Below are 57,671 nucleotides of genomic sequence, written 5' to 3'. Positions count from 1 at the left end.
CAACGCTCAATGGCGAAAATTGCAGGACGCGGCTCAGCTCATCCAGGCTCATACAGGACCTGAACCAGGCCGTGAAATGCGCCAGGTTGGTCTGGCTGAGCAGCACACCCTTGGGTTGACCGGTGGTGCCTGATGTAAAGAGCGTCATGCAAGGACCGTCGGGGCGCGGGCGAGTCTGCACCAACGGACGCATGACGTCGGCGCTCCGCGGGTCGACCTTGCTGACATCCAGTGCAGTGAAGCGTCCCCGCAAGGGATGCTGACCCGCGTCAAGCAATACCCTGGCTTGCGCGCTCTCAAGCATGGCCTGATGGCGTTGAACCGGGTGGTCCGGACCCAGCGGCAGATACACGGCTGCGCAGCCCATCACCGCAAGAATGCTGGCGTACAACTCGATGGATTTTTCCAGGCACACGCCGACCACCGTTGGCGCCTGCCCAGTCGCCAGCAACGGCTGTAGTTGTTGCTGGATCGCCAAGGCGTGAAGCTGCAATTGACGATAGATCACTGTGTTGCCGGCGATGTTCAGCGCCGGCCGATCGGCGAAGGTGCGAAGGCTGGCCTGCAACTGTTCGATCACGGGCACCTGGGCTTCCCGCATGACAACAGGGTCTTCTGTGCGGTTGAATCGATGGACAAATGCCAGCGCGTCAAGCGCGTCCAAGCCTTGCTCGGGCCATTCATTGGCGGCCGCGTGCACAGAGAAATATCCAGTGTCCCGCGAGAATCCACTCACGTGCAGCGCGACCCACTCCACCAAGGCATGGGTTACCCGCTGGCGCAGCCGTTGGCCGTTGCCACTGGGTTCTCCGGTGATGCCAAGCACAGCCGATAATCGCCGGTCGGGCCCATAGGCTCGCAGTTGCAGCGCGGGTAGCCCGTATTCGGTTATCGGGCCAACACCCAGGCGCAGGCTGAACACTAGGAGTCGATCTGCTGGGGCCCGCAGCGACTGACTGCCGTCATCGATCAACAAGTCGATGCCTTCATCACTCAAGGCATGCCCATACTGTTCCAGCGCTTGCCTGATGGCGCCCAAGGCGCTGCTGGTGCCAGCAAACCCGATGGTCAGGCGCCTCATGTCAGCCTCCCGGACACCGGCAAGTAATTGTCCAACGCTTGCGCCACACTCGGCGTTTGCAGCAAACCGCTGTGTTGCAGGAAGCCCAGAATGTTGTCCATCAGCGGGTGCCGACGGGTGATCGGGAACGCCAGTGCCGTCACTTCATCGCGCAATGCGCTGCGCAGGCCTTCGCTGGCATCGAGGTGTTCGATCAAGTGCAGGTCGAAGTTTTTTTGCAGGTCGTTCGTCAGGTACTGAGCCAGGAATATCGGCAGCACCTGAGCGATGCTGTCGCGGTCTTCCGCGCTCGCCGTGTGCCAATACAGGCGTACGAGCCGTGTCCAGAATTGCGCATGGCGGCCCTCATCAAACAGGTGATCGGCCATCAAGCCACGGATGGAGGCTTTGACACTGGTGTCCTTGGCGAACGCAGCCACCTCGTGGGTCACGGTGTTTTCGGCAATGGCCACGCCAATCAGCGCTATTGCATCGCGCAGGTGGGCTGGCGCCTTGGCCTGGGCCGCAGGCAGCGCACGGCTCAATTCAATTTCCCTGGGCGGGTCCAACGGTTGTATGCCGGTCATGGCCACGGTTTGCTGCAGGAAATCCAACGCAACCAGTGCGTGGTAGTCCTCGTCCACGACAACGGTCATCGCATCTACGCGGCAGGCAAGCGGGAAGGGCACCGAGAAGCGATTCTTGGCAATGCTGCGCGCAGTCTTGTCGACGATCTCAGTCTCGAAGATCACCACGTCGTTGATGAATTTGTAGAAGCTTTGCACCAGCACGAAATCGCGCCATTGCGGGCAGTGTTCGAGGAAGGTTGCACAGAGCACCAAGGGCTGGCGGCACATCGGGTAGATGAGCTTGTCATCGTCTTCCAGCAAACGGCGAGGGCGTGTGCGGATGGTTGCGCGGCGCTCCCAGTCGTCGGCAATGGCGTGGTAGTCGGCTGCGCTCATGGGTGCACCTCCAGCAGCGAGGCCTGAACCTCATCCCAGAATGCAATACGGCTTTGCACGGCCGCGAGGGCGGCATTGTTGGCCTGTTGCGGGTACGCCGGGTCTGCACTGACAAGGTGTTGGAGCAACTGCTCTGCTGCTGGGCCATGATCCTGGGCGTCCAATTCGATGTGACGCTTGAGGTAAGCGCACAGTGTCGGCGCGTGGCGATGGATAAGCTCATCAGATTGCAGGATGCGCTCGAATATCGTCGGGATGACATGCTCGCGACCGTGCAGGAATGTTGCCGCCACACAATGGGTAGGCGCGTTCAGCGCGAGATGCAATGTGTCGCTGACGAAGCGGGCCACGCCGGGAAGAATCTCTACCTCACGCAAGGCGGCAGTCGCTTCCATGCCTTGGCGTTGCAGCGCAACAAAGCGTTTGATCGGCGAGGTGCTGGCGCCCACTTCGGCCATGGCCTCCAGATAGAGTTCGAAGTGGCTGCAATAGCCTCCCTCGGGATGCTCGTCTGACTCCTCACTCAGCACGACCTCATTGATCAGGCGCGCGGCTTGCGTGTCGGCAGGTGGCAGCCAGGGCAGACGCGTGCAGGTCAGGTCCCGTTGCAGACGTTTGGCGAGGGTCATGAAGTCCCAGACGGCAAATATGTGGCTTTCCATAAAAAGTTGTAACTTGCGCAGGGAAGTTATTTCTGGAAATAACGAATGGCTGCATAACTGCAATTTTGCTGTTTCAAGTAACGGTTGATGCATGGTTGGTGCCTATAAGTTATTGCGTCTGCTGTGAAAAAACAGCGATGAGTTCTTGTAGTTGGCAAGAAGTGAATAGGTATGGACCAGCCGTACGCGTGCAAGGCGCTTCTAATGAGGCGACTGCAGCATCGAGTGAAGTGTCTGGTTTAGTAATAAAAGATGATAAGCGGGTTAAACAATTTGGCGAGCATACAAATGTGTTAGAAGTTTTTCTAAATAATATGGGCTGTAAGTTAGTGTCTTTATTGAAAGTGGGAAGTTTCGTGGGGCGGGGTACTAACCGTTAGTTAGGGAACCCCGCAACACTGCAAGATCGAGACAGGAAAGCTGGAAGGCTTATTACGTGCCTTTTTTGTCGCCGGCATCCAGGCCATTGAGGTATGCCGTGATTACCTCCATGCCTCGCATCAAGTGATTGCGCAGCGTCAGGATGCTTTCTTCGATTTTTTTCTGTGCCACCAGGCTCAGCAGTTCGCGGTGATCCTCCTGGGACGTCTGGCCCAACCCCATGGCCTCAAGGTTGTAACGCAGGAAACGTTCTTCCTCGTTCAAACCGTGCTCCACCAATTTGAGCAGCCGCTGGTTCGGGGCCTTGCCATACAAGGCCATGTGAAACAGCCGGTTGAGGCGACCAATCTCGGTGTAGTCTTTTTCCTGCTCCAAGGCGACGATGATGGCGTCCGCCTCGGCGATATCGGTTTCGGTGAGCAAAGGGATGGACGAGCGCAGCGCTTCAGACTCCAGCAGCATCCGCAGTTCATAGGTTTCGGCCGAATTATCCTCGATCAAGGGTGCGACGACAGCACCCTTGTGGGTCACCACATGCAGCAGTGACTGGGCTTCCAGCTGGCGCAAGGCTTCGCGCACCGGCATGCGGCTGACCCCGAACAGGCTGGCCAATTCCTGTTGGCGCATGGCGGTACCGCAGGGCAACCGACCGTCCAAGATGGCGTTGCGCAAGGTTTCTTCAATCACGGAGCGAGCGAGATGGGCGGGGATCGTTCCGCTGATCTTGATGCTGTTCAAAGGGGTCGGCTTCTGCGTCACGGTTACGTTATGCTCCTTATTAGAATGGGCATGGCTAATTGGATCCAATGCACACTAGAGACTGACCATAGGCTTGTCAAACGCGCACAGTTTCGGCTTGTAAGCGCTTCAACATAACGCTCTGAGCACCCACAGCCAGCCTCTATCGGGTCTTACGCATTCAGGTTCAACTCGCCTTCTATCGAGCGGGAAATTGCAGTACAGGCAGCTAAGCGCTCGTCACTTCGACACTGCAGTTTATTCCCTTGGCGCCAAGCGCGCGGGGTTTGGTCACCACATTCCCGTATATCGATATTCACTAACGGTATTTAAAATGCCGTTCTTATATCTATAAAGTCATTTCCCTGTCTGACCGGGAGTGACCTCATGTCCGCCACCTCTACTGTTCCAACAGCGACCGCAACCGCCCAAACGTTCGAGATTCGTCCATTTCCCGGTAGCGTTGGCGCCGAGATCATCGGCCTGGACCTGTCGCGCCCGGTCAACGATCAGGATTTCTCGCGTATTCACCGTGCGCACCTGGACCATCACGTCGTGGTGTTTCGCGATCAGCGCATCACCCCCCAACAACAGATCGCCTTCAGCCGTCGCTTTGGCGTGTTGCAAATCCATGTGCTCAAACAGTTCTTGCTGGCTGACCATCCGGAAATCCTGATCGTCTCCAACATTATCGAAAACGGCCAATCCATCGGCCTGGGGGATGCGGGCAAGTTCTGGCATTCAGACCTGTCCTACAAGGAGCTGCCCAGCCTGGGCTCGATGCTTCACGCCCAAGAGTTGCCTTCAGAAGGCGGCGACACCTTGTTTGCTGACATGCACAAAGCCTGGGACCAATTGCCGGAACACCTGCGCAAAGCCGTCGAAGGCCGCAGCGCCGCCCATTCCTACACGGCGCGTTACAGCGAAACCAAATTCGAAGGCAACTGGCGTCCCACGTTGACCCCTGAGCAGCTGGCCCAAGTTGCGGAAGTCGTACACCCCATCGTGCGCACCCACCCGGAAACCGGCCGCAAGGCGCTGTTCGTCAGTGAAGGTTTCACCACCCGTATCGTCGGCCTGCCGGAAGACGAAAGCCGCGACCTGCTGGCCCAGCTCTACGCCCACAGCGTGCTGCCCCACAACATCTACCGCCACCAATGGCAGCCCCACGACCTGGTGTTTTGGGACAACCGCTCGCTGATCCACCTGGCCGCCGGGTGCCCGAGCCACCTGCGCCGCAAGCTGTTTCGCACCACCATCCAGGGCGACGCGCCTTTCTGATACGGAGCATGACCATGTCCAGGAAACTTCCATTTGCACGGCTGGCCGCGACCGTCGGTCTGGGCGTCAGCCTGCTGGCTGGCGGCCTTGTTGCACCGGCTGCTGCGCAGGCTGAAGGCGAGATCCGCATCGCCGAGCAGTTCGGCATCGTTTACCTGTTGCTCAATGTGGTTCGTGATCAGAACCTGATCGAAAAATACGGTAAGCAGGAAGGTATCGACATCAAGGTCGACTGGACCCAATTGTCCGGTGGTGCAGCCGTCAATGATGCATTGCTCTCCGGCTCCATCGATATCGCGGGTGCCGGTGTCGGCCCGCTGTTGACCATCTGGGACCGCACCCACGGCAAGCAGAACGTCAAGGCGGTCGCTTCCCTGGGCAACTTTCCGTACTACCTGGTGAGCAACAATCCCCAGGTCAAGACCATTGCCGATTTCACCGAAAAAGATCGCATCGCTGTACCGGCAGTAGGCGTGTCGGTGCAATCGCGCTTCCTGCAATACGCCGCCGCCAAACAATGGGGCGATAAAGCATTCAATCGCCTCGACAAGTACACCGTCGCTGTCCCGCACCCGGATGCCACCTCGGCACTGATTGCTGGCGGTACCGAGCTGACTGGGCACTTCTCCAACCCGCCGTTCCAGGACCAGGCCCTGGCCAACCCGAACGTGCATGTGGTGCTCAACACCTACGACCTGCTCGGCCCGAACTCGCCGACGGTGCTGTTCGCCACCGAGAAATTCCGCAACGACAACCCGAAAACCTACAAGGCGTTCGTCGAGGCATTGACTGAAGCTGCGCAGTTCGCCCAGAACGATAAAGGCGCCGCAGCCGACACTTACATCCGCGTGACCAAGGCCAAGATCGACCGTGCCGCGTTGTTGAAAATCATCGATAACCCGCAGTTCGAATTCAGCGTCACGCCGAAAAATACCTATCCGCTGGCGGAATTCCTCTACCGCGTCGGCGCCATCAAGAACAAGCCTGAATCGTGGAAGGACTACTTCTTCCAGGACGCCAAGCCCCTGCAAGGAAGTTGAGATGAACGCACCCTTGCAAGGCCACACGGCCAGCAACCTGCATACCACCGCCCCGTTACTGGCGGTGGATAACGTCAGCCTGGAATACCGTACGCCTGAGCGCGTGGTGCGGGCTACTCACCAGGTGAGTTTCGAGATCGACCCGGCCGACCGCTACGTGCTGCTCGGGCCTTCGGGCTGCGGCAAATCCACCTTGCTCAAGTCCATCGCCGGGTTTATCAAGCCTTGCGAAGGCGAGATCCGCCTGTTGGGCCAAAAGGTCGAACAACCTGGTCCGGATCGCATCGTGGTGTTCCAGGAATTCGACCAACTGCCGCCGTGGAAAACCGTCAAACAGAACGTGATGTTTCCACTGCTTGCGTCGAAAACCTTGAAGCGGCCTGAAGCCGAAGAACGTGCGTTGCATTATCTCGACAAAGTCGGCCTCACGGCCTTTGCCGATGCCTACCCACACACCCTGTCCGGCGGCATGAAAGCCCGTGTCGCCATCGCCCGTGCCTTGGCCATGCAGCCGAAAATCCTGCTGATGGACGAGCCCTTCGCCGCCCTCGACGCGCTGACCCGGCGCAAGATGCAGGAAGAGTTGCTGCTGCTCTGGGAGGAGGTGCGCTTCACCCTGTTGTTTGTCACCCACTCCATCGAAGAAGCGCTGGTGGTGGGCAATCGCATCCTGCTGTTGTCGCCCCATCCTGGGCGTGTGCGTGCGGAAATCCACAGCCATCAATACGACCTGCACAGCCTTGGTGGCGTGGCGTTCCAGGCGTCGGCGCGGCGGATTCATCGTTTGTTGTTCGATGAAGCGCCCGAAGCCGAACGTGAGTTGGGTTTTGCCGATATTCGCATCGCTTACTGAAGGGGCAGCTCAATGCGCCAGGAATACGAAATTACCCTAGAACCGCTGCTCAGCATTCCCGTGGAACGCGAGCTGCCCCTGCGCCAACGCCTGTGGCAACAAGGCTGGCTGCGCAAGGGGTTGATCTTGATCGTGCTCGCGATCCTCTGGGAAGCCGTTGCGCGCTACCAGAACAACGACCTGCTGCTACCGAGCTTCCTGCAGACCTTTCATGCGCTTTACGACGGCCTGCTCAGTGGTGAATTGCTCAGCAAAGTCAGCATCTCGCTGGTGGTGCTGATCAAGGGCTACCTGATCGGCATCGTGCTGGCGTTTGCCCTGACCACCTTGGCGGTGTCGACCCAACTGGGCCGCGACCTGCTAAGTACACTGACCTCGATGTTCAACCCGCTGCCGGCCATCGCGCTGTTGCCGCTGGCGCTGCTGTGGTTTGGCCTGGGGCAGAACAGCCTGATTTTCGTGCTGGTGCATTCGGTGCTGTGGGCGTTGGCGCTCAACACGTACTCGGGGTTCCTCGGCGTGTCCGAGACCCTGCGCATGGCCGGCCGCAACTATGGCCTCAAGGGCATGCGCTTTGTGCTGTTCATCCTGATCCCGGCGGCACTGCCGTCGATCCTCGCGGGCCTCAAGATCGGCTGGGCGTTTGCCTGGCGCACGCTGATCGCCGCCGAGCTGGTATTCGGTGCAACAAGCGGCAAGGGTGGTCTGGGCTGGTACATCTTCCAGAACCGCAACGAGCTGTACACCGACAAGGTGTTTGCTGGCTTGGCGGTGGTGATCCTGATCGGGTTGCTGGTGGAAAACCTGGTGTTTGACACGTTTGAGCGGCTGACGGTGAAACGCTGGGGCATGCAACGCTGAATACGCTACGATTGCGCCAAGTTCACTCCCCACTGATCACGAGTGCCTGGCATGCAGCTACCGGACATGAACCTGTTGGTCGCCCTCGACGCCTTGCTTGATGAGGGCAGTGTGGTCGGCGCCGCACGGCGGATGAACCTCAGCCCGGCCGCGATGAGCCGCACCCTCACGCGGATTCGCGAAGCGGTGGGCGACCCGATTCTGGTACGCGCCGGTCGCGGCCTGGTGCCGACGCCCAAGGCGCTTCAGTTGCAGGGCCAGGTGCGCAATGTGGTGGAGCAGGCGGCGCTGCTGTTCCGCTCGGCGGACCAGGTTGACCTGAGCACCTTGCGCCGCCGCTTCAGCGTGCGCGCCAATGACTTTTTTATCGGCGTGTATGGCGGTCGCCTGTTCGACACCATGGAGCGCATGGCACCGCTGTGCGAGCTGTGCTTTGTGCCCGAAGGCGACACCGACGACGAGGCCCTGCGCGAAGGGCGGCTGGATTTGCGCGTGAGCAACACCACGCCGACCAGCCCCGAAGTGAAGGTGCAAAACCTGTTTTCCACGACCTTCGTCGGCCTGGCGCGGGAAGACCACCCGTTGTTCGACGAGGAAATCACCGCCGCGCGCTTCGCCAGCTATTCCCATATCAGCATCTCGCGGCGCGGCATTGCCCGTGGGCCGATCGACACCGCGCTGAACGCCCAGGGCCTTGAGCGTCGGGTGGCGATGATCGCTCCAGGCTTTCACGGCGCGATGTTCATGCTGCCCGATTCCGACCTGATCCTGCCGGTGCCCAAGGAAGCGTTGTTGAGCGCCAATCGCCTGAAACTGCCACTGCGCGCGTTCGCCTTGCCGATCTCGCTGCCCACGCTGGTATTGGCGCAATCCTGGCACCCGCGATTCGACAAAGACCCCGCCCATAAATGGCTGCGCGAAACCATGCGCGAAAGCTGCCACGCCACTTGGCTCGAAGCCCAACCCACTTGAATCTAAAGCGAGCACGGTCCATGTGGGAGCTGGCTTGCCTGCGATAGCGGTGGGTCAATTAACCAGTGTGTATCAGACAGCCCGCCATCGCAGGCAAGCCAGCTCCCACAGGAGTTTGCGCAGATTTTTAGGATTGCGTCTGGCGCACTTATAACCTGCCAACAAGTAACTTTTTGTCATATGTGTGCCTGATTAAACTGCTCGGGTATTGACCATTCCGAGTTACCTGTTCATGACTTCCCTCGCTGCCCCCACCCTTGCGGCCGCAGCCAAGCCCACTGCCATCACCCCGCCCGTATTCGGCCCGCGCATCATCATCGGCCTGGTCGGCGTGTTGTTGGCGGTGCTGGTCTCCGGTCTCAACGAGATGGTCACCAAGGTGGCCCTCGCAGATATTCGCGGCGCTCTATACATCGGGTTTGACGAAGGCACCTGGCTGGTTGCGGCCTACACCGCCACCTCCGTGTCGGCCATGGCCTTTGCGCCCTGGTGTTCGGTGACTTTTTCGCTGCGGCGTTTCACCCTGTGCGCCATCGGCCTGTTCACCGTGCTCGGCATTTTGTGTCCGTTCGCGCCGAATTACGAAAGCCTGTTGGTGCTGCGCACCGTGCAAGGCCTGGCGGGCGGTGCATTACCGCCGATGTTGATGACCGTGGCGCTGCGCTTCCTGCCAGCCAATGTCAAGTTGTACGGGCTGGCCGGTTATGCGCTCACCGCTACCTTCGGTCCAAGCCTGGGCACACCGTTGGCGGCGCTGTGGACCGAATATGTCGGCTGGCAGTGGGCGTTCTGGCAGATCGTCGCGCCGTGCCTGTTGGCGATGGCCGCCGTGGCCTACGGCCTGCCGCAAGACCCGCTGCGTCTGGAGCGCTTCAAGCAATTCAACTGGCGCGGCTTGCTGCTGGGCTTCCCGGCGATCTGCATGCTGGTGATCGGCATCCTGCAAGGCAACCGTTTGGACTGGTTCGAGTCGGGGCTGATCACGTTCCTGCTGAGCGGCGGCGGCGTGTTGCTGGTGCTGTTCATGGTCAATGAATGGTCGCACCCGATGCCGTTTTTCAAGCTGCAGATGCTTGGCCTGCGCAACCTGGCGTTCGCCTTGATCGTGCTGGCAGGCGTGCTGATGGTGCTGACCTCGGTGATCATCATCCCGTCGAGTTTCCTCGCCCAGGTCCAGGGTTACCGGCCCCTGCAAACTGCGCCGGTGATGTTGCTGATGGCGCTGCCGCAGTTGATTGCACTGCCGTTGGTGGCGGCGCTGTGCAACCTGCGGTGGGTCGATTGCCGCTGGGTGCTGGGCATTGGCCTCGGCATGTTGGTGCTGTGCTGCATAGGCAGCGCGCACCTGACCTCGGAATGGATTCGCGACGATTTTTACGGCCTGTACCTGCTGCAAATCTTCGGGCAACCGATGGCCGTGTTGCCGCTGCTGATGCTTTCCACCGGCAGCATCCAGCCAATGGACGGGCCGTTCGCCTCCGCCTGGTTCAACACCGTCAAGGGCTTGGCCGCCGTGATTGCCACGGGCGTGCTCGATGCGCTGACCACCCAGCGCCTGCACTTTCACTCGACGATGTTGGTGGACCGCCTGGGCAACTCGCCCCTGGTCGATGGCGACGCGTCGGGCCTGGCGCACCGCCTGCACGAGCAGGCGGTGGTGCTGACCTCTTCGGATCTCTATTACGTCATGGCCGCGGTCGCGGCGGCGTTGATCCTGCTGATTTTCTGGATGCCCACGCGGATCTTCCCGCCCCGCGCACCGACTTGATTGAAAGGACTGCTCATGAAACGCAAAGACAAAATTGCCGTCTCCGTTATCGCCGTATTTGCTGTCGGCGTTCTGGTGTACCTGGCCGCGCCGGGCCTGCTCGGCAGCAAGCGCCAGACCACCAACGACGCCTTCGTCGCCGCTGATTTCACCTTGGTGGCACCGCGCGTGGCGGGCTTTATCAAGGAGGTGCTGGTGGAAGACAACCAGCGCGTCAAGGCCGGGCAACTGCTGGCGCTGATCGACGACCGCGATTTCCGCGCCGCCGCCCAGGCGGCTGACGCCGACACGCTCGTCGCCCAAGCCCAACTGAAAAACGCCACCGCCACCCTCGAACGCCAAAGCTCAGTCATCGCCCAGGCCCAGGCCACTGTCGCGGCGGATCGCGCCGAAGTGGCCTTCGCCGAACACGAGTTGAACCGCTACAACCACCTCGCCGGTGTGGGCGCCGGCACCGTACAGAACGCCCAGCAGGCCAAGACCCGCATCGACCAGGCCACCGCGCGCCTGGCCAGTGCTACGGCGGTGCTGGCGGCTGAACGCAAGCAAGTGGAAATCCTCACGGCCCAGCGCGATGCCGCGGAAGGTGGGCTCAAACGCGCCCAGGCCGCGCTGGAATTGGCCAGTTACCAACTGTCGTACACGCGCATCGTCGCGCCAGTGGATGGCATGGTCGGCGAGCGTGCGGTGCGGGTCGGGGCCTATGTGACGCCGGGCAGCAAGATCCTCGCGGTCGTGCCGCTGGAACAGGCCTACGTGGTGGCCAATTTCCAGGAAACCCAGCTTTCCCATATGCACGCCGGCCAAGCCGTGCAGGTGCGCGTCGACAGCCTCGACGGTGAACTGCTCAACGGGCATCTGGAAAGCCTGGCGCCTGCGACTGGGGTGACGTTCGCTTCGGTCAAACCCGACAACGCCACTGGCAACTTCACCAAGGTGGTGCAGCGGATTCCCGTGAAGATCGTCCTCGAACCGGGTCAGGCGCTGACCGAGCGCCTGCGGGTCGGCATGTCGGTGGAAGCCAGCGTCGACACTCAGCCGGTCGCGCAGCAGCGTGAGGTGGCCCAGCAATGAAACAAATTGCCTGGCTCACGTTGAGCATCATCAGCCTGAGTGCCTGCACCGTCGGCCCGGACTTTCAGAAACCCCAGAGCCCGCAAGTGGCGCAATGGAGCGAACCCCAGGGCCGCAAGGCGGCCAGCCGCGCCGTCAGCGACCCGCTGCAGGAACGCTGGTGGGATGTGTTCCACGACGAGCAACTCTCGGCCCTCACGCGTCGCGCGCTCACCGATAACCTCGACTTGAAACTGGCCAGCAGCCGCCTGCAACAAAGCCGCGCCGTACGCCAAGTGACCACTGCCGAGCGCTATCCCAACGTCAATGCCACCGGTGACTACCAACGCCAACGCAACAGTGGCAAAGGCCTGAGCGACCCGTCCGGCAACAACGGCCGTTCGGCCTTCAATCAATGGGACATGGGCTTCTCCGCCTCCTGGGAGCTGGATTTCTGGGGCCGCGTCAAACGTGAAACCGAAGCCGCCGACGCCACCCTGCAAGTGGCTGAAAACGACCGTCGCGCTGTGCTGCTGTCAGTGTTGGCCGAGACCGCCCAGGACTACATCCAACTGCGCGGCGTACAGAACACCCGCGCCGTCACTGAGCAAAACCTCGACGTCGCCCGCCACAGCCTCAAGCTTTCGCAGTTGCGCTTGGCTGACGGCGTGGCGACAGATTTGGATGTGGCCGAAGCCGCTGCCCAAGTCGCCGCCATCGAAGCGCGCCTGCCAGATTTGCAACAGCGTCAGGACCAACTGATCAACGCCCTCAGCCTGCTGATGGGCGAGCCGCCGCAAGCCTTGCACGCGCAGTTGTCCAAGGACGCCGCCGTGCCGCAAACCCAGCACCAGGTTGCAATTGGCTTGCCGTCGGAGTTGGCCGAGCGTCGCCCGGATATCCGCCAGGCCGAGGCCCGGCTGCACGCTGCCACCGCGAGCATCGGCGTAGCCAAGGGCGATTTTTACCCGCGCATCACCTTGTCCGGCAGCCTCGGTTCCCAGGCCATGCAACTCTCGGATTTCGGTTCCTGGGGCTCACGCGCGTTTGCCTTCGGCCCGCAGTTCAGCCTGCCGCTGTTCAATGGCGGGCGTTTGCAAGGCATGCTGAACCTGCGCGAAGCCCAGCAACAGGAAGCGGCGCTTGCCTACCAGCAAACCGTACTGCGCGCCTGGCATGAGATCGACGACCAGCTGACCCGCTACAACGCCAGCCAACTGCGGCGCGACAGCCTCGCTGAAGCCGTGCGCCAGAACCAGATCGCCCTGACCACCGCGCAGCATCAGTACGTTGAAGGGGTGGTGGATTTCGTCAACGTGCTGACCGTGCAAAGCGCGCTGCTGGCCACGCAAGAGCAGTGGGTGGAAAGCTCCACCGGTGTGTCCCTGGCGATGGTTGGCCTGTACAAAGCCTTGGGTGGCGGCTGGGAATCGGTGTACCCGCTGCAAGCCGCTGGGCGCTGAGTTACAAAGAGTTTTTGTCAGTCGCGAAATAAGGTGTAATGATAATTGCTCTCAATAGTGTATCTGAGCTTTTCATGGACACCGCGACTGACGGCCAGCAACAGCTTCATCTTTTGTACCGCGATCATCACGGCTGGCTCCAAGGCTGGCTGCGCAAGCGCCTGGGCGATCGCGAACACGCCGCCGATATCGCGCAAGACACCTTCCTGCGCCTGCTGGTGTCGGGACGCTTCCCCGGCGATAAGGAAAGCCGCAGCTACCTGGCGCAGATCGCACGCAACCTGGTGATCGACCAATGGCGGCGCCTGCGCATTGAGCGCGCCTATTTGGAAAGCATCGCGCACTTGCCCGAGCCGGAGTCGCCGTCCCTGGAAACCCGCGCGCTGATCCTCGAAACCCTGATGCGGATCGACGCCATGCTCGACCGCATGCCTGACAACGTGCGCCGCGCATTCCTGCTGTCGCAGTTCGAAGGCTTGAGCTATGCACAGATCGCCGAGCGTTTGGGCGTCACCGTCAGCTCGGTGCAGAAATACATGACCCGTGCGATTGTGGCTTGCTACCAAGTAGCTTACGAAGAATGAAACATGACGCGCCTATTGCCCAGGCCATTGTCGAGCAAGCCAGCGAGTGGCTGATGCTGCAATGGGGCGGCGACCTGCAAGGCGAACAACGCCAGGCCTTTGCCCGCTGGCAGGCCGCCGACCCGGAACACCGGCGTGCCTGGCAGCGTTTGCAGCACTTGCAACACACCCTTGGGACCGTACCCGCCGACAGCGCCCGCGCAGTGTTGCGCGACACACCGGACACCCAGCGCCGCGCGGCGCTAAAGCTGCTGGGCGTGTTGTTGATGGCCGGCGGCAGTGGTTACTTGGTGCAACGCAGCGAACCCTGGCAAGCCGCGTTCGCCGAATATCGCACCCACACCGGTGAGATTCGTCACGTCACCCTGAGCGATGGCACGCGCCTGGACCTCAACAGCGACAGTGCGGTGGACCTGCGTTTCAGCAGCACTGAGCGGCGTATCCGCCTGATCCGGGGTGAGATCTTGCTGACCAGCGGGCACGACCCGGTTCGACCTTTAATCGTCGAAACCCCAGCGGGTGATGTGCAGGCGCTGGGCACGCGCTTTGCCGTGCGCGAGCTGCCCGACGGCAGCCGTGTCGACCTGTTCGAAGGTCGCGTGCGCGTCACCCCGTTGCATGGCGCAGCCGTGCAGATGAATGCGGGCGACAGCCTATGGTTCAACCAGCGCCAAAGCTCGGCGCTGGCGGCGGTGAGCGCCAATGCCAGCAGTTGGACCGAACACCGCCTGATCGCCGAGCGCCAACCGCTGGGTGAGTTTGTCGCGCAACTGAGCCGTTATCGTCCGGGGTTATTACGGTGTGATCAGGCGGTGGCGGGCTTGTTGCTCACCGGCGTGTTTCCGCTGAACGATACCGACGCCATTCTCGCCGCGTTGGAGCGTTCGTTGCCGGTACAGGTGCAGGCGGTCACGCGCTATTGGGTGACGATCAAGGCGCGGGTCTGAACATTTTTTCAGGCGTGCTTGTCGGTTTTTGCGTCCCGCTCGGGATACCTCTTGAAAGCCAATCAAGAAGCGTTCTCACGGGGAGTCCTGCAATGCCGCACCACCCAATCCAACCCTTGGCCCGCGCCCTGCGCCGTGGCTTGTTTGTCAGCCTGTTGGCGACGGTGCCGATGGTACCGACTTTCGCTCATGCCGAAGAAAGCGCCGAGACGCTGCGCAGCTACAACATTCCGGCTGGCAGCCTCGACCAGGCGCTGAATCGCTTTGCCAGTGCCTCAGGCATCTTGCTGTCGGTGGACGCCACGCTCACCGAAGGCAAGCGCAGTGCCGGTTTGCAGGGGCGCTTCGGGGTCGGGTCCGGCCTGGAACGGCTGCTGGCGGGCAGCGGTTTGTTGGCGGTGCAATCCCAGGGTGGTTGGTCGTTGCAGGCGATTCCCAATGGCGGGCCTTTGCAGCTTGGCGCCACCCAGATCAGCGGCCAGCAAGCGCAGGAAAGTGCCTGGGGCCCGGTGGACGGCATCGTGGCAACGCGCAGTGCGTCCGGCAGCAAGACGGACTCATCGCTGGTGGAAATCCCCCAAACGATCAACGTGATCACCGCCGCCGAAATCAAGGCGCGTGGGGCCCAGAGCGTCACCCAGGCGTTGCTCTACACCCCTGGCATGAGCGCTGGCGGCTTCGCCGACCGGGTCAAGTTGTTCGATGAGCCGACTTCCCGGGGCTTCTCGCCCACGCCGCTTTACCTCGATGGTTTGCACCTGCCCTACGGCGGCGGCAGTACCGGGGGCGCGTTGCAGATCGAGCCGTATTCCCTGGAACGCATCGAAGTGCTCAAGGGCCCGGCCTCGGTGCTTTATGGGCAGAACCAGCCCGGCGGCATCGTCAATATGGTCAGCAAGCGACCCAGCGCAACCCCGATACACCAAGTGGTACTGGAAGCCGGCACCTACGAGCATAAAAGCGCGGCCATCGACCTGAGCGGCCCGCTGGATGAGCAGGGGCAATTTCTGTATCGCCTCACCGGCCTGGCCAACGATGGGCAGGACGAAGTCAATTACGTCGAAAACAAACGCCAGTTCATCGCGCCCAGCCTCACCTGGCGGCCCAACGATGACACCAACGTGACGCTGTTCGCGCAGTACCAGAAAGACAAAGGCGTGCCCGAAGCCCAAGGCTTGCCGGCGTCCGGCACCTTGTGGGACAACCCCAACGGCAAGATCAAGCGCGACCTGTTCATAGGCGAACCGGGCGTCAACCAGTACAACCGCGAGCAATACGTGCTGGGCTACGAGGTTTCCCACCGCCTCAACGACACCTGGACCCTCAAGCAGAACGCACGCTACGCCGAGGTCGACGACCGCTACACCGCACCGTTGCACGGCTACCGTTTTGTCGCCAACCCGGTCACCGGCGTGCAGGACCAACGCTACCTGCAACGCTTCGGTGTGGACTGGGCGCAGAACAACAAAGTGTTTGGCGTGGACAGCATCGCCCAGGCCGAATTCGACACGGGTGCGTTCTCCCACACCATGATCTTCGGCCTGGATTACTACCATTCCAACTCGCAGTTCCATGGTTTGTACGATCGCAACCCGCCGATCATCGACCTGTTCAAGCCGGTCTATGGCCAGCGCTTGAACTTTGGCCAGCCGTATCGCTGGGACCGCACCATCACTCAGACCGGCCTCTACGTGCAGGACCAGATCAAGTGGGACAAATGGGCGTTGGTCCTCGGCGGTCGCTACGACTGGGCCAACGTGGTCAATAAAGAACCCCTGACCGATACCCGCTTCGCCAGCAAAGACCAGGCGTTCACTGGGCGTGCGGGACTGGTGTACCTGTTCGATAACGGCCTGGCACCCTTCGTCAGTTATACGGAATCCTTCCTGCCGTTGGCGGGCACCGATGCGAACCAAAAGCCGTTCGAGCCGTCCACCGGCAACCAATACGAAGTCGGCGTGAAGTACCAGCCGCCCGGCCAGAAGAGTTTCGTGCAGGTTTCGGTCTACCAACTGGACCAGGAAAATGTGCTCACCACCAATCCCGTGGACACCACCTTCAGCACCCAAAGCGGCGCCATGCGTTCACGCGGAGTGGAGCTGGAAGCCAAGGCTGCGCTTAGCGACGCTTGGGACATCGTCGCATCGGCGTCGCGCAACGACATCAAATACACCAAGGACAACGACGGCCGCCAAGGCCGCCACCCTGCCGGCATCTCGCCGCTCACCGCATCGATGTGGGTCAATTACACCGTGCTCGGCGACACTCCACTGGCCGGCCTCGGCGCAGGCCTGGGCGTACGCTACGCGCGCCAAAGCCTGGGCGACTACTACGAAGGCGCCTTCAACGTGCCGTCCTACAGCGTCTACGACGCCAGCCTGAGCTACGACCTGAGCCGTTCGCCGCTCAAGCTCAAAGGCGTGAAACTGGCGATGAACGTGCAGAACCTCACTAACAAAACCTACGTGTCGCAGTGCACCAGTAATCTGGATTGCTACTACGGGGAAGGGCGCACGGTGGTGTCGAGCCTGACCTACGACTGGTAGGTAATCGGTTGTAGGAGGCCTCCTGATTGAGTGGGGTGTGAACTTTGAACGTCTCGCGAGCGTTAGCTTCGGCTGGCAACCCTCGCGAGATACTGCCCATGTCCATCGCCGAAAATCCCTATGCCACACCGCGCTCCAGCCTGAGCTGGATGCCGGTTCGTGAACCGATGTTTCTGGTCGTGGCCCCGCGCAAATTCCTCGTCATGATGCTGCTGACGCTGGGCGGCTACTTCGTCTACTGGCTCTACCGACAATGGACGTTTTATCAGCGGGCCACGGGCAAGAGGCTATGGCCCTGGGTTCGGGTGCTATTTCCGGCGTGCTATTTCTGTTCGCTGATCCTCAGCGTGATGCGTGAACTGGAGCAGGGCGAGTCCGCCTACCACTGGTGGCCACGTTGCCTGGCGGTGGCGATTTTTGTGTGCGGGTGTTTGCCCTTCACGGTGTTGTGGCTGCTTTCACCGTTCGCCGCACTCGCTGTAGCTGCCTGCATCGCAATGTTGCAGGTCGCGCTGGCGTTGCAGTTGCAAGATGCGATTAATCATTTGGAGCATGACCCCGACGGGGCGAGAAACACGCATCTCACGAGCGCCAATTGGGTTGCAATAGTGGTTGGGCTGCTGGGATGGGGGTGGGTTGTGACAGGCGTGGTGTGGGGCGCCGGTTGAGGGGGAGTGTTTCAAGGGTTCTGCAAAAATACCACATACCCCCGAAACCACTCACTCCGCTGCAAATACCCAGGTTCCTCCCACGTCCCGCCTTGAATCAGCCCGATCTTGAACGGCAACCCCAGCCTATTCATTCGTGGCAGGTACGCCGCGTAATCCGGAATGCTGTGCCGCCCTTGATAGGTCTGCACTACCACTTCATCCACCACGCCTTTGAGCTGCGCAATGGCGGCCGGGTCGGCGTTGCTGCTCCAATCCATCAGGCCAGTGATGCTCAAGCGCAGGTCGGCCGGCAGGCGTTGGCGCAGGTCGCGCAGGAAGTCGGCGTATTCGTGCAGGTATTGGGTGCGGGCGTCGAAGTCGATCTGGATCCCGACGGCCGGGTTGCCCGCTTCACGCCAGCGTTGCACCTGGCCGAGCAGTTGACGGTAGACCTGTTCTGGCCAGCGCAGGGTGTGGGCGCGGTAGACGATCCAGATTTCACCCTGAGTGATGCGCGGCACGCTGATGCCCTGCGCGATCATCTGCACGCCGCGCCCTGGCGCGCGGCGGGTGGCGTTGATCTGGCCCTGAAGGATGTACAGGGTTTTGGCCTGCTTGAGCACCGGTTGTGGGGTGACGCCGCTCCACAGCCAAAAGGCGTCATAGTTGCGGGCGTCGACGGCGCCGAAGGCCGGGCTTGCCAGTAACAGCAAGCCTAGCCACAGGTGTTTCACCAGTAGTACTGCAGCGACTTGCCCCACTGGGTGTCGGCAAAGCTGCTTTTCAACTGGCGGAACCAGGCTTTGCGCACGGCGGGCTCAACGTCTTGCCCGCCGCAGCTGTTGTAGCCGGACGGCCCATAGCAGTTGATGGCGCGGAACAGCGCGTAGGCCCTGTCATTCTTCGGCGCCTTGGTATTGCCGATCACCTGTTTGTAGCCGTCCAGGCGCGAGAAGGTTTCGCCCTTGAAGTCCGATGCGGTGCTGCCCAGGCTGCCGGCGGCGCGCGCCTGCTCCAATGGCATGCCGTCCAGGCCGTTACGCAGGATGAATTCACCCAGGCAGTTCAGGCCCTGTGGATTCTTCGCGTCATTTTGCAGGACGGCGGCGGTTTGCGTGATGGCTGGGCAGGCGTAGCCGGATTCGGCTTTATCGCCATTCCACTGGAACAGCTTCAAGGTCTGGCTGGCGCTGTAGACGTAGCCCAAGCTGGTACCCAGCTTATCTTCAGGGGCAGCGACCGGCAGTTGCTTGAGGTCCTCGGCGAATGTCGCGTACTGGCCGCGCAGCAGGTCTTTGTAGAGCAGCACGAATTGCGCGGTCTGGCGTTCCAGCGGGTCGCTGGCCTGGGCGATCTGCTGGCGCAGCAGCTCAGGGCCTGCAACGTTGCGCAGCAGAATGTAGCGCACCTGCTTGGCGCTGATCGGCGAATCGGCGGCGAACACTTTGGCCAACTGGCCGCTGCGCTCGTAGTTCATCGCCAACGCCAGCTCAAGCTGGTCGCGTTGCAGCGGCATTTTCGCCAGGGGCAGCAGTTGCAGCCATAGTGCTTCGGCGCCTTTCCAGTCTTGCTTGGCTTCCAGGGCCAGTGCGCGCAGGGTCTGTTGGCTGAAGGCGAAGTAGTTCAGGCTCGACGGCACGCTCTGGGGCAACTGCTTCAAGGCGGCGTCCGGTTGATGCTCGATGTACAACGCACACACCGCCAGCAAGTAGTCGTACAGCTCCGGCGCGCTGGCGAATGCGGCTTTTTGCTTCTCCAAGTCGGCGCGGGACAGGGCAGGCTGGTTGCCACCGCGCATCACCATCAGGTCGCTGACAAGCTGGATCATCGGCGTGGTGACGGTCTCGCTATTAACCATCAACAGCTTGAGGTCGGCTTCCTCCACCAGTTCGTCCACCGACACATTGCGCTGCGTATCAGTCGCCTGAGTCATCGCCCAGGCGTAGGCCTCGGCGAGCTTGGTGTTGTCACCCGCCAGCCAATACACGCGGCGCAACAGGCCACGGGCGGAGGCCACGTAATCGCCCTGTGGATAAGTTTTCAGGTAGGTGAGGAATCCTTCTTCGGCATCGCTCAGGGCGGACTTATCCACATGCTCAAGACGCGGCATGCCGTATTCGTCGAAGGCTTCAGCCTGGGCCTGGTTCAAAGAAGTGCGCGCCGTCATGTACAGCGCGGTTTCCTGCAGCCAAGGCACATTGCTACTGCTGGCAGCGGCAAAACCGCGTTCGGCGTCACTGAAACGACCGCTGTAGAAGTCGGCGGCGGCCTGCAGGTAAGTGCGAAACAGCTGGCCGTCGGCGGACTGGATCTGCTGGGCGTCCGCCACTTGGCCGTCCCAGGAGCAGGCGGTCAGCAACTGCAAACGCGCCTTCACCAGCACCTCGCGCTCGGCCGCCGGCATGTCAGCCTTGATCACCTGGCTGATAAATGCGGTGGCGCTGTCATCGTCGTTGCTGCGGCAGCGGCTGCCCTCGCCATTGAGGAACGCTTCACCGGCGGTTTTGTACTCGTCGCGCTTGATGCCCAGAGCTTGGAGCAGCGTGTCGAGTTCGGCGGTGCGCGAGTCGTCCGGCTTGTTGTCGGGTTCTTCGTTTGTGCTGCGCATAGGCGCCAGTCGATAGACCGGGAAGGGCACCGGGCCAAAGCCCTGGGCCAGGTCGTCTTCGCTCAAGGCATTGGGCGCCAGGAGCGCAGCCTTTTTGTCCGCCAGCAGCAGGCGCAGGTTGACGCGGCTGTCGTTGCCCGGGTTGAGGAAGGGTTGGTTGCTGCACGCGTCGAGACTGTCACGCGAGACCCGCCAATCGGGGTAGCACGAGTCGTCGGAGCTGGCCTGGGCCTGTTGGGTCATACCCGCGAGCAGTGCCAGTGCCAGGGGTGACAGAAAACCGATGCGCATGACGTGTCCTTGATCCTGAGTCCTTGGAGGAGGGCAATAATAGCGTGTTCCTACGGTCGCTTCGGAGAAGCCCTGCACAAATTGCCGATTTATCGGGTTATAGAAGCGAATCAGGGGCTTTTGTCCTAGAGTGGCGGTGTTTGCACTCAGGCAATCAAGGGCAGGGGAATCGAGGTGCGTCGGTCTGTGGTAGAGCAAAACGAAAAGGTCGGGACGTTACCCGCACTCAACCGCCTCTCTTGGGAAGGTGCCGGTTGGATCAGCCGACTCTGGTGGGTGCCGATTCTGGCGCTGGCCATGGCCCTGCGTTTTTACAACCTGACGGCGGCGGCGATCTGGGGCGACGAAGGCTCCAGCCTGTTGCTCAGCGAATACGCCGTGGCCGACCTGTGGTTCCACGCGGCGCATGATGTGCACCCGCCGCTGTATTTTTTTCTGCTGCGCGGCTGGATTGAGCTGTTCGGCGACAGCATCTGGTCGATTCGCAGCATGAGCGCCGTCCCCGGTGTGGTCGCCGTGGGCCTGGGCGTCTGGCTGACGCAGCAATTGTCCAGCCGTCGTGCGGCGGTGCTGGCGGGCATTTTGCTGGCGCTATTACCTACGGCGGTGCGCTACAGCCAGGAAGTGCGCATGTACTCGCTACTGGGCGTGTGGTTGCTGGGCGCCACGCTGGCGCTGGTGTATTGGGTGCGTCAACCCGAGCGCACGCGTTATCTGGCGGCCTATGTCGTGTTGATGAGTGCTGGTTTCTACACCCATTACTTCACGGCGCTGTGTGTGCTGGTGCATTGGGCCTATCTGGGTGTGCTTTGGGGTACGGCGCCGCGAGACCGGCGCCTGATCACCCGCCCGGCATGGTGGGCGGCTAACGCCGCGATTGTGCTGTTGTATCTGCCTTGGCTGCCTAACCTGTTGGACCTGGTGCAACACGTCGAACAGCTCAAGGTGGGCGGCGACATAGGCTGGGAAGAACCGGTCAGCCTGTTCTCCCTGCCTTCGATGATCTGGCAGTTCGTGCTCCAGGATGAAGGCGTTGGCTTCTGGCCGCCGTTGTTCTGGCTGTTTCCGCTGCTGCTGGTGACTGTTGTTGTGATCACCGCTTGGCGAGATCGCGAACGCTGCCGACCGGCCAGCCTGCTGGCGCTGTTTTTCCTGTTGCCACTGCTGCTGGTCTACGGCGTGTCATTTGTTTCCCCGGTGTTTATCGAGCGCTACCTGACGGTATACGCCTTGGGCTTGCCGGTTCTTGTGGCGATGGCTATCGACCGCCTGCCGTCGCGGTTTTCACTGCTGGGGGTGGCGCTGTTTGTGCTGTTTGTCGGCGTCGAACTGGTGGGGTTGAAGAACAACTTTGCCGTGGATGAACACGACCAGTTCAACGTGCCGGTGGAGTTCGTCAACCGCAACTACCAGGAAGACGACCGCATCGTCCTCAGCGACATGATGTGGTACCTCAGCTACGTGTATTACGACCAGACCGACGCCCAATTGCAGCTCTACACCCCGCCCAAACCGGACGGCACGCCCACTCGGCCGAATGCGTATGGCTTCGGTACCTTGGTAGACCAGGACGGCGGGCGCATCTATCTCGACCGCCTGTCAGCACTGCCCGCCGAGACCCGGCGCGTGTGGCTGATCAGCAGCAACGAAGCGCCGGATGAATTCGCGCCGCTGCCCGTCGGCTGGCGCGAACTCAGTCGCCAGGATGGCGGCGGTGCCAGGGCGCGGTTGTTTGTGTTGTGCAACGTACCGTCGGCGCAACCCGAGGGCTGTCGCTAGACTGGGTTAATTCTTTTCTTTCAGGAGCCCGTCATGGAATCGCCCGTGCATAGTTTGCCGTCATTGTTCAAACAGCTGGGTCTGGAGAATGACCCGGTGAGTATTGAGCGGTTCGTGGCGGTTCATTCGCCGCTCAAACCGGAGTTGAAATTGGCGGATGCGTTCTTTTGGACGGACAGCCAAAGGGCGTTTTTGCGCGAGGAGATTCTGGAGGATGCGGATTGGGCGGTGGTGGTGGATGAGTTGAATCTGATGTTGCGGGGTGGACGAGGGGTTCAAGCCAGACAGTAAGCTTGAAGCCAGCCCGGTCTAAACGTGGGAGCTGGCTTGCCTGCGATAGCGGAGTGTCAGTCGACATCTACCTCGACTTGACCGCCGCCATCGCAGGCAAGCCAGCTCCCCCATGTGTTTTGCAGCGACTCAAATGACTCGCCCGCGCTCAAGCCCGCTTTCTCCATCCCCAGCCCCCACCACCCATCCGCTAAATTGTTTCAAAACTTGACGATGGTGGCTTCATCTACCATATTGATAGTTAGCAAACTAACTGTATGCGAACTATCCAGTGCCTCAATCTCTCGAACAACTCCAGATGAACCTGAGCAGCAGCATGGTGGTGGGCGCCCGTCACTGGCGCAAAATCTGCCAGACCACGCTGGTGAGCTACGGCATCTCCGAAGCCTGCGCCGTGCCGCTCTTGATGATCGGCCGCTTGGGCGATGGCGTGCACCAGGTCAAAGTGGCCCAGGCCTCGGGCATGGAAAGCCCGTCGCTGGTGCGCCTGCTCGACCGGCTGTGCACAGACGGCTATGTGTGCCGCACAGAAGACGTCCACGACCGTCGCGCCAAGTCCTTGAGCCTCACCGAGCGCGGCCGTGAGCTGGTGCAAGCGGTGGAGGCGCAATTGGTGCGGCTGCGTAAGGACGTACTGGCGGATATCGCCCCCAACGATCTGGAAGCCGCGCTGCGGGTATTGCGCGCCTTCGAGGCGGCGACGCTTTGAACGGATTTTTTACCGGTTTCCCGCCCGCCCGTGACTGGTTCTATGGGGTGCGTACCTTCGCGGCGTCGATGATCGCGTTATACATCGCCATGCTTATGCAGATGCCGCGTCCGTATTGGGCGATGGCCACGGTGTATATCGTCTCCAGCCCGTTTGTCGGCCCTACCAGTTCCAAGGCGTTGTACCGCGCCATCGGCACCTTCATGGGCGCGGCGGCGGCGGTGATTTTCGTGCCGATGTTCGTGCAGTCGCCTTATATGTTGGTGGTGGTGATTGCCTTGTGGACGGGCACGTTGCTGTTTCTGTCCATGCACCTGCGCACCGCCAACAACTACGCCTTGATGCTGGCCGGCTACACCTTGCCGCTGATCGCCTTGCCGGTGGTGGATAACCCCCTGGCTGTGTGGGATGTGGCCGAAGCGCGTACCGAAGAAATCTTCCTCGGCATCGTCGTCGCGGCGGTAGTGGGCGCGATGTTCTGGCCGCGCCGTCTCATGCCGGTGTTCGATGGCTCGGTGACCAAGTGGTTTGCCGACGCCCAGGTTTATAGCCAGCGCTTTCTGGCCCGCAATGTTGAGCCTGAAGAAATCAGCACGCTGCGCGGCGGCATGGTCGCCACCTTCAACACCCTCGAACTGATGATCGGCCAGTTGCCCCACGAAGGCGCAAGGCCACAGACGGTGCGTAATACCAAAGAGCTGCGCGGGCGCATGATTCACCTGCTGCCAGTGGTGGATGCACTCGACGATGCGCTGTATGCCATCGAGCATCGCGCGCCGGAGTTCCTGGATAAAATCACGCCATTGCTGGAAGCGACCCGCCAATGGCTGGAAAACACCCAGGACAGCGCGCCGATGGACAGCTGGCGCGCCCTGCGTGACCAGGTCGACGCCCTGCAACCCCACGGCGAAGCGCTGGACGACCGCCACACGCTGCTGTTCTCCAACGCCCTTTACCGTTTGGGCGAATGGATCGACCTGTGGCAAGACTGCCGTAGCCTGCAAGCCGCTATCCAATGTGAAAGCCAGGACAGTTGGCGCGCCGTCTACCGCCACTGGCGCCTGGGACGCCTCACGCCCTTCCTCGACCGTGGCCTGATGTTCTACTCGGCGTTCTCCACCGTCAGCGCGATCATCGTTGCTTCGGTGCTGTGGATTTTGCTGGGTTGGACCGACGGCGGCAGCGCAGTGATCCTGGCTGCTGTCGCCTGCAGCTTCTTTGCAACGATGGATGACCCCGCACCGCAGATCTACCGGTTCTTTTTCTGGACCGCCATGTCGGTGTTGTTCGCCAGCCTCTATCTGTTTTTGGTGCTGCCCAACCTGCATGACTTCCCGATGCTGGTGCTGGCGTTTGCCGTGCCGTTTATCTGCATCGGCACGCTCACCGTGCAGCCGCGATTTTACCTGGGCATGCTGCTGACGCTGGTGAATACCTCGTCGTTTATCAGCATCCAGGGCGCCTATGACGCGGACTTCCTCAACTTCGCCAACGTCAACCTGGCTGGGCCGGTGGGCTTGCTGTTTGCCTTCGTGTGGACACTGATTGCACGGCCGTTCGGTGCTGAACTGGCGGCCAAGCGCCTGACGCGTTTCAGTTGGCGCGACATCGTCACGCTCACCGAGCCCGCGACCCTGGCCGAGCACCGGCACATGGCCGTGCAAATGCTCGACCGCCTGATGCAACACCTGCCGCGCCTGGCCCTGATCAACCAGGACACCGGCACCGCCTTGCGCGATTTGCGCGTGGCGCTGAACCTGCTCGACCTGCTGGCTTACTCACCGCGCATCCTCGGTGTGCCACGGGTGCTGCTCAATCAGGTGGTGGAAGGCGTGGGCGCTTACTTCAAGGCGTGCCTCAAGGCCGGTGAACGCTTGCCGGCGCCCAGCGGTCTGCTGATGACGCTGGACCGCACGCGTCGCGCCCTCAACGGCCAGGGTTTGCAAGACGAAGATGACACCCGCCTGCATCTGCTGCACGCGCTGGCTGGTTTGCGCCTGTCACTGCTGCCGGGCGTGGAATTCATTGGCGGCGCCGAGGTGCAAGCGCCGCTACCCGATGGAGCGCCTTTATGATCGGTGATCTGGATATCAGCGGGGTGTTCCTGCCCACGTTGCTGGTGCTGATGGGCATTACTTATGTGTTGTTTCTGGTGGTGCACGGGTTGTTGACCCGCGTCCACTTCTATCGCCTGGTCTGGCACCGGGCATTGTTCAACGTGGGACTCTACGCGCTGTTGCTGGGCGCGGTGGACTCACTCAGTCGATACCTGATGACATGAAAAAACCTTTTTTGACCATCGGCCGTGTCGTCCTGACGCTGTTGATCGTGACGTTTGCGGTCGTCGTTGTGTGGCGCATGGTCATGTACTACATGTTTGCCCCCTGGACCCGTGACGGCCACATCCGTGCCGACATTGTGCAGATCGCCCCGGACGTGTCCGGGCTGATCCAGCGCGTCGACGTGCGCGATAACCAGTTGGTAACCAAGGGCCAGGTGCTGTTCGCCGTCGATCAGGACCGTTTTAAGCTGGCCCTGCGCCAAGCCCAGGCCGCCGTGGCCGACCGCCAGGAAACCTTGGCCCAGGCCCAGCGCGAGTACAAGCGTAACCGTGGCCTCGGCAACCTGGTGCCCAGCGAGCAACTGGAAGAAAGCCAATCGCGCGTGGCCCGGGCCCAGTCTGCCCTGGCTGAAGCCCAGGTGACGGTGGACTCTGCCCAGCTCAACCTCGACCGCTCGGTGATCCGCAGCCCCGTGGACGGTTATGTCAACGACCGTGCGCCGCGTACCCAGGAGTTCGTCACCGCTGGGCGCCCGGTGCTGTCGGTGGTGGACAGCAATTCCTTCCATATCGATGGCTATTTCGAAGAAACCAAGCTCGACGGCATCCACGTCGGCATGAGCGTGGATATCCGCGTGATTGGCGACAACGCTCGTCTGCGTGGCCATGTGCAAAGCATCGTCGCCGGTATCGAAGACCGCGACCGTAGCAGCGGCTCCAACCTGTTGCCCAACGTCAACCCGGCGTTCAGTTGGGTGCGCCTGGCCCAGCGGATCCCGGTGCGCATTGCGTTTGACGATGTGCCAGCGGACTTCCGCATGATCGCCGGGCGTACGGCGACTGTCTCGATCATCGGCGATAAGGTTAAAGACGGAGACAAACCATGAAGCAGCTGTTGGCGACCGCCGCGCTGGGTTTGCTGCTGTCGGCCTGCCAAGTGGTGGGCCCGGATTACACACTGCCGGATAAAGCCGCCGTCAACCGTGGCGATCTGCAAGGGCAAATTGTTGGGGAGGGTAACAACGTGGTGTCGGCGCCGGTGCCGGCCGACTGGTGGAAACTGTACAAAGACCCGCGCCTGGATGAGCTGGTGCGCCAAGCGATGGCGTCGAACACCGACTTGCGCGTGGCGGCTGCGAACTTGCAGCGTGCGCGCTTTCAGACCCAGCAAGCGGAGTCCGCAGGCGGCTGGAGCTTCGGCGCGAAGGCTGAAGCCCAGCGTCTGCAAGAGTCTGGCGAAGCGTTTTTACTGACGGAAAAAGTCCCGGTGGGCAATATTGGCAGCGTGGGTATCACCACGTCCTACCAGTTCGATCTGTTCGGTACGCTACAACGCGGCATCGAAAGCGCCCAGGCCAGTGCCGACGCGGCCCAGGCGGCTGCTGATATTGCGCGCATCACCCTGGTAGCCGATGTCGTGCGCTCCTATACCCAGGTCTGTGCCGCGAACGAAGAGCTGGCAATTGCCAATGAGTCCCTCGACCTGCAGGCCCAGAGCACTAAGCTCACCCAGCGTCTGCGTGACGCCGGGCGTGGCGATGAAACCCAGGTGACGCGCTCGCAAACCCAATACAAATCCTTGCGCGCCGACATGCCGCGCTACCAAGCATTGCGCCAGGCCGGGCTGTTCCGCCTGTCGATGCTGTTGGCCAAGCCGGTGGACCAACTGCCGGCGGGCACTGGCACCTGCGCCGAGCTGCCGCACATCGCCCAACTGCTGCCGGTGGGCGATGGCGCGGCGTTGCTCAAGCGCCGTCCCGATGTGCGTCAGGCCGAACGTCAACTGGCCGCCGCCACCGCGAGAATCGGCGTGGCGACTGGCGCGCTTTACCCGGATATCAGCATTGGCGCCACCGTGGGCACCGTTGGCCTGCTCGAAAACCTTGGCCAGCCTGCGACCAACCGTTGGGGCTTTGGCCCAATGATCAGTTGGACAGTGCCGACCAACGGCGCCCGCGCGCGCGTTCACGAAGCCGAAGCCGCCACCCAGGGCGCTCTGGCGCACTTTGACGGCGTGGTGCTCAATGCCATCCGCGAAACCCAGACCGGCCTGGCGCAGTACACTGCGCAACTGCAACGCCGCGATGCATTGGCCGAAGCCGGCGAATCGGCCAAGGAAGCAGCAGGGCAGACCCACCGCTTCTTCCAGGCCGGCCGCGCGTCGTTCCTGGCCGACCTGCAAGCCACCCGCACCTACACCGATGTGCGTGCGCAACTGGCGGCGGCCAACACCCAGGTTGCCATGAGCCAGATCGATCTGTTCCTGGCCCTGGGCGGCGGTTGGGAAAGCGGACGAACGCACGCGTCACAACCCGGCAAACCCTGAGCGAATAGCTATGCTTTGACAGGCGGACCGCCGTGACGATCCGCTTGTCACTGCTCGCGTTTGCTCATGGGGATTCCAATAATGAAAAACCCTTATGCTCCCGCTTTCTGGTGCGTGTGTTTCGCACTGGTGTTGTTATCGGCGACCTATTTCTACGGCGTGATGCTCGCCCATCAGCTCGACAAGGCGATGGTGTTTCTCGACAGTGCCTGCCTGGTGATCGGCACCCTGTCCATCGGCGTCGTGGCGTGGGCCTCTTACCAGAATCAACGGGTGAAGAAAAAACTCCTCGAACAAGGCAAGACCCGCGTGGCGATCTGGGACACCAAGGTCGCCCTGCGCCGGGTCGAGACCGTGTTCGACCGCTATTTCTGGGGCAGCTATTGGCAGCCGGGGCGGACCTTCCAGGAAGTCATGGGTGACCTCACCGGCACGCCCCTGGAGAAAAGCCTCGAAGTCCTGAAAAAACAGTGCGTGGCACTTGATCAGCAGGTCGCTGACGGTAGGCACTGGCTGAGCAACGCGCGGGAACTGTCCGACGTCGCCACGCAAATGGCCCGCGAGCGCTACCAGCTGGACTTCTGCGACCCCAAGTCGGACACCCCCGGCAATGCGGTCATACACCGCGAGTTTGAGGTGCTGGTGTACACCTGGACGGCACGCCTGAAGAGTTTCGACCACCAGTTGGATGAAATAGAACTGGAGTATTCGTGAACTAGTGCTGAACTGATCCCTCTGAAAGGCTGGGCCGTTTGTGGCCGCCAGTGCTAATCTTCCCCCGTTTTCGGCGGGCTTGAGCCAATCCCCTTCGGGGTTCAAGGAAGACAGCCCACTTCTCACAGGATTTGATCAGGTCACTTCATGAATAAGCCAGCCGTTGTTCTTTTGGGTTTCGTTGTCGCCGTTGGCGTCGTCAGTGCAGGCGGTGCCTGGTACACCGGTAAGCAGCTGGAGCCCGTGCTGCAAACGGCGGTGCAGGACGCCAACAAGGAACTGCAACGTTCCATGGCCGGCGTCGACGGCACTGTTGCCCTGGAGCTGGTGTCCTTGGACCGTGGCCTGTTCAGCAGCACCGCGCACTATCGCCTCAAGGGCCAGGGCTCGTTCTTCGGCGAGCAGAACCCGAACCCCGAGCTGCTGATTGTCGACCATATCGAACACGGCCCGCTGCCGTTCTCGCGCCTGGTATCGCTGAAATGGCTGCCGGTCATGGCGACCAGTCACTACGCGCTGGAAAAGAACGCCACCACTGAGAAATGGTTCGCCGCCGCCAAAGACGTGTCACCGCTCAAAGGCGTGGCCAATATCGGCTACAGCCGTTCGGTGAGCGGTAATCTGGAACTGCTGCCGCTGGAGTTCAAGGACGAGACGGCTTCGGTGAATTTCTCTGGCCTCAACCTGGATTTCGACAGCACCGCCGAGGGCAAGAAGGTCAAGGTCGACGGCTACATGAACAGCCTCAAACTGGCTGTGGTCGATGCCAATGGCGCACCCTTCGACGCTGAATTCGCCGGCCTGACCGTGGCCAGCAACCTGGAGAAATCCACCTTCGGCTTCTACACCGGGCAGAACACGATAGAGCTGACCGACACCAAGCTCACCTTCGGCCCACAGAAAGCCGTGATGACCCTCAAGGGCTTCGAGCAGAAAGACACCAGCGAAGTCAAAGACAACAACATGTCTGGCCGCGTCGACTACAAGATCGACGAGATCGGCTATCAGGGCAAACCCGTGGGCTCTGCCGCCATGGCCCTGAGCGTGAAGAACATCGATGTGCCCTCTGGCCTGCTGCTGACCAAGCTGTATCAGGACAAGATGCAGCCGGTGCAAGCTGCTGCCGCCGCCGGCCAACCGGTGCCGGAGCTGCAACTGACTGAAGCCGAGCAGGCCCTGGCTGAAGCCAACGTCGGCCAGTTGCTGGCCGCCAAGCCACACGTGGCGCTGGAAAACCTGTCGCTGAAAACCACCCACGGTGAAAGCAAGTTCAACCTGGTGCTGGACCTGGCCAAGCCGACCTCCATGGAATTGCCGCCGGTTGAGTTGGGCAAGCAAATGGTCGCGCTGCTGGACGCCAACCTGACCCTGTCCAAGCCAATGATCGCCGACGTTGCCGCCCTGCAAGCGCAGGTTGGCGGTGTGACCGATCCTAAAGCCATCGAGCAGCAATCCCAGATGGCCAGCGAAATGGTCAGCGGCATGGCCGTTGGCACACAACTGGCGACCCTGGTGGGCAGCGACGTGGTTTCCAAGCTGCATTACGCTAACAATGAAGTGACCTTCAACGGCCAGAAAATGACGGTCGAGCAGTTCATTGGTTTCGTTATGTCAAAAGTCGGTGCGGTCGGCGGCGCACAGTAAAAACTGGGTCATCGCCCAGAAATAAATAATGGGGGAGTGGGGTTGCCCGCGATAAGGGTCAACGGTCGGCACTCGTGCTGATGGGTTACCCGTTATCGCAGGCAAGTCTGCTCCCCCATTCATTTTCAGATTCACAGGGCAATTCTGAACAATTGTTATGCATTGTCCTTTTTCGTACCTGCGTCGGGGATAGTTCATACAGGAAAGCTAGGTCGGGTCACGAGACGCCGACACCCTGATGCAAATCGCTCAGGACCACCCATCGTTACAGCTTTCCGTGTGTAAGGAAGCTCACGATATGCTGCGAAATCTCCCACTCAGTGCCTCAGGCCGGTTACGGCTGCTCATCGGGGTAACCTTGTGCAGCCAGTTGCTGATGCCCACCTTTGCCATGGCCGACCCGGCCTACGACGCCCTGATCATCCAGGCGCGCAACGGCAACTTCACACCCGCCCTGACTCAACTGCGCCAATTGCCTGCCGAGCGCCAGACGCCAGGCCAGATCAGCGACCACGTGGTGATCGCTGGCTGGGCCGGCCAGGATGCCGAAGTGCTGAAGGTGTACGAGGCACAGGGTCAGAATCGCAACTTGACCGCCCAGGCGCTGGCCACGGTTGCGCGAACCTATCGCAACCAGAAGCAGTGGGCGCAGGCCGAGGCGGTCTATCGCAAAGCGCTGTTGCGTGAACCGAACAATGTCGACCTGCAACTGGGCCTGGCCCTTACCCAGGCTGACGGCGGCAAAACCAGCGAAGCCGTGCAACGCACCCGCGCGCTGGTAGCCGCCAAGCCCGATGACCCCAACCGGCGCATGGCCCTGGGCTACGCGCTGACCCGCGCCGATTTGAACTACGACGCGCTGTTTGAATTCGACCAGGCCTTTATCCGCGCCGGCGACAAACCTGAAGTCGCCCGCGAATACATCGTCGCCCTGCAAAAGGCTCGCCTGCCGGAAGCCGCCTTGCGTCTGTCGGCCAAGCGCCCGGGCCTGATCGATGCAGTCACGCAGCGCCGCCTCGAGGGCGACCTGGCCGCCGAGCGCGTGCGTATGGCCGAGTTCGCCACGCGTACCGAGAAAGAACGCTTTGTGATCGCCGACCGCGCACTTGAGGCCTACGACAAACTGCTCGCGCGCTGGACCCCCGACGCCAGCGCCAAGGGCGACGTGGTGGTCTGGCGCATCGACCGCCTCGGCGCGCTCAAGGCGCGGGCGCGCACCGCTGAGGTGATTCGTGAGTACGAAACGCTCAAGGCCGAAGGTGTGCAACTGCCGACCTATGCCGTGCGCTGGGTCGCTGCCGCCTACCTCGACCAGCGCTTGCCGGAAAAGGCCGCACCGCTGTATCGCCAGGCGTTGACAGCTGCGGATGCCGACCCCGGTGATCACGTTAAAGACAGTTCTGCCTTGTTCTACGCCTTGTTGGAAAACGACCAGGTGGCAGAGGCACGCGTTGTTGCCGATAAATTGGCCAGCACCGAGAAACCTCGGGTTGAACTCAAGGGCCTGCCCATCGGCAACCCTAACGACGAGTGGATGGACGCCCAACAATTGGCCGCCCAAGCCGGTACCTATGGCGATGACCTGAACGCCAGCGAAGCAAACCTGGAGGCTTTGGGAAATAAAGCCCCAGGCAGCATCGGTGTGCGTTTGGCGCAGGCGGAGATGTACCGTGCCCGTGAGTGGCCAAGACGCGCTGAAGATTCACTCAAGGAAACTGAAAACCAGAGCCCGCGTGACATCGGCGTGGAAATGTCCCAAGGCTTCACGGCGCTGGACCTGCAGGAGTGGCGCCAACTCGACCTGCTCACCGACGACGTCGTCGCCCGTGCCCCGGAAAACCGCCAGGTACAGCGCCTCAATCGCCTGCGCAATGTGCACGACATGGCCGAAGTCCGCGTCGAGGCCTACACCGGTAAAAGCTACGGTGGCAGCAATAACGAGGAGGCCGGCGCGATAACGGGTAGCCGTGACTGGGGCATTGAAAGCGTGATCTACACGCCGCCCATCGACGAAGACTGGCGCCTGTTCGCCGGTGTGGGCTACGGCACCGCCGACTTTACCGAAGGTACCGGCCATCACCGTTGGCAGCGCGTGGGTGTGGAGCGGCGTACCCGTGACATGACCCTTGAAGCCGAGGTGTCCAACCACTCCTACGGCTTTGGCTCCAAACAAGGCGCGCGCGTATCGATTGCCCGCGACATCAACGACCACTGGCAATACGGCGGCAGCCTCGACTACCTCTCGGCGACCACTCCGTTGCGCGCCCTGAATACCGATGTCACGGCCAACGGCGGCAGCGGTTTTATCCGCTGGCGTGCCAACGAAAGCCGCGAGTGGAAACTGGCCGTGAGCCCGTCGCATTTCAGCGATGGCAACGACCGCATCGAAGCCTTGCTCACTGGCCGCGAGGGCATTTACAGCTCACCCAAGGTGCAAGTGGAGTTGGGCCTGGAAGTCAGTGCCAGCCGCAATAGCAAGGAAGACACGCTGTACTTCAACCCGAAGTCGGATTTCGGCGTGATGCCCACCGTCAACGTCAACCATGTGCTTTATCACCGCTACGAGACCCAGTGGAGTCAGCAGTTCCAGATCGGTGCGGGTACTTATCGCCAACAGGATTACTCCGCCGGCGGTGTCGGTTTGATCGGTTACGGCCAGCGTATTCGCTGGAACGACGTACTGGAAGCCGGCGCCAACCTGAGCCTGGTCAGCCGAACGTATGACGGCGATCGCGAACGCGATCTGCGCCTGCTCGTCGACCTCACTTACCGTTTCTAGAAGAGCCTGATCATGACCCTCCTCAGCCGTTGTTTGTTGGTCCTGGGCGTATTGCTGGCCAGCGCCTGCGCCCAGCAACCCGCGCCATTCACGCCACCCGCCGAGCGCCCGATACTGGCCAATGAAGCGCCGTGGCCGAAAAACCATTTCCTGGGCATCGCCTACCACGACGTCAATGATACCGACCCCGACCAGGCGGTGGTGGCGGTGCGCACCGAGCGTTTGATCGAGCAGTTGGCTTGGCTGCGGGAGAACGGCTACCAGGCGGTCAGCGTGGATCAGGTCCTTGCCGCTCGCCGGGGTGGGCCGCCACTGCCAACCAAAGCCGTGATGCTCAGTTTCGACGATGGCTATTCCAGCTTCTACACCCGCGTGATGCCGATTTTGCGTGCCTATAACTGGCCGGCATTGCTCGCGCCGGTAGGCAGCTGGATCGATACGCCGTTGAACCAGCCGGTGGACTTCGCCGGTACGCCACGGCCACGGGGCGACTTCCTGACCTGGCAGCAGATTCGGGAAGTGTCCCGCTCCGGCCTGGTGGAAATCGCTGCCCATACCGACGCCAATCACAAGGGCATCCTGGCCAACCCCCAGGGAAACCTGGAGCCGGCCGCCACGACGCGGCGCTTTGATCCGGCGACCAATCGCTATGAAACCGAAGCGCAGTTCCAGGCGCGGATGCGGGCTGACGTGGCCGCGATATCAGACAAGATTCGTGCAGTCACCGGCAAGGCGCCCCGGGTGTGGGTATGGCCGTATGGCGCAGCCGACGGCACCTCGCTCGCGGTCGTAGGTGAGCACGGTTATGAGATGGCGCTGACCCTGGACGACGGTCTCGACGACTCGAACAAGTTGATGAACAGCCCGCGCTTTCTGGTGGACTCCGATCCAGACGGCGAGCACTTTGCCAGCAGTATCGTCTCGGTGCAGGCCAAGGCCCCGCTGCGCGTCCTGCATGTGGACCTGGACCACGTCTACGACCCCGACCCTGTGCAACAGGCGCGCAACCTCGATGTGCTGGTACAGCGTGTGGTGGATATGGGCTCCGTGACCGTATTCCTGCAAGCCTACGCCGACCCCAAGGGTGACGGCCTGGTGCATTCGCTGTACTTCCCCAACCGCCACCTGCCGATGCGTGCCGATCTATTCAACCGTGTCGCCTGGCAGTTGCACACCCGTGCCCGCGCCAGCGTGTTTGCCTGGATGCCGGTACTGAGTTTCGCCCTCGACTCCAAATTGCCGCGCGTGACGCGTTGGGACCCGGAAACCGGCAAGGTGAGCATCGATCCGGATCAATACCAGCGCCTGTCACCGTTCGATCCGAAGGTGCGGCAGATGATCGGCGAGATCTACCAGGACCTGGCGAGCACCGGCAACAGTGCTGTCGACGGCGTGCTGTACCACGATGATGCGCTGCTCAGCGACTTTGAAGACGCCAGCCCCGCAGCGCTAAAGGTGTACGCCGCCAACGGCCTGCCAAACACCATCGCCGCCCTGCGCGCCGACCCGGCAGTGATGCAACGCTGGACCCGCTTCAAGAGCCGCTACCTGATCGACTTCACCAACGAATTGACCGCCAAGTTCCGCGCCATCCGTGGTCCGCAGGTGTTGACCGCGCGCAATATCTTCGCCGAGCCGATGCTCAACCCCGGCAGCGAAGCCTGGTTTGCGCAAAACCTCGATGATTTCCTCCAGACCTACGACTGGACGGCGCCTATGGCCATGCCGCTGATGGAAGGCCAGACCTTGAAGAACTCCAACGCCTGGTTGGAAAAACTGGTGGCCACGGTCAAGGCTCGCCCCGGTGCGCTCGACCGGACCGTATTCGAACTGCAAGCCAAAGACTGGCGCACCAAGGCCGCGCCGGATATCAGCGCCACGCAGTTGGCTGAATGGATGGGCGTACTCAAGCGCCAGGGTGTTACGAGTTTTGGTTATTACCCGGACAACTTCCTGGAAAACTCCCCGGACCTGAAGACTGTGCGTCCGGCCCTTTCCAACCAATGGAACCCTTGACCATGTTCGACAGAATCCTGGCTTTATTCGTGCTGGCATTGGTATTGGGTGTGCCCCTGGGCCTGATCTTCCTGGTCACCGGGCAGTTCCTGATGGACTTTGTGTTTTTCTACCCGCTGTTCATGTCAGGGTTGTGGATTGCAGGCGGTTTGTATTTCTGGCTGCACTGGGAGCGCCACTGGCCCTGGCAAGAGGACACGCCGGCCCCAACGTTGGCCGGCGACCCGCTGATCTCGATCATCATCCCTTGCTACAACGAAGGGGAGAACGTCGCCGACACCATGGAGGCCGCGCTGGCCCAGGTGTACCCGAACATTGAAGTGATCGCCGTCAACGACGGTTCCTCGGATAACACCGCAGCGGTACTGGATGCCCTGGCCTTGCAGCATCCACGCTTGCGCGTGCTGCACCTGGCGCAGAACCAGGGCAAGGCGGTGGCCTTGCGCATGGGCGCCGTTGCCGCGCGCAGCGAATACCTGGTGTGCATTGACGGTGATGCGCTGTTGGATAAAAACGCGGCCGCCTACCTGGTCGCGCCGATGCTCGACAACCCACGCCTGGGCGCCGTGACCGGCAACCCACGCATCCGCACACGCTCGACCCTGATCGGCCGCGTGCAGGTCGGCGAGTTCTCTTCGATCATCGGCTTGATCAAGCGCACGCAGCGGGTAATCGGTCGGATCTTCACGGTGTCCGGTGTAGTGGTGGCGTTCCGTAAAAAGGCGCTGGACCGCATCGACTACTGGAGCACCGACATGATCACCGAAGACATCGATGTCAGTTGGAAGCTGCAACTCGATCACTGGAGCATCTTCTACGAGCCCCGTGCCCTGTGCTGGATCCTCATGCCCGAAACCGTCGGTGGCCTGTGGAAACAGCGTCTGCGCTGGGCCCAGGGCGGCGCCGAAGTGCTGTTCAAGAATATCCGCGGCATTTGGCAATGGCGTCACCGCTACCTGTGGCCACTGCTGTTCGAATACTGCCTGTCCACCGGCTGGGCCTTCACCTTTTTGCTGTCGGTGATCTTCTGGGGCGTGGGCAAATTCATCCCGCTGCCACAAGCGATTGCTGTCGAGTCGTTGATGCCGCCGGCGTTTACCGGGTTGGTGTTGGCGATGGTGTGCCTGCTGCAGTTTGCGGTGAGCATCCTGATTGACCGCCGCTACGAGAAAGACCTGTGGAAAACCCTGTTCTGGACAGTGTGGTACCCGATGGTGTTCTGGCTGGTCAGCCTGTTTACCACCCTGGTCAGTTTTCCAAAAGTGCTGTTCAACCAGCATCAGAAGCGTGCGCGCTGGGTCAGCCCGGACCGTGGTATCAAACCGCTCGAAAATGAGGAGGCGTGATCATGAAACTGGTCAGAACCCGCCAACGCTCCGTGATGTGGGTCATCGATGTACTGTTGACCCTGATGGCCTGGGCCGGCTTGATCTGGTTGTTGGCACGTGGGATTACGTCGATGCTGGAGACACATGGTGGCCCTCGATTCGAGGCGCCGATTTTCGCCGCGCTCAATACCCTGCAGATCTACCTGTGGATCGCCCTGTTCAACGCCGTCATCCTGATCAGTTGGGCGCGCTACCAACAACGCCGAGGTCGCAAGTTCGCCCAGCGCCGGGCCGAGGCCAAGGCGCTTACTGACAAAAACCTGAGCGAGAGCTTCAGCCTCGGCGAAGGTGACCTTGAGCAACTGCGTCGGCCTGGGGTGTTGGTGATCCATAACGACGAGGAAGGCGGTGTTGCGGAGGTGAAATCCCATGTCTCCCGTGATGTAGAAAAACCTGGGTTGACCCTGGTGCCAGGCAAGGATCAGAACAAAGACGCCAGCTAAGAAGAACGCTGGAAAATCGTTCCCATGCAACGTGGGAACGATTTTGGTAAATACCGATAAGTGGGATCCAATTCACAAAACCTCCGCGAACTTTTCTGACTTTTTCGGTACTAACTTATCTCGGTAAGAACTTGATGGCCAACTAGTGGCAATTATTAAGTTCTCCGACGAAATCGTCATCAATACAGCTGCCGCTTGTCGGAATATAACTTCCAGCAATAAGCCGTATGTCTGTTTGATAGTTTTTAATTGTTAATAATCAATGAGTTGCGCGAACAGCTTGAATAATTATTCAACTTGCTCTGTTCTTTGAGTAAGCGGAAGTTCGATGTTAGTTTGCCGCCCTTGATTTTCGATGGATCGAACATGTCTTTGTTAACGCCACGGACTCGGTATCTGCTATGCACTTTCCTGCTCGCTTATTTGAGCTTGAACAGCGCCATGGCCGCCCCTACGCCAGGGGATCAAGACCTGATCCGCGACCGCCAGAATCGCCTTCTTGAAGAGCAGCGCCGACGCCTGGAAGAACTCCAGGACCTGCCCGGCAAAGACACCAAACCCCAGGCCCCCGCACTGCCGGCGGATACCCGCTGCTTTCCCATCCAGGACATCGAACTCAAGGGCGCCGACAGCCTGTCCGGCGGCGACCGCACACTGCTGCTCAAACCCTATGTCGGCCAATGCCTGGGGGTGGCGCAGCTCAATGAACTGCTCAAAGTCATCACCGACTACTACATCGCCAAAGGCTGGGTCACCAGCCGTGCCTACTTGCCGCAACAAGACCTCTCCAGCGGTCATCTCCAGGTGCTGGTGGTGGAAGGCAAACTCGAAGGGCTGAAGGGCGCACAGGGCAGCAGCGTGACCGACCGCGAGCTGGCCATGGCGTTTCCCGGCAAGGTCGGCGAAGCACTCAACCTGCGCGAAGTCGAGCAGCTGGTGGACCAGCTCAGCCGCTTGCCGTCCAAGCAGGCGCAGATGGAATTGACCCCTGGCAGCCAAGTAGGCGGCAGTGAAGTGCTGGTCAAGAACGTGCCGCAAAAGCCCTGGCGCGCCAGCCTGTCGCGTAACAACGACGGCCAGAAAAGCACCGGCGAACAGCAGTGGGGCGCGGGACTTGAATGGGACAGCCCGTTGGGCCTGGCCGATCAACTGATCCTGCGCGGCGGCCACGACGCCATCAGCGACCATCAGAAAACCTCGAAAAGCAGCATGCTCTACTACAACCTGCCGTGGGGCTGGTGGAACTTCAGTTACACCTACAGCGAAAGCGAATACCGCACCTTCTTCATGCTGGATGACCTCAAACTCAAGCAGAACGGCGACAGCCAGAACCATCAGCTGCGTGCCGAACGCGTTATTCATCGCGACGATGTGAGCAAGACCTCGGTCAACGTCGGCCTGTCGCACCTGCGCACCAACAACTACCTGCTTGACTCGCGCCTGTCGACCAGCAGCAACCGCCTCAGCGAACTTCAAGTCGGCCTCACCCATGGCCGACGTATCGGCAATGCCTTCGTCAACCTGGACGTCGGCATGCAAAACGGCATTGGCGCCTTCGACGCGCAAAGCAATCAACAAGAGCGGGATGCCAACGGCAACCTCACGGCGACCCCGCGCTATCGCAAGTACACCGCCACGGTCAGCTACCTGCAGCCCTTCACGCTGTGGGGCGAGTCGCTGAGTTTTTCCAGCCTCGCCACCGGGCAGCGCAGTGAAGACGTGCTGTACCCGGCGCAACGCATGAGCCTGGGTGGTTCTTACTCGGTGCGCGGCTTCAAGGACCAGCAACTGAACGGGGACAGCGGCGGTTACTGGCGTAACGAAGTGCGCTGGGCGCGCCCGGTCACCCTCGACTGGATGCGCCCGGCCTTTGCCGAGTACGGCGCCAGCGTCGGTTATGACCAGGGCGTGATTCGCAACGATCGCTACAACGATGATGAGCATGGTCGCGTGTCGAGTAACTCCCTGGAGCTGTTCGCCCGCGGTAAAAACGTCAGCACCAGCGTGACCTTTGCCCATTCCCTTGAGCGACCTGGCGTGGTGACCGAGCGCGAAGCGCCGATCTATTTCCGCCTGGATTTTTTCCTGTAATCAACACCGCTGCCTTGAGATTTTGAATATGGACGCTCGCCCTGCTACCGCCCTGAAAAGCCTGACCCAACGCGGCCTGGCACTGATCCTGGCCAACGCGCTGTTCTGGCAGCCGCTGCTGGCCCAGGCCGACGGCATTGCGGTCAGCGGCCCGGGCACTACGGTTGGCCAGGCAGGGAATGGCGTGCCGGTGGTGAACATCGCCACACCCAATGGCAGCGGCCTGTCCCATAACCAGTTCAAGGACTATAACGTCGGCCCCAATGGCGTGATTCTCAACAATGCCACGGGCGCGGTGCAGAGCACCCAACTGGGCGGGATCATCGTCGGCAACCCCAACCTCAAGGGTGGCGCGGCGAACGTCATCCTCAACGAAGTCAACGGTGGCAGCCCCAGCCAGTTGCGTGGCTACACCGAAGTGGCGGGCCAGTCGGCCAAGGTCATCGTGGCCAACCCCTACGGTGTCAGCTGCAACGGCTGCGGGTTTATCAACACGCCCAACGTCACCCTGACCACCGGCAAACCCGTCATCGATAAAGTCGGCCGCCTGGATCACTACCAGGTCGATGGCGGTGCGGTGACCATCGACGGCCAGGGCTTGAACGCCAGCAACGTCGACCGTTTCGAGATCATCACCCGCACCGCCAAGATCAATGCAAAGATCAACGCACGCCAGCTCACCGTGATTGCCGGGCGCAACGATGTCGACGCGCAAAGCCTGAAAACCACCGTGCGCGCCGATGACGGCAGCGCGAAACCGGAACTGGCGATTGACTCCTCGGCCCTGGGCGGCATGTACGCCGGCGCCATCAAGCTGGTGGGCACTGAAGCCGGCGTGGGCGTAAAGCTCGACGGTACGTTGGCCGCCAGTGGCGGCGATATTCAGCTCGACGCCAACGGCCACTTGAGCATGGCCCAGGCGGCCGCCAGCGGCGCGGTGGATATCAAGGCCGCGAGCCTGGAGACCAAGGGCGCGGTCTATGCGGGCACCCGCCTCAAGGCGCAGACCAAGGGCACGCTGAAAAACAGCAAGACTCTCGCCGCTCGCGACAGCATCACCCTGGCCAGTAACGGCCAACTGACCAACACCGGCATCATTGAAGCCGGGGTCAACGCCGACAACACCCGCAATGCCGTTGGCGACGTCACGTTCGACAGCCAGCACATCAGCAACACTGGCACGGTGATCGCCAATCGCACCCTCACCGCGACCGCCGCTCAGGTGGACAACCAGGGCGGCACACTGAGTGCCAAACAGGCGCTCAACATCACCGCCGACAGCCTCGACAATCGCAAAGGCCAACTGCTCAGCGATGGCATTCAAACCCTCACCGTCAACGGCCTGCTGAATAACACTCAGGGCGGCATCATCGACAGCACCGGCGCGTTTACCCTGCACGGTAGCCGCCTCGACAACAGCGCCGGCAACCTCACCGGCGGTGGCTCGATCACCCTGGATTTGCTCGGCGACCTGATCAACCGCAACGGCAAGCTGGCGAGTGTCGGGCCGTTGCTGGTGCAACGCGCTGCCCACATCGACAACCAGGGCGGCAAGCTCGCCAGCCAGGGCCTGCTGACGCTGTTCGCCAACAGCATCGATAACCAGAACAAAGGCACCCTCGCCGCCAACGGTGGGGTGGCAATCACCACGACTGGTCTGCTGCAGAACGGCGCCGACGGCTTGATCCACAGCGAGCAGGCTGGCGTGAATATCAGCGCCGATACGCTGGATAACAACGGTGGGCGCATCGCTGCCAAAGCCGGTGATGCAACGGTCGACGCGATCAACTTCAACAACGGCAGCGGCACACTGTTCGCCGGTAGTGGTGTGAGCCTTACCGGGGTCAATGTCGACAACGGCGGCGAGATCGCCGGCAACCGGATCGACGTCAATCTGCGCGGTACCCTGACCAACCGCAGCTTGATCGAAAGCGCCACGACCCTCGATGTCGCGAGCGCCGGCCTGAACAACAGCGGCCAGATGCGCGCCCTGGGCAACACAGGTAAAACCCGCTACGCCATCGGCGGCCTGTTGAATAACAGCGGCAGCCTGGAAACCGCCAACGACCAGTTGAGCCTCGCTGCAAACACCTTCCAGAACACCGGCGGCAAGGTGTTGCACGTGGGCACCGGCGTGCTCGACCTGAGCGGCATCAGCCTGGATGACGTCGGCGGCAGCCTGGTCACCAACGGCGACCTGACCCTCGACAAAACCGATTGGACCAACAGCACCGCGATCCAGGCCGGGCGCCTGACCGTCAACGTCGACAACCTGAAACAGACCGCCACCGGCCAATTGCTCGGCACTCGCAGCCTGGTCGGCAAAGGCCTGGACTGGACCGTCGGCGGTACCGTCGCCAGCCAAGGCAACCTCGACCTGTCCGTAGACAACCTGCTCAATGACCACGGTTTGATCTTCAGCGGCGGCGACATGAACCTGCGCACCGACCGCCTGAAAAACCTCGGTGCCACGATTTACGCCATGGGCAACCTGCGCGTCGATCGCGACGGGCAAGGCGCGGCGGCCACCAGCATCATCAACAGTTCGGGGACGATCGAAAGCGAGCGCAACCTGATCCTGGCCGCCAGCACGATCGATAACATCCGTACCGTGCTGACCACCCAATCGGGCATCTACAGCGCTTCGATCACACCCACTGCCTGTATCTTTGGCGTGACCGGTGGCGACTGCGACGGCGGCAAGCAGAACCGACCGTTCCAGATCACCGTGCGTGATCACTTTATCGTCAGCGACGCGACCGCAAGTTCCAGCATCACCTCCGGCGGCGACATGCTGCTGAGCGGCGGCGACCTGCTAAACAGCAGCAGTAGCATTGCCGCCGGCGGCGCCATGACCGTGCGCGTCAATCAACTGAGCAACGTCGGCCTGGTGACTCACGACACCCAATACGACCGGGTCTTTACCTCCGAACGTGAGCGCAAGCCGGGTGGTTGGTACCGCGAAGCGGCTGCGTTCACCCAGCGCTATGCGGCGGGCCAGAACATGGACGGTGTCGAAGCCGGCCTGGCTTCGTTCATCGGTAAGATGCAAGACGAAAAGACCGCCCTGCGCAAAACCACCCAACTGATGGCGCCCGACCAAAACTACGCCGCCGTCATCCAGGCCGGTGGCGCCGCGGACGTAAAGGCCCAGGACGGCATCGATAACCGGGTCGTGAACCGTGGCTACACCTATGTCGGCAGCGGTGCCAACACCCATGCGCCCGGCTACTCGACCGAGGTGAAACTCAACCCGCAATTGCCGCCGGATCTCACCCAGCAACAGGTCAATCCCTTGAGCCTGCCGGGATTCGACCTGCCCACCGGGCAGAACAGCCTGTTCCACCTCAACGACGGCAAAGGCGCCAACGGCCTGCCCACCAGCCAGTTCGCGGCCAGCCCGCACAAGTACCTGATCGAAACCAACCCGCTGTTCACCGACATGCGCCAGTTCCTCGGCTCGGACTACATGCTGACCCGGCTCGGCTACGACCCCGAGACGGCACAACGTCGCCTCGGTGATGGCTTCTACGAACAGCGCCTGATCCAGCAAGCCGTCCTCGCCCGCACCGGCCAGCGTTTCATCGACGGCCAGACCAGCGACGCCGACCTGTTCAAGCACCTGATGGACAACGCCATCAGCAGCAAAACCGCGCTCAACCTGTCAGTGGGCGTCAGCCTCACCGCCGAACAAGTCGCGGCCCTGACCCACGACATCGTGTGGCTGGAAAACACCACCGTCGCCGGCCAACAAGTGCTGGTGCCGGTGCTGTACCTGGCCCAGGCAAACAACCGCCTGGCGCCCAATGGCGCGCTGATTTCCGGCAGTGACGTGAGCCTGATCACTGGCCGCAACCTCAATAACGCCGGCACCCTGCGCGCCACCGGCAGCCTGCTGGCGAACGTTGGCGGCGACCTCGCCAACAGCGGGTTGATGCAAGCGGGCGGCCGTCTCGATGTGCTGGCCGGCAACAACATAAGCAACCGTGCGGGCGGTGTGATCAGCGCGGGCAACGTCAACCTCGCCGCCGGCGCCGACCTGCTCAACGAACGCAGCGTCACCACCCACGAAAGCGCGAGCAGCTACCGCACCGAACGCAGCGACTTCGTCGACAGCGCCGCGCGCATCGAATCGGCCAACGATCTGGCCTTGAAAGCCGGTGGCAACATCAACAACGTCGGCGGCGTGCTCAAGAGCGGCGCTGACATGGCGGTCCAGGCCAAAGGCGACGTCAACATCACCGCCTCGAAGAGCCTCGACAGCGGCGCCATCGGCACCCGTTCCAACTTCACCACCATCGCCCAGCAAGGCTCCGTGGTCGAGGCTGGCCGCGACCTGCACGTGATCGCCGGGCGCGACATCAGCGCCGTGGCCAGCCAGGTCGAGGCCAAACGCGACGTCAACCTGATTGCCACCCGCGACCTCAACGCCATCGCGGCAGCCAACGAACAGCACTCGACCTACAACTCGAAAAAGATCAAAAGCATCGAAGACCACGTGCAGCAAGTCTCCAGCGTGATCAAGGCCGGCGGCGACGCCACCCTGAGCGCCGGGCAGAACCTGCAACTGGTCGCCAGCCAGGTCAATGCCGGCAACGAGGCGTACCTGGTATCCGGCAAAAACCTCGAGCTCAAAGCCGCCGAAAACCAGGACTACAGCTTCTACAGCAAGACCAAAAAAACTTCCCAGGGCAAGAAATTCCGCCTCGACGAAACCGACGCCATGAACAACGTCGGCAGCCTCGTCAGCGCTGGCAAAAACAGCACCGTCGTGGCCGGTGAAAACTTGCTGCTGGCGGGCAGCTCAGTCACTGCCGAAAAAGGTGCGACGCAATTGGTCGCGGGCCAGGATGTGAGCATTCTCGCCGTCAGCAACTCAGACAGCGCCCGCCACGAACGCAAGGAAAGCAAAAGCAGCTGGGGCGGCCTCAAGTCGAGCAAAGTCCAAGACAAAGTCGACGAAAAACGCACCACCGCCCTGGGCAGCATGGTCTCCGGCGAAACCGTTACCGTCGCCGCCAAGCGCGACGCCACGGTCACCGGTTCCAACCTGGTCAGCACCGGCGACCTCGCCGTGCAAGCCGGCCGCGACCTGACCATCGACGCGGCGCAAAACACCTTCGCCCGCACCGACATGCACAAGGAGAAGAACCGCGACCTCACCGGCGTGTTGACCGGCAACAAGCTCGGTCTGGACGACATGACCGGCAACCAGAAGCTGTACATCAACAGCTCCAAACACAACGGCACAGCCAATGAAATGACCTTGACCGGCAGCACGATTGGCTCTAGCGCGGGCAACGTGTCGCTGACGGCGGGGCGTGAGTTGAAGGTGGTGGCCAGTGATTTGGTGAGCACCAAGAACATGGAGTTGAGCGGGGCGAATGTCACCGTTACTTCGGGAATGGAGACGGTCAGTCAGACCAGTCAGGACAGTTCAAAAAGTTTGGCGGTTGGGCGTGTGATCGCGGGCTCGGTGGTGGACACCGCCACCAGCATGCGCGATGCCGTCAAAGCGGCGCGCAGTGCTGATGACCCACGCCTCAAGGCAGTCAAAATTGCTCAGGCAGCCCTCGCCGCCTACAACCTCAACGGCCAGGCGTCGGACGCCAATGCACAAAGCTCCGGCTTCAAAAACAAAACTGGCGGCACGCCCGGCAACGGTTCGCTGATCAAGATCGGCACTGAACTGGCCAATAACCGCAGCAAGAACAGCAGCGAATTCAACAGCGCCACCGCCAAGCAGAGCACGCTCAACGCTGGGCAAGACTTGTCGATCGTTGCCACAGGCGCGGCGGCGGGGACTCAGGGTGATATCCAGATCACCGGCAGCCGCTTGAAAGCCGCCAACACCCTGTTGCTGGCCAAAAACGATGTGCTGATGCAAAGCGCACAAAACACCACCGACCGCAAAAACGAAGGGTCGAAAACCAAAACCGCCATCGGCGCCAGCTTCAATATTGGCGAGCAAAACGGTTTCACCCTCGACCTCGGTGCGCAGGGTGCCAAGAACAATGGCAACGGTAACTCCGTTACTCAAGTCAACAGCACCCTCGATACCGGCAGCCTGTTGTTGCAAAGCGGTGGCGATACCACCCTCAAAGGCGCCCAGGTTCGCGCGGACAGGATCAAGGCCGATATTGGCGGCAACCTCAATATCATCTCTCTCCAGGACACCGAGTCATCGCGCAGCAAACAGAACAGCGCAGGCTTCGGCGCGAGCATCTGCGTGCCGCCGTTCTGCTACGGCTCCACCGTCGCCGCCTCGGCGAACCTTGCCGCCGCCAAGATGAACAGCGACTACAAGGGCGTGACCAACCAGAGCGGCTTGTATGCGGGCACAGGCGGCTACGACATCAATGTCGGCAAAACCACCACCCTGCAAGGCGCGGTGATTGCCAGCGAAGCCAGCGCTGACAACAACCGCCTCAGCACGGATCGTCTGATCGTCAGCGATATCAAGAACAAGAGTGAGATCGAGAGCCAGTCGGCGAGCATCTCGGTCTCCACCAGCAGCGGCGGCGGCACCTCGCCGGGCGGCGCCATCCCGATAGCACTCAAGGATAAAGACCACAGTTACACCCGCAGCGCGGTCAGCGAAGGCACGATTGTGGTTCGCAATGCCGAAGGCGCCAATGACCTAGTCGGGCTGAACCGCGACACTGCCAATGCCAATCAGAAGCTCGACCGGCCTGATGAAAAGGCCATGCAGGAACGTATCGACCTGATCCAAAGCTCGGCGCAGTTGGCCAGTGGAGTGATCAGTGCGGTGGGCAAGGCGAAGGCGGACGAGGCGAAAGCACTGGCCGATAAAGCCAAAACCCAGACCGAAGCCGGTTCGCCGGACGCCGCTGGAACGGTACTCGCAGCAAATGCCGCTTATGCGGAAGCCAAGCGCTGGCAGGTTGGTGGCGACAAGAAGTTAATGGCAGACATTGCGACCGGGTTGATTGCGGCAGGGCTGGGTGGTGCACCTGTGGGAACGACGGTGGGTATTGTCGCTAACACGGCCTCCAGCGATATCTTCAATAAAATTGGCGATTACGCCCACTCACGTGCGACTGATCCGAAGGCAGATGCGGCCACTCGGGCGGCTTGGGCTGAAGGAGGCGCGGCGCGTGTGATGTTGCATGCGCTGGCGGGCGCGGCTATGGGGTTGTCCAGTGGCAGTGTGCAGAGCGGTGCGTTGGGCGCGGGGGCTTCTGCGGCCTTGATGCCGAGCATTGCGGATGCGTTGGGTAAAAATGGTATCAAGGGTGTGGATCAAGATGCGATGGCCGCATTTATCGCAGCAGGCGTCGGGACTGTAGTCGGCTCTGGCAACGGTACCTCTGGCGCTGTTGTTGCGGCGGGGAATGCGATGTCGGTAGACGTCTATAACCGAGCTGCTCATGAGGCCGAGATAGCTGCGATTAAGGCTGAGGCGCAGAAAGGCGACTTCACGGAGGCCAATCTGGATAAGGCCACGTGCTACATCATCAAGTGCTGGGCTCATTTGGATAGGGGTACGAAGGAATATCACGATGCATATCTGAGCGAGACCGATATGGTCGGTTTGAGCAAGGAGCTTGAGTGGGTAAATGCGCAAAAAGACAAAGGGCTCTTCAATTACTCAATGACCGATACCGTATTTGACTTCAGCACACGCGATGCCCTTCCGGTGACAAAGGATGCTGCCGCGATAGGGGGGGGAGCGATTAGCGTGTCGGCGGGTTACGCATTATGTGTCTCGCTAGTCGGGTGCGGCTTCGGCATTCCGATGGGGACCTTCGGGCTCGGCAACGTGTCAGAAGGTATTACGGGAGTTTATAATCATTTCAACAATAGCCGGGGTGGCTATAACCCCGTAAAAGAAGTATTTAATGAGATTCCTGGCGGTTATGGACCTGTTATTTATAGTGGTGCAGATTTAGCATTGTCATTGGGCTCTGGCTTCGTTAAGGTTCCTCTTAAAATGGGCTTGGCGGACGGACTTAATAAGCCTAACTCGATGTTCGGAGTTACCGTGCATAGTTTTGATAATAATAAGTTTGTTTTTGGAAAAGCAGTACCCTATGGCTCAGCACTGACACTGTATCTGAAGTCTGTTGCTGATAAAGGGTATACTTTTTATGAGGGGGTTTCGCATGAGAAAAAATAAATGGATAGATGGGTTTTTTTTATCCATCTCCCTTTTTTTTATGATATTGGCTATTAGCTTGGTACTTGCAATGCTCATCGCGGCTGTGATTACTCTTGTCTTGGGTACGGACTCTCCGTGGGTTTACAACTGGATCGGATTTCCTCTTACATTTTTATTTTCCGCGTATTGGATCGTCACGAGATGGAAGTATGTCAAGTCTTATATATCTGGTAATGGGGGATGGTAGTACACGGTATTACTGAGATAAAGGAAACGGATTTGTTCAGTGGTAATCGGGGTCAGGCAACGTTTTTTGTGTGAGTGTGAGTGGAGCTTGCTTGGCAATATTGCGTTCTTTAAAAATTGAGTTTTTATTTTTATCTGTGTGAAATGCTTCAAATAAGGCGGTTATGAAAATAACCGCCCATTTTTATTTATGAATTTTGTGAATTCAACTTCCGCCCAATCACATCGAGCAAATCACACCCATCTCTCAGCGGAATTGCCAACAACAGTGCAAAGTCGTGCAGCACAATCGCATCACTGCTGATCTCCTCCCGAAACGCAAGGTTCTCCAAAAACTGAGTCACCGCACGAATGCGGTACGTGGCGGCGTCATAGAGAACATCAAGGGGCGCTTGCGTGTCGATCAGCAGCGCCGGGATAGCTGAATCGTGGCCTGTCAGGGGCATGTATCTATTCATTTTTGGACTCTCTACTTAAGTGATGAATGCCATCACTCAAACGTCGCCAAACGAATGGGTGACAGCTGTACGCAGGTTGGCGAACCGGCAGTAGAGAAAACCGGCAGACCCGAAGGTCTCCCGCGCACAGCCGTCATAAGACGACTTTGCAGGCGCGCAAGTGGCTGCAAAAAAGCTCCCAGCTTGCGCATTCTCTACCGTCAGGTCGCCAAACCTGAATCGCCATGTGGGCGACCGGCGGACTATAAGTCCTCAGCGTAAAAACGCGCAAGGCATCAAAAAGCCAACACGTCATTCTGCAAGCCGGCTGCGACCTGCACGTGATCGCCACCCTCAACGCCATCGCGGCAGCCAACGAACAGCACTCGACCTACAACTCGAAAAAGATCAAAAGCATCGAAGACCACGTGCAGCAAGTCTCCAGCGTGATCAAGGCCGGCGGCGACGCCACCCTGAGCGCCGGGCAGAACCTGCAATTGGTCGCCAGCCAGGTCAATGCCGGCAACGAAGCGTACCTGGTCTCCGGCAAAAACCTCGAGCTCAAAGCCGCTGCAAACCAGGACTACAGCTTCTACAGCAAGACCAAGAAAACTTCCCAGGGCAAGAAATTCCGCCTCGATGAAACCGACGCCGTGAACAACGTCGGTGGGAATCGGGGTCAGACCACGTTTTCAGCGAAATCCATACAAGGGTTTAACTTTTTTGTGATGTTTAATTAATGTATCTAACGGTTTTCGCTATTTATAAAAATTATGCTCTTTAAAAATTTGATTTATTTTTTGAAATCATTATCTTCCTTTATTTTTGTTGCAGACGACTAAGCTGATCTCTTTCAGAAATCAGGGGTTTGTTATGGCTCGTCGTCCTCGGTTGTTGGTACCAGGTCTTCCGCTGCACATCATACAGCGCGGAAATAATCGTTCGGTTTGCTTCTATTCAGAAGATGATTATATTTTTTATATCCACCTCTTAAAGCTCTTGTCGGAAACGCATGGCTGCAAAATTCACGCGTGGTGTCTCATGACGAATCACGTGCATTTGTTACTGACTCCAACTACCGCTCTAAGTGCTTGTTCGTTAATGAAAGGACTTGGTCAGCGTTATGTCCAAAATATAAATCGTACTTATCAGCGAACAGGAACTCTGTGGGAAGGTCGTTATCGTTCTTGTTTGGTGCAACACGAAAGCTATTTGATGGCCTGTTATCGTTACATAGAAATGAATCCCGTCAGAGCGGGAATGGTGGATCATCCCGCTGAGTATCGTTGGACGAGCTACCGAGCAAATGCAGAGCTGGAAACTTCAGCACTTATAACGCCTCATGATTGTTATAAAGAATTGGGTAGTAATGTCGATCAGAGGGCTGAGGCGTATCGTCGTCTTTTCAAGGATGAGCTTCAGCAGGAAGTAATCGACCAAATCAGAGATGCTACAAATGGAAATTACGTATTCGGAACGGGAAAGTTTGCGTCGCAGATAGCACAAGCTTTGGGTAAGCGAACCGTTAGAGGATTCGCTGGCCGACCAAAGAGATGACTTTCAAATGTCAATTGTGTTCTGACCCCTATTTCCCTGACCCCTATTTCCCCCCAATGTATATTGGTGGTCTGGCCCCTATTTCTGGAGATCCCCGAGTGGTCGACGCCTCTGGCGCCAAAACGGTGAAGGCATGAACGTTAAAACGGCATTAGAAGCCCTGGGGTTACACGACGCGCTGGTGGCATGCGCCGATGGAAGCATCGGCACGCCCATCTGCACACTGCGAGCCCCTGCCGAGTGGTATGGGTTTCCACCTGCGTTGATCCCGATATGGAGTGACGGATCTTGGCCTACCTATATTGGGTACTGGAAGCACTGGTTTGTTGATCGTGAACCCACCTTCGTAAAAATGTATGTTGGCAGCGACCGAATGACCGTAGAGATCGCCCGCACGCCTGCGCAACTGATGGGCGTGCTCGCAATGATGTCGATGAGTCTTGAGGAGGGTGTCACGCCCGAACTTGAGCAGTTCGCCAAGGCGGTGGGGTTTGATTGCCTGGAAGCATTGGATGCGCAGTCGTTGAAAACTGGCGACGACTCCAAAGGCTTCGCCAACGTTGAACCGTTCAAGACGTTGACGCCACTGGCCAGTATTTCTGACGGTGCAAAGCGTTATACCGGAAACTTTCCGAACCCGTTCGACCCAATCCCTAATTGGTGGGAAAGCAGTTGCTATTTTGAAGTTGTCGACCAGCACATCCCAGTGCCGAACGGCGTGGAACTGCCCACTTGGTTTGATCCTGAGCGCGAGAAAAAGCCGTTGTTCGAGGATTTTATGCAAGCGGGACGCCTTGACTGCGCATGGCTGACTCTGAACTCCACTGGCTGGTCCATCGGCGATGCGCGGCAGGCACTGGTTGCGTTGCAGGAGCGCGCCGATGATAAGGCGTTTGACGCGGTTGTTGCTTACTGGTTGTCCATTGCGGATTTGGATGCTGGGGCATATTAAAAGTGAAGGGGAATCGGGGTTAAGGGATCGGATAAAGGTGACTGATTTATTTACAAGCTGTTTAATAAATCTGCCCCTTTAATGCTGCCATCAGATATACCAAAGGGAATACCTATTAATGGTCATGCCAGTCTTTTATAGCAAATCCTGGTTCCGTGCAAAAAAATGCGCGATAGAACCAATGAATGAGTCCACGGCACGGGCCGAGCATCAGGTAGGTAAGTCATATACCGCTCTAATTGGGTCGGAATCAACGCCTTCTTGTTTTGTTGAAATGTTGATAGATAAGGGTATGGTTGGCGTCGGTTTTCTTGACGATAAAGGCCATGAGTATCTGACCTATCAATTTCACTACTTAGACGAAAGCCAACTTTTTCTCTCGATGGCCACCCACCGTGAATTCGAGGGGGGCAAGGTCGCTTTTGGAACAACTTATATATTTGGACGGCAGGGTGGTCTTGTCGTTAGGCGTGAGAGGATGATTCCCTATACGGTTGAAGATGCTCAATCAACCTTTGAACCGGCAGGGAACTACGAAGTTGCACCGAAATTTGGTGATTATTCAGGTGTAATAAATATTAATCGGTGAGGGGGGTGATTTAGGAAGTAAACGTGACGGATTTATTTAATGTGGAGGGATCGGGGTCGGGCCACGTTTTTAGCGAAATCCATATAAATTTAACGTTAATGGTGGTCTGACCCCTATTTCCACTGGCAGTGGGAGCCGTGTGCTTTATGCATTCGATGCAGAGAACGATTGGTCAATCGTAGAAATTGATCCTGAACTGGATGGGGCAACAGTTTTGTTCGAAGATTTTTCCAGCTTCATTTTGAACCAGTTAGCGGCGGTCAAGGGTTACGTGGATTGGCGCGCCGCACAGTAATATGCGCAACGCGCGTACTTGCATTATTAAGGATGATCAATGAAACCCGTAAAACTCTCCCTACAAGCTTTCCTGATGTCCTGCCTGGTGGCCGGCTGGGGGCTTGTCTACGTGGGCCGTATCAAGTGGGCCATTTGGGTTGCCGCGCTGTTGTACGGCGGTGTGGTGCTGCTCGGCGCGTTCGGTCTGAGCGCCTCGCCCATCGGGCTGTACGTGTTGTTCGGCTGGATTATCGCGGTCAAGCTCAGCTCGGCAATCGTATCGGCCGTGTTGGCCCGCCGTTACACGGGCCCGGCGGGCGTGCCGCGCAAACGGTTCCACGCGCTATACGTCGGCGTGTTGATCGTGATCACGTTCATTCTGTTGGAGGTCCTGCGGGGGCCGCTGATGGGGTTCAAGAACTACTACATTCCGACCGGTTCGATGGCGCCGACGGTGTCCGTGGGCGACTACATTGTGGCCGACCTCAAGGCCGGTGCGCCGAAGGTCGGCGATATCGTGGTGTATCGCTGGAACGGCACTGAGGCGATCAAGCGCGTGGCGGGTGTTGGGGGAGATACGTTGGCCATCGTCAACGGCGAACTGATCCGCAACGGTGAAAACCTCGGCCTGTTTCATGCGCCGGCAGACCGTGTGAATGGGCCGGCGTCGATGGAGTTGGCTCCGCTCAAGGTCGAGCCAGGGCACGTCTACCTGCTGGGTGACAACCGCAATAACAGCAATGACAGCCGCTTTATGGGACAGGTGGCCGTTGAAGAGGTGGTCGGTAAGGTCACAGGCATCTGGTTTTCCGAAGAGCGGGCACGCATCGGTATGACGTTCCCGTGAATGCTCAAATGCGCTCGGCGCGCTTTTTCAGCATCGGGTGTCGGGTTGCCCAGTGGCTGTGCCTGTTGGTGATGTGCGCCAGCGCCACGGTAGTCATGCTGGCCTGGGCCTACCTCGATCCTGGTTCGACGCCGTTGGGCGTGGCAGTCGCAGGCTTCGTGTGGTGCGGCATTGGGCTGTTGTTCGCGTTCGTGTTTGAGCGGTCGCGCACAACCGCAGCAACGCTTCGATTCATGCTGACTCGGATGGCTGCGATACTGGTGCTCGCGGCCGCGGCGGCCTACTTGCTCGGCCTGCTGTGGGTTGAGCCTGGGCGCGATTCCCTGGACGCTCTGTTGGAAAGGGCGTCCTGTGAAAAGTACGGCGGCACGATTGAAAAAGGCTGGGAGCGCAATTGCACCCGCCCGGAATAGACGCAATCACTTTGAAGTTGGAGTAACCCTGTATGGACGCAAATAACACCCCTAAACGCCCCACAATCCTGGCCAGCATCGGCCGTCGCCTGGCCGCACGCATCATCGACTGCGCCATCGCGGTGCTGATCTTTTTCATCGTCAAATTCGTCGCCGGGGCGTTGTCTGCCTATGTCCCAGGGGTGACGCCCAAGGCTGGTTTCCTTTGCGCGTTTTTTGCGGGCTTTGCCTACTTCCTGCTGGCCGATGCACTCCCCAACGGCCAGAGCCTGGGCAAGCGCCTGCTGAGCATTGCCACGGTGGACCGCAAGACCCTCAAGGGTTGCAGCGTTTCCCAGTCGTTCACGCGTAACTCCGGTGCACTGGTGGTCATCGATTGGGTGTGGATCCTCATGGAATCCAGGACACGCCTTGGCGACATGTTCGCCAAGACCATCGTGATCCAGACCGGTAACCTGACGAGCGTTCGCAGCCTGGCGGATATTTATGACAGAGGCAGGGGATAAGCGCGTTATGAACGATTCAGCATCGGCGGCAGAAATCTGGAACCTCGCCAGCCCGTTCAGGCGGCTGCTCGGTTATGTCATCGATATGGCCGTGGTGTTTTTCCTGCTGTTTTTGATCCGCAACCTGGACTACGCGTATCTGTCTTTGCGCTCGGTGGTGGGCCCGCTGTTTTTCGATGGCATCCGCTATGTGCTGATGTTTTTAGCCTTCGGGTACTTTCTGTTTTGCGATGCCTTGCCCAAAGGCCAGAGCCTGGGTAAGCGGGTGTGCCGCACGGCGGTGGTGGGTTACCCGTATCCAATGAACTGCACGCTGTTTCAATCGTTTCTGCGTAATTTTCCGAAGCTGCTGTTCAGTATGCTGGACGGGCTTTTTGTGCTGTTCGGGTTGCGCCGTCGATTGGGCGATATGTTGGCCAAGACGATTGTGATCAACACTTGAGCAGGGCGGCATGGCTGTAACAATGTGGGAGCGGCGGTTCGCAGCTCCCACATTTTTATTGAGGTGCGTCAGCTGGATATCCGCCGACGTACAGGCCTTACAGTAACTTGCGCTGCACCGCCTCATCCAGCGTACTGCGCGTCAACGCCTCGACCACTTCCCGTGTGTCGGTCTGGAAAGGCAGGCCTACGATCAGCACCAGATGCACCCATGTGCGCACCGACTCACTCTTTTTGACCCGGCCCAACTCTTTGCCGTCCTTGTCCTTGAACACCGTTTCGAGGGTAAAGATGTTCTTCGCAGTGGTGGGGATGATGCAGAACGTGAAGCCGGTAATAAACGCTGACACCGGGCTGTATTCTTCATTGTTGTGCAGGGTGGCATCCACGTAGAGGTCCGAGTCAACCTTGTCGGTGCTCACTCGCGAAAAGCGGTTGGACTGCTGGAAGGTGTCGGCCACAGCCTTTTCCCACAGCACCACCGGGGCACCTACTGCCGCGTTGCCCGGGCCACCGTTGACGTGGTTTTGCGCCGTGGTGCGCACGTACGCCGTCGGCTTTTGTGCCGGTGCGTTCGCGGTTGGTGGCCAGGTTTGCACTGCTGGCAGTTCGTGCTGCGAGTAAGAAACGCAACCGGTCAGCAAGACCGCCGCGAGAACCAGGCAATATTTGATCAATCCTTTCATGTGTCGCTCCTGAAATTTACGGTTTTGCCAGTTTGGCGGTAGCGGTGTCGAGCAATTGCGCGACCAGTTTGGTCAGTTGCTGGCCGCCCATCGAAGGCGCCCAATACTGGCCGCTGTAAAGCCCGACGTTGTGTTCGAACTTGATCGACTCTTTCGCCGAAGCCAGTTCCTGGCCGTTGCGATCGACGATGACCAGGTCGCCGGCTACGTCGAAGCTGTCTACGTAGATCGGGCCGTTGACCCAGATCCAGATCGTCAGCGTCAGCAGCGCGCCCGGCACATACGCAGGGTGCGGCGCGCGGTGGCCTTTGAGGGAGGTCATGTTGAATTTGAGCGTGACGTCGTGCTCGCCCAGGCGTACCGGATACTCGGTGACCTGCTTGAAATAACCCGCCGTGCGCACGTATTGGGTGATCTGGGCCGTCAGCGAGCGGCTGATGGCCGTCTTGTTGGCCTCGTTGACGTCGGCAGCATTCACCGTCACATCGGCGACTTGCACACTGCGCGAGCTACTGCTGGAGGCCGGATGGAGCGGGGCGCCGATGGGCCCAGTGACGGTGTACGACACACAGCCGGTCATGGATAGCGCGGCAACGAGCGCCGCCGCCCGGAAGAGGATTTTCAACACGCAATATCCCTATAAATGAACGAACCAAGCCACTGTCTCGTCCTTCACGGGCATAACTTGAGCATGCATTTTTTTATTTGATCGGTGCAGGCTAATAGCCATCATTGTTTTTGTTTTGCTGACAATGCCTTAGGGCATTTCGCCGCGGACTTGGGCGTAAGCGCCAGTAAAACGGCGCAGCTTGGGCGTCAAAACAACTTGAGAACGGCTTTCAACTCCGTAAAATGCCGCGATTGTTTAAAGCACGATACTTTTCAGGGACGAATTCAGACATGCGCCTGTTTGCCGTATTCCTCGCGGCCTGCCTTATGGTGGGCTGTGCCTCCAAGCCGGCGTATTACATCTCCCCGGCGCCGGTCACTATTCCCAAGACGGCTACCTACTGGGTCGACACCTTCGACGTTGAAGTGGGCGGCAAAAGCAAACATTTCATGCCAGACGACAAGGTTCGCCAGGAGCTCGGCGTCGACTTGGTCAACCGCCTGCTCAACGCCAAGCGCTACGCCACCAGCAAGGAAACCGCCGATTATTTGCTGGACGTGGATATCGTCTACGTGCGCCATATCATCGACACCAACGGCGGGCTGTCCAATTTAGTCATCGACGACGGCACCATCCTGCAAAGCATCGATTTCGGCTACAAGGTCAAGGTCAAGAAAGCCGGCGCCCAAGTGCTGCGCTTTGCCCACGACCGGCCAGGCCTGGTGCCCAACAACTGGGTTGGCCAGGTGCAGCAATGGAAGACCATCGGCGGCATTATCACCAATACCGGTAACGCCAGTGTCGAGCGACATTTCACTGGTGGGCTGAGCCAATACATTGTCGACGACCTGCAAGATATCCCTTCTCGATAGCGGCTAATCGCTTTGGATTTCCCCACTTAGGAGCACCCTGTGAACTCACTGTCCAAAATCCTGCTGTCCGGCCTCACCGCCGCAGCGCTGCTGACCGTGGCCGGTTGCGCCACCGAGAGCAACCGCGCGCTGCCAGTGGAACAAGTCGCCAGCGCCAACGTCGCCTATTCCGGCGTACGTGTACCGATTGCCGTGGGCAAGTTCGACAACCGCTCCAGCTACATGCGCGGCATCTTCTCCGATGGCGTCGACCGCCTCGGTGGCCAGGCCAAGACCATCCTGATCACCCACCTGCAGCAGACCAACCGCTTCAGCGTGCTGGACCGCGACAACATGGGCGAAATCTCCCAGGAAGCCGCGATCAAAGGCACCGCGCAGAAGCTCAAGGGCGCTGATTACGTGGTGACCGGCGACGTGACCGAATTCGGCCGCAAAGAGACTGGCGACCGCCAGCTGTTCGGCATCCTCGGCCGTGGCAAGACACAAGTGGCCTACGCCAAAGTCGCGTTGAATATCGTCAACATCAGCACCTCCGAAGTGGTGTATTCCACCCAGGGCGCCGGTGAGTACGCGCTGTCCAACCGTGAAGTCATCGGCTTTGGCGGCACCGCCAGCTACGACTCCACCCTCAATGGCAAGGTCCTCGACCTGGCCATGCGCGAAGCCATCAACCGCCTCGTCGACGGCATCAACGCCGGCGCCTGGAACCCGCGCAACTGATCAGCAGCACCTCAAGGAGCAGTACACGGATGAGCAAGGCAGTTAAGTTGGCGCTGACGCTGACAGCAGTTGCGGCGGTTGCCGGGTGCCAGACGGCGCCCCAGCCCCTGTATCAATGGGAAAGCTACCAGCCGCAGGTTTACGAGTACTTCAAGGGCGAGCCCAAGGAAGCGCAGGTCGAGGCGTTGGAGCGGGATCTGCAGAAGATCAACGCCAGCGGCCGCAAGGCCCCGCCGGGTTACCACGCCCACTTGGGCATGCTGTACCTGAGCATGGGCAAGGATGACCAGATGGTGCAGGAGTTCCGCACCGAGAAGGCGCTTTTCCCTGAGTCCGCCGCCTACATGGATTTCCTGCTGAAAAACGCCAAGACCGGAGTCGCCACTAAATGAGCCTGTTAAAACTCACTGGCGCCCTGCTGGCCCTGGCTTTGCTCGGCGGTTGCGCGGCACCCAAGACGATTGATTACACGGCGTACAAACAGGCGCGACCCAAGTCGATCCTGGTACTGCCGCCGATCAATGAATCGCCGGAAGTGCAGGCGTCCTACAGCCTGGTTTCGCAAGTGACCTACCCGCTGGCCGAAGCCGGTTACTACGTGTTGCCGATCGCCCTGGTGGACGAAACCTTCCGCCAGAACGGCCTGACCACCGCCAACGATATCCAAGGCGTGGCACCGGCCAAGCTGCATGACATCTTTGGTGCGGACGCGGCGCTGTACATCACCGTTACCAATTACGGCACCAAGTACATGCTGATCTCCAGCGACACCTCCGTGACGGCCTCGGCCAAACTGGTCGACCTGCGTACCGGCACCACCCTGTGGACCGGCTCGGCGCATGCTTCCAGCGAGGAAGGCAACAACAACGGCGGCGGCCTGGTCGGCATGCTGATCACGGCGGCGGTCAAGCAAGTGATCAACAGTTCCACCGATGCGGCGCACCCGATTGCCGGTATCACCAGTGCGCGCCTGCTGTCACCGGGGCAGCGCGCGGGGATCCTGTACGGTCCGCGTAACCCGAAGTACGGTACGGACTGAGGTAATAGCCTGGTTCTGAAATCACCGAGGATCAACATGTGGGAGCGGGCTTGCTCGCGAAGACGTCGGCCCAGCAGGCATTGATGTTGACTGGCCCACCGCTTTCCCGAGCAAGCCCGCTTGTGTCTTGAACCAGGCTTAAACTGAAGGTGAGAGCGGTGAGTGACAAGCTGA

General features: G+C 60.1%; 49 protein-coding genes (1 of these 49 running past the window's edge). 40 read left to right on the top strand and 9 right to left on the bottom strand.

The window, feature by feature from the left end:
* The 4 genes from JBO08_RS27390 to JBO08_RS27375 all read right to left on the bottom strand — a co-directional run.
* A protein-coding gene (locus JBO08_RS27390; RefSeq protein ID WP_220075282.1) for an amino acid adenylation domain-containing protein crosses the window boundary here: on the bottom strand, nucleotides 1-1,081 show its beginning. Its footprint begins 2,297 nt before the window's first position; only the first 1,081 of its 3,378 coding nucleotides appear in the window; the start codon lies at nucleotides 1,079-1,081; the stop codon falls past the left edge of the window.
* Nucleotides 1,078-2,025, bottom strand: a complete 948-nt coding sequence (locus JBO08_RS27385; protein WP_065945761.1) for a diiron oxygenase — start codon at nucleotides 2,023-2,025, stop codon at nucleotides 1,078-1,080. Before JBO08_RS27385 ends, JBO08_RS27390 begins: the two co-directional genes overlap by 4 nt.
* Entirely contained in the window at nucleotides 2,022-2,780 is a 759-nt protein-coding gene (locus JBO08_RS27380) for a DUF3050 domain-containing protein (protein WP_065872832.1), read from the bottom strand. Before JBO08_RS27380 ends, JBO08_RS27385 begins: the two co-directional genes overlap by 4 nt.
* A gap of 339 nt (nucleotides 2,781-3,119) precedes the next feature.
* Entirely contained in the window at nucleotides 3,120-3,827 is a 708-nt protein-coding gene (locus JBO08_RS27375; protein WP_065872831.1) for a GntR family transcriptional regulator, read from the bottom strand.
* Nucleotides 3,828-4,193: 366 nt separating this feature from the next.
* On the opposite strand from JBO08_RS27375, the gene JBO08_RS27370 reads away from it, so the two are divergent.
* The 12 genes from JBO08_RS27370 (at nucleotide 4,194) to JBO08_RS27315 (ending at nucleotide 17,842) form a co-directional block, all read left to right on the top strand.
* Nucleotides 4,194-5,087 (top strand): TauD/TfdA family dioxygenase, encoded by an 894-nt coding sequence (locus tag JBO08_RS27370; RefSeq protein ID WP_065879686.1) that lies wholly within the window; start codon nucleotides 4,194-4,196, stop codon nucleotides 5,085-5,087.
* Nucleotides 5,088-5,101: 14 nt separating this feature from the next.
* A complete protein-coding gene (locus JBO08_RS27365) occupies nucleotides 5,102-6,127 on the top strand; it encodes an ABC transporter substrate-binding protein (protein ID WP_220075281.1) in 1,026 nt (341 codons plus the stop codon).
* A 1-nt stretch (nucleotide 6,128) separates the two neighbouring features.
* A complete protein-coding gene (locus tag JBO08_RS27360) occupies nucleotides 6,129-6,980 on the top strand; it encodes an ABC transporter ATP-binding protein (protein WP_065872828.1) in 852 nt (283 codons plus the stop codon).
* 12 nt (nucleotides 6,981-6,992) lie between these two features.
* A complete protein-coding gene (locus tag JBO08_RS27355) occupies nucleotides 6,993-7,841 on the top strand; it encodes an ABC transporter permease (protein WP_065872827.1) in 849 nt (282 codons plus the stop codon).
* 51 nt (nucleotides 7,842-7,892) lie between these two features.
* Nucleotides 7,893-8,813, top strand: coding sequence for a LysR family transcriptional regulator (locus JBO08_RS27350; protein WP_065872826.1), 921 nt, complete (start codon nucleotides 7,893-7,895; stop codon nucleotides 8,811-8,813).
* A gap of 232 nt (nucleotides 8,814-9,045) precedes the next feature.
* The gene (locus tag JBO08_RS27345; RefSeq protein WP_065879688.1) at nucleotides 9,046-10,581 is read left to right on the top strand and encodes an MFS transporter; all 1,536 of its coding nucleotides are present in this window, start codon (nucleotides 9,046-9,048) and stop codon (nucleotides 10,579-10,581) included.
* Between the two features lie 15 nt (nucleotides 10,582-10,596).
* Nucleotides 10,597-11,655: an HlyD family secretion protein gene (locus JBO08_RS27340; protein ID WP_065872824.1), complete on the top strand. Its 1,059-nt coding sequence runs from the start codon at nucleotides 10,597-10,599 to the stop codon at nucleotides 11,653-11,655.
* Complete coding sequence (locus JBO08_RS27335; RefSeq protein WP_220075280.1) at nucleotides 11,652-13,097, top strand: efflux transporter outer membrane subunit; 1,446 nt, start codon at nucleotides 11,652-11,654, stop codon at nucleotides 13,095-13,097. The genes JBO08_RS27340 and JBO08_RS27335 overlap by 4 nt, the downstream gene beginning before the upstream one ends.
* 74 nt (nucleotides 13,098-13,171) lie before the next feature.
* Nucleotides 13,172-13,681, top strand: a complete 510-nt coding sequence (locus JBO08_RS27330; RefSeq protein WP_065872822.1) for a sigma-70 family RNA polymerase sigma factor — start codon at nucleotides 13,172-13,174, stop codon at nucleotides 13,679-13,681.
* Nucleotides 13,678-14,628, top strand: coding sequence for a FecR domain-containing protein (locus JBO08_RS27325; RefSeq protein ID WP_065872821.1), 951 nt, complete (start codon nucleotides 13,678-13,680; stop codon nucleotides 14,626-14,628). Before JBO08_RS27330 ends, JBO08_RS27325 begins: the two co-directional genes overlap by 4 nt.
* A 92-nt stretch (nucleotides 14,629-14,720) precedes the next feature.
* The gene (locus JBO08_RS27320) at nucleotides 14,721-17,174 is read left to right on the top strand and encodes a TonB-dependent siderophore receptor (RefSeq protein WP_065889319.1); all 2,454 of its coding nucleotides are present in this window, start codon (nucleotides 14,721-14,723) and stop codon (nucleotides 17,172-17,174) included.
* Nucleotides 17,175-17,272: 98 nt separating this feature from the next.
* Nucleotides 17,273-17,842 carry a hypothetical protein gene (locus JBO08_RS27315; RefSeq protein ID WP_065872819.1) on the top strand — a complete coding sequence of 190 codons (570 nt, stop codon included), beginning with the start codon at nucleotides 17,273-17,275 and terminating at the stop codon, nucleotides 17,840-17,842.
* A gap of 11 nt (nucleotides 17,843-17,853) precedes the next feature.
* Here JBO08_RS27315 and JBO08_RS27310 read toward each other — a convergent pair whose 3' ends face one another.
* Together JBO08_RS27310 and JBO08_RS27305 are read right to left on the bottom strand one after the other, a co-directional pair.
* Entirely contained in the window at nucleotides 17,854-18,558 is a 705-nt protein-coding gene (locus JBO08_RS27310; RefSeq protein WP_220075279.1) for a DUF3142 domain-containing protein, read from the bottom strand.
* Nucleotides 18,555-20,723 (bottom strand): outer membrane assembly lipoprotein YfiO, encoded by a 2,169-nt coding sequence (locus JBO08_RS27305; protein WP_220075278.1) that lies wholly within the window; start codon nucleotides 20,721-20,723, stop codon nucleotides 18,555-18,557. The genes JBO08_RS27310 and JBO08_RS27305 overlap by 4 nt, the downstream gene beginning before the upstream one ends.
* A gap of 174 nt (nucleotides 20,724-20,897) precedes the next feature.
* Here JBO08_RS27305 and JBO08_RS27300 point away from each other — a divergent pair, with 174 nt between their 5' ends.
* From JBO08_RS27300 to JBO08_RS27230, 15 genes are all read left to right on the top strand, one after another.
* Nucleotides 20,898-22,502, top strand: coding sequence for a glycosyltransferase family 39 protein (locus JBO08_RS27300; RefSeq protein ID WP_065879694.1), 1,605 nt, complete (start codon nucleotides 20,898-20,900; stop codon nucleotides 22,500-22,502).
* A 33-nt stretch (nucleotides 22,503-22,535) separates the two neighbouring features.
* On the top strand, nucleotides 22,536-22,793 hold the full coding sequence (locus tag JBO08_RS27295) for a DUF2789 domain-containing protein (RefSeq protein ID WP_065879695.1): 258 nt from the start codon (nucleotides 22,536-22,538) through the stop codon (nucleotides 22,791-22,793).
* Nucleotides 22,794-23,091: 298 nt separating this feature from the next.
* On the top strand, nucleotides 23,092-23,502 hold the full coding sequence (locus tag JBO08_RS27290; RefSeq protein WP_065872815.1) for a MarR family winged helix-turn-helix transcriptional regulator: 411 nt from the start codon (nucleotides 23,092-23,094) through the stop codon (nucleotides 23,500-23,502).
* Nucleotides 23,499-25,577: an FUSC family protein gene (locus tag JBO08_RS27285; protein ID WP_065889327.1), complete on the top strand. Its 2,079-nt coding sequence runs from the start codon at nucleotides 23,499-23,501 to the stop codon at nucleotides 25,575-25,577. Before JBO08_RS27290 ends, JBO08_RS27285 begins: the two co-directional genes overlap by 4 nt.
* Nucleotides 25,574-25,783 carry a DUF1656 domain-containing protein gene (locus JBO08_RS27280; RefSeq protein WP_012721577.1) on the top strand — a complete coding sequence of 70 codons (210 nt, stop codon included), beginning with the start codon at nucleotides 25,574-25,576 and terminating at the stop codon, nucleotides 25,781-25,783. Before JBO08_RS27285 ends, JBO08_RS27280 begins: the two co-directional genes overlap by 4 nt.
* The gene (locus JBO08_RS27275; protein ID WP_049710689.1) at nucleotides 25,780-26,670 is read left to right on the top strand and encodes an efflux RND transporter periplasmic adaptor subunit; all 891 of its coding nucleotides are present in this window, start codon (nucleotides 25,780-25,782) and stop codon (nucleotides 26,668-26,670) included. The genes JBO08_RS27280 and JBO08_RS27275 overlap by 4 nt, the downstream gene beginning before the upstream one ends.
* Nucleotides 26,667-28,109: an efflux transporter outer membrane subunit gene (locus tag JBO08_RS27270; protein WP_220075277.1), complete on the top strand. Its 1,443-nt coding sequence runs from the start codon at nucleotides 26,667-26,669 to the stop codon at nucleotides 28,107-28,109. Before JBO08_RS27275 ends, JBO08_RS27270 begins: the two co-directional genes overlap by 4 nt.
* A gap of 81 nt (nucleotides 28,110-28,190) precedes the next feature.
* Nucleotides 28,191-28,823: an NADH:ubiquinone oxidoreductase subunit N gene (locus tag JBO08_RS27265; RefSeq protein WP_065872812.1), complete on the top strand. Its 633-nt coding sequence runs from the start codon at nucleotides 28,191-28,193 to the stop codon at nucleotides 28,821-28,823.
* A 147-nt stretch (nucleotides 28,824-28,970) separates the two neighbouring features.
* Nucleotides 28,971-30,467, top strand: a complete 1,497-nt coding sequence (locus JBO08_RS27260; RefSeq protein WP_065872811.1) for a YdgA family protein — start codon at nucleotides 28,971-28,973, stop codon at nucleotides 30,465-30,467.
* Nucleotides 30,468-30,765: 298 nt separating this feature from the next.
* Complete coding sequence (pgaA, locus tag JBO08_RS27255) at nucleotides 30,766-33,246, top strand: poly-beta-1,6 N-acetyl-D-glucosamine export porin PgaA (protein WP_220075276.1); 2,481 nt, start codon at nucleotides 30,766-30,768, stop codon at nucleotides 33,244-33,246.
* 12 nt (nucleotides 33,247-33,258) lie between these two features.
* A complete protein-coding gene (gene pgaB / locus JBO08_RS27250; protein WP_065872809.1) occupies nucleotides 33,259-35,262 on the top strand; it encodes a poly-beta-1,6-N-acetyl-D-glucosamine N-deacetylase PgaB in 2,004 nt (667 codons plus the stop codon).
* Between the two features lie 2 nt (nucleotides 35,263-35,264).
* Complete coding sequence (gene pgaC / locus JBO08_RS27245) at nucleotides 35,265-36,608, top strand: poly-beta-1,6-N-acetyl-D-glucosamine synthase (protein WP_065872808.1); 1,344 nt, start codon at nucleotides 35,265-35,267, stop codon at nucleotides 36,606-36,608.
* Nucleotides 36,609-36,610: 2 nt separating this feature from the next.
* Nucleotides 36,611-37,093, top strand: coding sequence for a poly-beta-1,6-N-acetyl-D-glucosamine biosynthesis protein PgaD (pgaD, locus tag JBO08_RS27240; protein ID WP_065872807.1), 483 nt, complete (start codon nucleotides 36,611-36,613; stop codon nucleotides 37,091-37,093).
* A 366-nt stretch (nucleotides 37,094-37,459) separates the two neighbouring features.
* Entirely contained in the window at nucleotides 37,460-39,184 is a 1,725-nt protein-coding gene (locus JBO08_RS27235) for a ShlB/FhaC/HecB family hemolysin secretion/activation protein (RefSeq protein ID WP_220075275.1), read from the top strand.
* 28 nt (nucleotides 39,185-39,212) lie between these two features.
* Nucleotides 39,213-47,324: a hemagglutinin repeat-containing protein gene (locus tag JBO08_RS27230; RefSeq protein ID WP_258407198.1), complete on the top strand. Its 8,112-nt coding sequence runs from the start codon at nucleotides 39,213-39,215 to the stop codon at nucleotides 47,322-47,324.
* Between the two features lie 416 nt (nucleotides 47,325-47,740).
* On the opposite strand, the gene JBO08_RS27225 is transcribed toward JBO08_RS27230, so the two are convergent.
* Nucleotides 47,741-47,998, bottom strand: coding sequence for a hypothetical protein (locus JBO08_RS27225; protein ID WP_065872837.1), 258 nt, complete (start codon nucleotides 47,996-47,998; stop codon nucleotides 47,741-47,743).
* A 332-nt stretch (nucleotides 47,999-48,330) separates the two neighbouring features.
* On the opposite strand from JBO08_RS27225, the gene JBO08_RS27220 reads away from it, so the two are divergent.
* From JBO08_RS27220 to JBO08_RS27180, 9 genes are all read left to right on the top strand, one after another.
* The gene (locus JBO08_RS27220) at nucleotides 48,331-48,729 is read left to right on the top strand and encodes a hemagglutinin repeat-containing protein (protein WP_220075274.1); all 399 of its coding nucleotides are present in this window, start codon (nucleotides 48,331-48,333) and stop codon (nucleotides 48,727-48,729) included.
* Nucleotides 48,730-48,862: 133 nt separating this feature from the next.
* Nucleotides 48,863-49,546 carry a transposase gene (locus tag JBO08_RS27215; protein WP_083207086.1) on the top strand — a complete coding sequence of 228 codons (684 nt, stop codon included), beginning with the start codon at nucleotides 48,863-48,865 and terminating at the stop codon, nucleotides 49,544-49,546.
* A 133-nt stretch (nucleotides 49,547-49,679) separates the two neighbouring features.
* Nucleotides 49,680-50,498, top strand: a complete 819-nt coding sequence (locus JBO08_RS27210; protein WP_220075273.1) for a hypothetical protein — start codon at nucleotides 49,680-49,682, stop codon at nucleotides 50,496-50,498.
* Between the two features lie 118 nt (nucleotides 50,499-50,616).
* Nucleotides 50,617-51,087, top strand: a complete 471-nt coding sequence (locus JBO08_RS27205) for a lytic transglycosylase (protein ID WP_220075272.1) — start codon at nucleotides 50,617-50,619, stop codon at nucleotides 51,085-51,087.
* 139 nt (nucleotides 51,088-51,226) lie between these two features.
* Nucleotides 51,227-51,382, top strand: a complete 156-nt coding sequence (locus JBO08_RS27200; protein ID WP_256530442.1) for a hypothetical protein — start codon at nucleotides 51,227-51,229, stop codon at nucleotides 51,380-51,382.
* A 39-nt stretch (nucleotides 51,383-51,421) separates the two neighbouring features.
* Entirely contained in the window at nucleotides 51,422-52,210 is a 789-nt protein-coding gene (gene lepB / locus JBO08_RS27195) for a signal peptidase I (protein ID WP_065872765.1), read from the top strand.
* Nucleotides 52,207-52,623, top strand: coding sequence for a hypothetical protein (locus tag JBO08_RS27190; RefSeq protein ID WP_083213949.1), 417 nt, complete (start codon nucleotides 52,207-52,209; stop codon nucleotides 52,621-52,623). The genes lepB and JBO08_RS27190 overlap by 4 nt, the downstream gene beginning before the upstream one ends.
* Nucleotides 52,624-52,655: 32 nt before the next feature.
* Complete coding sequence (locus JBO08_RS27185; protein ID WP_065910747.1) at nucleotides 52,656-53,129, top strand: RDD family protein; 474 nt, start codon at nucleotides 52,656-52,658, stop codon at nucleotides 53,127-53,129.
* A 7-nt stretch (nucleotides 53,130-53,136) separates the two neighbouring features.
* Nucleotides 53,137-53,571, top strand: coding sequence for an RDD family protein (locus JBO08_RS27180; RefSeq protein ID WP_065910748.1), 435 nt, complete (start codon nucleotides 53,137-53,139; stop codon nucleotides 53,569-53,571).
* A 97-nt stretch (nucleotides 53,572-53,668) separates the two neighbouring features.
* On the opposite strand, the gene JBO08_RS27175 is transcribed toward JBO08_RS27180, so the two are convergent.
* Together JBO08_RS27175 and JBO08_RS27170 are read right to left on the bottom strand one after the other, a co-directional pair.
* Nucleotides 53,669-54,256, bottom strand: a complete 588-nt coding sequence (locus tag JBO08_RS27175; RefSeq protein ID WP_049710668.1) for a hypothetical protein — start codon at nucleotides 54,254-54,256, stop codon at nucleotides 53,669-53,671.
* 16 nt (nucleotides 54,257-54,272) lie between these two features.
* On the bottom strand, nucleotides 54,273-54,884 hold the full coding sequence (locus tag JBO08_RS27170; RefSeq protein ID WP_220075271.1) for a hypothetical protein: 612 nt from the start codon (nucleotides 54,882-54,884) through the stop codon (nucleotides 54,273-54,275).
* Nucleotides 54,885-55,156: 272 nt separating this feature from the next.
* On the opposite strand from JBO08_RS27170, the gene JBO08_RS27165 reads away from it, so the two are divergent.
* The 4 genes from JBO08_RS27165 to JBO08_RS27150 are packed head-to-tail and all read left to right on the top strand — an operon-like array spanning nucleotide 55,157 to nucleotide 57,497.
* Nucleotides 55,157-55,738 carry a hypothetical protein gene (locus tag JBO08_RS27165; protein ID WP_065872770.1) on the top strand — a complete coding sequence of 194 codons (582 nt, stop codon included), beginning with the start codon at nucleotides 55,157-55,159 and terminating at the stop codon, nucleotides 55,736-55,738.
* 39 nt (nucleotides 55,739-55,777) lie between these two features.
* Complete coding sequence (locus JBO08_RS27160; protein ID WP_065879707.1) at nucleotides 55,778-56,458, top strand: CsgG/HfaB family protein; 681 nt, start codon at nucleotides 55,778-55,780, stop codon at nucleotides 56,456-56,458.
* Between the two features lie 29 nt (nucleotides 56,459-56,487).
* A complete protein-coding gene (locus JBO08_RS27155) occupies nucleotides 56,488-56,850 on the top strand; it encodes a DUF4810 domain-containing protein (RefSeq protein ID WP_034101855.1) in 363 nt (120 codons plus the stop codon).
* A complete protein-coding gene (locus JBO08_RS27150; RefSeq protein ID WP_049710663.1) occupies nucleotides 56,847-57,497 on the top strand; it encodes a DUF799 domain-containing protein in 651 nt (216 codons plus the stop codon). Before JBO08_RS27155 ends, JBO08_RS27150 begins: the two co-directional genes overlap by 4 nt.
* The last annotated feature ends 174 nt before the right edge of the window (nucleotides 57,498-57,671 follow it).

It is taken from the genome of Pseudomonas sp. LAP_36 (assembly GCF_019456785.1).
Lineage (GTDB): Bacteria > Pseudomonadota > Gammaproteobacteria > Pseudomonadales > Pseudomonadaceae > Aquipseudomonas > Aquipseudomonas tritici.
The sequence above is the reverse complement of the archived record's forward strand: the minus strand, read 5'-3'. Positions and strand labels throughout refer to the sequence as shown.

Excerpts from the sequence above, each read along its gene's own strand:
- JBO08_RS27385 (WP_065945761.1), bottom strand. The coding sequence starts at position 2,025 with ATGAGCGCAGCCGACTACCACGCCATTGCCGACGACTGGGAGCGCCGC.
- JBO08_RS27380 (WP_065872832.1), bottom strand. The coding sequence starts at position 2,780 with ATGCATCAACCGTTACTTGAAACAGCAAAATTGCAGTTATGCAGCCAT.
- JBO08_RS27370 (WP_065879686.1), top strand. The coding sequence starts at position 4,194 with ATGTCCGCCACCTCTACTGTTCCAACAGCGACCGCAACCGCCCAAACG.
- JBO08_RS27365 (WP_220075281.1), top strand. The coding sequence starts at position 5,102 with ATGTCCAGGAAACTTCCATTTGCACGGCTGGCCGCGACCGTCGGTCTG.
- JBO08_RS27360 (WP_065872828.1), top strand. The coding sequence starts at position 6,129 with ATGAACGCACCCTTGCAAGGCCACACGGCCAGCAACCTGCATACCACC.
- JBO08_RS27355 (WP_065872827.1), top strand. The coding sequence starts at position 6,993 with ATGCGCCAGGAATACGAAATTACCCTAGAACCGCTGCTCAGCATTCCC.
- JBO08_RS27350 (WP_065872826.1), top strand. The coding sequence starts at position 7,893 with ATGCAGCTACCGGACATGAACCTGTTGGTCGCCCTCGACGCCTTGCTT.
- JBO08_RS27345 (WP_065879688.1), top strand. The coding sequence starts at position 9,046 with ATGACTTCCCTCGCTGCCCCCACCCTTGCGGCCGCAGCCAAGCCCACT.
- JBO08_RS27340 (WP_065872824.1), top strand. The coding sequence starts at position 10,597 with ATGAAACGCAAAGACAAAATTGCCGTCTCCGTTATCGCCGTATTTGCT.
- JBO08_RS27335 (WP_220075280.1), top strand. The coding sequence starts at position 11,652 with ATGAAACAAATTGCCTGGCTCACGTTGAGCATCATCAGCCTGAGTGCC.
- JBO08_RS27330 (WP_065872822.1), top strand. The coding sequence starts at position 13,172 with ATGGACACCGCGACTGACGGCCAGCAACAGCTTCATCTTTTGTACCGC.
- JBO08_RS27325 (WP_065872821.1), top strand. The coding sequence starts at position 13,678 with ATGAAACATGACGCGCCTATTGCCCAGGCCATTGTCGAGCAAGCCAGC.
- JBO08_RS27320 (WP_065889319.1), top strand. The coding sequence starts at position 14,721 with ATGCCGCACCACCCAATCCAACCCTTGGCCCGCGCCCTGCGCCGTGGC.
- JBO08_RS27315 (WP_065872819.1), top strand. The coding sequence starts at position 17,273 with ATGTCCATCGCCGAAAATCCCTATGCCACACCGCGCTCCAGCCTGAGC.
- JBO08_RS27305 (WP_220075278.1), bottom strand. The coding sequence starts at position 20,723 with ATGCGCATCGGTTTTCTGTCACCCCTGGCACTGGCACTGCTCGCGGGT.
- JBO08_RS27295 (WP_065879695.1), top strand. The coding sequence starts at position 22,536 with ATGGAATCGCCCGTGCATAGTTTGCCGTCATTGTTCAAACAGCTGGGT.
- JBO08_RS27290 (WP_065872815.1), top strand. The coding sequence starts at position 23,092 with ATGAACCTGAGCAGCAGCATGGTGGTGGGCGCCCGTCACTGGCGCAAA.
- JBO08_RS27280 (WP_012721577.1), top strand. The coding sequence starts at position 25,574 with ATGATCGGTGATCTGGATATCAGCGGGGTGTTCCTGCCCACGTTGCTG.
- JBO08_RS27275 (WP_049710689.1), top strand. The coding sequence starts at position 25,780 with ATGAAAAAACCTTTTTTGACCATCGGCCGTGTCGTCCTGACGCTGTTG.
- JBO08_RS27270 (WP_220075277.1), top strand. The coding sequence starts at position 26,667 with ATGAAGCAGCTGTTGGCGACCGCCGCGCTGGGTTTGCTGCTGTCGGCC.
- JBO08_RS27265 (WP_065872812.1), top strand. The coding sequence starts at position 28,191 with ATGAAAAACCCTTATGCTCCCGCTTTCTGGTGCGTGTGTTTCGCACTG.
- JBO08_RS27260 (WP_065872811.1), top strand. The coding sequence starts at position 28,971 with ATGAATAAGCCAGCCGTTGTTCTTTTGGGTTTCGTTGTCGCCGTTGGC.
- pgaA (WP_220075276.1), top strand. The coding sequence starts at position 30,766 with ATGCTGCGAAATCTCCCACTCAGTGCCTCAGGCCGGTTACGGCTGCTC.
- pgaB (WP_065872809.1), top strand. The coding sequence starts at position 33,259 with ATGACCCTCCTCAGCCGTTGTTTGTTGGTCCTGGGCGTATTGCTGGCC.
- pgaC (WP_065872808.1), top strand. The coding sequence starts at position 35,265 with ATGTTCGACAGAATCCTGGCTTTATTCGTGCTGGCATTGGTATTGGGT.
- pgaD (WP_065872807.1), top strand. The coding sequence starts at position 36,611 with ATGAAACTGGTCAGAACCCGCCAACGCTCCGTGATGTGGGTCATCGAT.
- JBO08_RS27235 (WP_220075275.1), top strand. The coding sequence starts at position 37,460 with ATGTCTTTGTTAACGCCACGGACTCGGTATCTGCTATGCACTTTCCTG.
- JBO08_RS27230 (WP_258407198.1), top strand. The coding sequence starts at position 39,213 with ATGGACGCTCGCCCTGCTACCGCCCTGAAAAGCCTGACCCAACGCGGC.
- JBO08_RS27225 (WP_065872837.1), bottom strand. The coding sequence starts at position 47,998 with ATGCCCCTGACAGGCCACGATTCAGCTATCCCGGCGCTGCTGATCGAC.
- JBO08_RS27215 (WP_083207086.1), top strand. The coding sequence starts at position 48,863 with ATGGCTCGTCGTCCTCGGTTGTTGGTACCAGGTCTTCCGCTGCACATC.
- JBO08_RS27210 (WP_220075273.1), top strand. The coding sequence starts at position 49,680 with ATGAACGTTAAAACGGCATTAGAAGCCCTGGGGTTACACGACGCGCTG.
- JBO08_RS27205 (WP_220075272.1), top strand. The coding sequence starts at position 50,617 with ATGGTCATGCCAGTCTTTTATAGCAAATCCTGGTTCCGTGCAAAAAAA.
- lepB (WP_065872765.1), top strand. The coding sequence starts at position 51,422 with ATGAAACCCGTAAAACTCTCCCTACAAGCTTTCCTGATGTCCTGCCTG.
- JBO08_RS27185 (WP_065910747.1), top strand. The coding sequence starts at position 52,656 with ATGGACGCAAATAACACCCCTAAACGCCCCACAATCCTGGCCAGCATC.
- JBO08_RS27180 (WP_065910748.1), top strand. The coding sequence starts at position 53,137 with ATGAACGATTCAGCATCGGCGGCAGAAATCTGGAACCTCGCCAGCCCG.
- JBO08_RS27175 (WP_049710668.1), bottom strand. The coding sequence starts at position 54,256 with ATGAAAGGATTGATCAAATATTGCCTGGTTCTCGCGGCGGTCTTGCTG.
- JBO08_RS27165 (WP_065872770.1), top strand. The coding sequence starts at position 55,157 with ATGCGCCTGTTTGCCGTATTCCTCGCGGCCTGCCTTATGGTGGGCTGT.
- JBO08_RS27155 (WP_034101855.1), top strand. The coding sequence starts at position 56,488 with ATGAGCAAGGCAGTTAAGTTGGCGCTGACGCTGACAGCAGTTGCGGCG.
- JBO08_RS27150 (WP_049710663.1), top strand. The coding sequence starts at position 56,847 with ATGAGCCTGTTAAAACTCACTGGCGCCCTGCTGGCCCTGGCTTTGCTC.